The 56,164-nt window shown below is 67.0% G+C and carries 52 protein-coding genes (2 of these 52 running past the window's edge); 27 read left to right on the top strand and 25 right to left on the bottom strand.

The genetic code is table 11. The features are described from left to right. The 6 genes in view from LZ686_RS06325 to LZ686_RS06300 are tightly spaced (at most 37 nt apart) and all read left to right on the top strand, a layout consistent with a single transcriptional unit that may run on beyond the window. On the top strand, positions 1-949 hold the 3' portion of the coding sequence (locus LZ686_RS06325) for a lanthanide ABC transporter ABC transporter substrate-binding protein PedA1 (protein WP_045981882.1). Its footprint begins 224 nt before the window's first position; only the last 949 of its 1,173 coding nucleotides appear in the window; the start codon falls outside the window, past its left edge; it ends in the stop codon at positions 947-949. 8 nt (positions 950-957) lie between these two features. Beyond that, entirely contained in the window at positions 958-1,929 is a 972-nt protein-coding gene (locus LZ686_RS06320; RefSeq protein WP_045981881.1) for a YVTN family beta-propeller repeat protein, read from the top strand. Positions 1,930-1,966: 37 nt separating this feature from the next. Further along, a complete protein-coding gene (locus LZ686_RS06315; RefSeq protein WP_349547303.1) occupies positions 1,967-2,578 on the top strand; it encodes a cupredoxin domain-containing protein in 612 nt (203 codons plus the stop codon). Positions 2,579-2,584: 6 nt separating this feature from the next. Continuing rightward, positions 2,585-3,307, top strand: a complete 723-nt coding sequence (locus tag LZ686_RS06310) for a lanthanide ABC transporter ATP-binding protein PedB/LutE (protein ID WP_349547302.1) — start codon at positions 2,585-2,587, stop codon at positions 3,305-3,307. After that, positions 3,304-4,128, top strand: coding sequence for a lanthanide ABC transporter permease protein PedC (locus LZ686_RS06305; RefSeq protein ID WP_045981879.1), 825 nt, complete (start codon positions 3,304-3,306; stop codon positions 4,126-4,128). The genes LZ686_RS06310 and LZ686_RS06305 overlap by 4 nt, the downstream gene beginning before the upstream one ends. Then, positions 4,125-4,715, top strand: a complete 591-nt coding sequence (locus tag LZ686_RS06300) for a hypothetical protein (RefSeq protein WP_304615023.1) — start codon at positions 4,125-4,127, stop codon at positions 4,713-4,715. The genes LZ686_RS06305 and LZ686_RS06300 overlap by 4 nt, the downstream gene beginning before the upstream one ends. Here the strand turns inward: LZ686_RS06300 and LZ686_RS06295 are convergent. Beyond that, a complete protein-coding gene (locus tag LZ686_RS06295; RefSeq protein WP_349547301.1) occupies positions 4,712-5,698 on the bottom strand; it encodes a glycosyltransferase in 987 nt (328 codons plus the stop codon). The genes LZ686_RS06300 and LZ686_RS06295 overlap by 4 nt on opposite strands. A 172-nt stretch (positions 5,699-5,870) precedes the next feature. On the opposite strand from LZ686_RS06295, the gene rfbC reads away from it, so the two are divergent. Genes rfbC through LZ686_RS06265 form a run of 6 tightly spaced genes read left to right on the top strand, consistent with a single transcriptional unit; the run spans position 5,871 to position 11,743 of the window. Next, a complete protein-coding gene (rfbC, locus tag LZ686_RS06290; RefSeq protein ID WP_295169645.1) occupies positions 5,871-6,431 on the top strand; it encodes a dTDP-4-dehydrorhamnose 3,5-epimerase in 561 nt (186 codons plus the stop codon). Then, positions 6,428-7,465, top strand: a complete 1,038-nt coding sequence (gene rfbB / locus LZ686_RS06285) for a dTDP-glucose 4,6-dehydratase (RefSeq protein WP_349547300.1) — start codon at positions 6,428-6,430, stop codon at positions 7,463-7,465. The genes rfbC and rfbB overlap by 4 nt, the downstream gene beginning before the upstream one ends. Then, positions 7,465-8,325 carry a dTDP-4-dehydrorhamnose reductase gene (gene rfbD, locus LZ686_RS06280; RefSeq protein WP_349547299.1) on the top strand — a complete coding sequence of 287 codons (861 nt, stop codon included), beginning with the start codon at positions 7,465-7,467 and terminating at the stop codon, positions 8,323-8,325. Before rfbB ends, rfbD begins: the two co-directional genes overlap by 1 nt. After that, complete coding sequence (rfbA, locus tag LZ686_RS06275; protein WP_349547298.1) at positions 8,322-9,194, top strand: glucose-1-phosphate thymidylyltransferase RfbA; 873 nt, start codon at positions 8,322-8,324, stop codon at positions 9,192-9,194. Before rfbD ends, rfbA begins: the two co-directional genes overlap by 4 nt. 33 nt (positions 9,195-9,227) lie before the next feature. After that, positions 9,228-10,847 (top strand): glycosyltransferase, encoded by a 1,620-nt coding sequence (locus tag LZ686_RS06270; RefSeq protein WP_349547297.1) that lies wholly within the window; start codon positions 9,228-9,230, stop codon positions 10,845-10,847. Continuing rightward, on the top strand, positions 10,844-11,743 hold the full coding sequence (locus LZ686_RS06265) for a glycosyltransferase family 2 protein (protein ID WP_052714748.1): 900 nt from the start codon (positions 10,844-10,846) through the stop codon (positions 11,741-11,743). Before LZ686_RS06270 ends, LZ686_RS06265 begins: the two co-directional genes overlap by 4 nt. Positions 11,744-11,787: 44 nt before the next feature. Here the strand turns inward: LZ686_RS06265 and LZ686_RS06260 are convergent, their stop codons facing one another. The 3 genes from LZ686_RS06260 to LZ686_RS06250 form a co-directional block, all read right to left on the bottom strand. Beyond that, positions 11,788-13,431: a sulfotransferase gene (locus LZ686_RS06260; RefSeq protein ID WP_347917644.1), complete on the bottom strand. Its 1,644-nt coding sequence runs from the start codon at positions 13,429-13,431 to the stop codon at positions 11,788-11,790. After that, positions 13,432-14,568, bottom strand: coding sequence for a UDP-galactopyranose mutase (glf, locus tag LZ686_RS06255; RefSeq protein ID WP_349547296.1), 1,137 nt, complete (start codon positions 14,566-14,568; stop codon positions 13,432-13,434). A 92-nt stretch (positions 14,569-14,660) separates the two neighbouring features. Continuing rightward, a complete protein-coding gene (locus LZ686_RS06250) occupies positions 14,661-15,596 on the bottom strand; it encodes an NAD-dependent epimerase/dehydratase family protein (RefSeq protein ID WP_139598255.1) in 936 nt (311 codons plus the stop codon). 262 nt (positions 15,597-15,858) lie between these two features. On the opposite strand from LZ686_RS06250, the gene LZ686_RS06245 reads away from it, so the two are divergent. From LZ686_RS06245 to LZ686_RS06230, 4 genes are all read left to right on the top strand, one after another. After that, on the top strand, positions 15,859-16,287 hold the full coding sequence (locus tag LZ686_RS06245; RefSeq protein WP_349547295.1) for a hypothetical protein: 429 nt from the start codon (positions 15,859-15,861) through the stop codon (positions 16,285-16,287). Further along, entirely contained in the window at positions 16,288-18,861 is a 2,574-nt protein-coding gene (locus LZ686_RS06240; RefSeq protein WP_349547294.1) for a rhamnan synthesis F family protein, read from the top strand. Positions 18,862-18,943: 82 nt separating this feature from the next. Beyond that, the gene (locus tag LZ686_RS06235) at positions 18,944-19,993 is read left to right on the top strand and encodes a hypothetical protein (protein ID WP_273744060.1); all 1,050 of its coding nucleotides are present in this window, start codon (positions 18,944-18,946) and stop codon (positions 19,991-19,993) included. A gap of 139 nt (positions 19,994-20,132) precedes the next feature. After that, on the top strand, positions 20,133-21,563 hold the full coding sequence (locus LZ686_RS06230; protein ID WP_349547293.1) for a sulfotransferase: 1,431 nt from the start codon (positions 20,133-20,135) through the stop codon (positions 21,561-21,563). Here LZ686_RS06230 and LZ686_RS06225 read toward each other — a convergent pair. From LZ686_RS06225 to LZ686_RS06215, 3 genes are all read right to left on the bottom strand, one after another. Continuing rightward, on the bottom strand, positions 21,560-22,234 hold the full coding sequence (locus tag LZ686_RS06225; protein ID WP_295169237.1) for an HAD family acid phosphatase: 675 nt from the start codon (positions 22,232-22,234) through the stop codon (positions 21,560-21,562). The genes LZ686_RS06230 and LZ686_RS06225 overlap by 4 nt on opposite strands. 84 nt (positions 22,235-22,318) lie before the next feature. After that, on the bottom strand, positions 22,319-23,560 hold the full coding sequence (locus tag LZ686_RS06220) for an MFS transporter (RefSeq protein ID WP_127897557.1): 1,242 nt from the start codon (positions 23,558-23,560) through the stop codon (positions 22,319-22,321). A 90-nt stretch (positions 23,561-23,650) separates the two neighbouring features. After that, on the bottom strand, positions 23,651-24,241 hold the full coding sequence (locus LZ686_RS06215; RefSeq protein WP_045982343.1) for a LolA family protein: 591 nt from the start codon (positions 24,239-24,241) through the stop codon (positions 23,651-23,653). A gap of 151 nt (positions 24,242-24,392) precedes the next feature. Between LZ686_RS06215 and LZ686_RS06210 the strand changes: the two genes are divergently transcribed. Together LZ686_RS06210 and LZ686_RS06205 are read left to right on the top strand one after the other, a co-directional pair. Beyond that, positions 24,393-25,628 carry a putative DNA modification/repair radical SAM protein gene (locus LZ686_RS06210; protein ID WP_349547292.1) on the top strand — a complete coding sequence of 412 codons (1,236 nt, stop codon included), beginning with the start codon at positions 24,393-24,395 and terminating at the stop codon, positions 25,626-25,628. Beyond that, positions 25,625-27,046 carry a UdgX family uracil-DNA binding protein gene (locus LZ686_RS06205; RefSeq protein WP_349547291.1) on the top strand — a complete coding sequence of 474 codons (1,422 nt, stop codon included), beginning with the start codon at positions 25,625-25,627 and terminating at the stop codon, positions 27,044-27,046. The genes LZ686_RS06210 and LZ686_RS06205 overlap by 4 nt, the downstream gene beginning before the upstream one ends. 4 nt (positions 27,047-27,050) lie before the next feature. On the opposite strand, the gene LZ686_RS06200 is transcribed toward LZ686_RS06205, so the two are convergent. From LZ686_RS06200 to LZ686_RS06190, 3 genes are read right to left on the bottom strand one after another with little or no spacing between them, the layout of a single operon-like run. Then, positions 27,051-27,962, bottom strand: coding sequence for a glutaminase (locus LZ686_RS06200; protein ID WP_045982290.1), 912 nt, complete (start codon positions 27,960-27,962; stop codon positions 27,051-27,053). Positions 27,963-28,017: 55 nt separating this feature from the next. Then, on the bottom strand, positions 28,018-29,241 hold the full coding sequence (locus tag LZ686_RS06195) for a UbiH/UbiF/VisC/COQ6 family ubiquinone biosynthesis hydroxylase (RefSeq protein WP_349547290.1): 1,224 nt from the start codon (positions 29,239-29,241) through the stop codon (positions 28,018-28,020). 49 nt (positions 29,242-29,290) lie between these two features. Beyond that, positions 29,291-30,145, bottom strand: a complete 855-nt coding sequence (locus tag LZ686_RS06190) for an SDR family oxidoreductase (protein ID WP_349547289.1) — start codon at positions 30,143-30,145, stop codon at positions 29,291-29,293. Positions 30,146-30,239: 94 nt separating this feature from the next. On the opposite strand from LZ686_RS06190, the gene LZ686_RS06185 reads away from it, so the two are divergent. The 7 genes from LZ686_RS06185 to pdeM all read left to right on the top strand — a co-directional run bounded on the left by LZ686_RS06185 (position 30,240) and on the right by pdeM (position 38,810). Continuing rightward, positions 30,240-31,724, top strand: coding sequence for an AMP nucleosidase (locus tag LZ686_RS06185; RefSeq protein ID WP_349547288.1), 1,485 nt, complete (start codon positions 30,240-30,242; stop codon positions 31,722-31,724). 147 nt (positions 31,725-31,871) lie between these two features. Then, entirely contained in the window at positions 31,872-32,171 is a 300-nt protein-coding gene (locus LZ686_RS06180) for an HU family DNA-binding protein (protein ID WP_042246023.1), read from the top strand. A gap of 124 nt (positions 32,172-32,295) precedes the next feature. Continuing rightward, positions 32,296-33,186: a DMT family transporter gene (locus LZ686_RS06175; protein WP_349547287.1), complete on the top strand. Its 891-nt coding sequence runs from the start codon at positions 32,296-32,298 to the stop codon at positions 33,184-33,186. Between the two features lie 59 nt (positions 33,187-33,245). Then, positions 33,246-34,238: a ligase-associated DNA damage response exonuclease gene (locus LZ686_RS06170; RefSeq protein WP_349547286.1), complete on the top strand. Its 993-nt coding sequence runs from the start codon at positions 33,246-33,248 to the stop codon at positions 34,236-34,238. Beyond that, positions 34,235-35,785: a cisplatin damage response ATP-dependent DNA ligase gene (locus tag LZ686_RS06165; RefSeq protein WP_349547285.1), complete on the top strand. Its 1,551-nt coding sequence runs from the start codon at positions 34,235-34,237 to the stop codon at positions 35,783-35,785. The genes LZ686_RS06170 and LZ686_RS06165 overlap by 4 nt, the downstream gene beginning before the upstream one ends. After that, a complete protein-coding gene (locus LZ686_RS06160; protein ID WP_349547284.1) occupies positions 35,782-38,157 on the top strand; it encodes a ligase-associated DNA damage response DEXH box helicase in 2,376 nt (791 codons plus the stop codon). Before LZ686_RS06165 ends, LZ686_RS06160 begins: the two co-directional genes overlap by 4 nt. Further along, positions 38,154-38,810 (top strand): ligase-associated DNA damage response endonuclease PdeM, encoded by a 657-nt coding sequence (gene pdeM, locus LZ686_RS06155; RefSeq protein WP_349547283.1) that lies wholly within the window; start codon positions 38,154-38,156, stop codon positions 38,808-38,810. Before LZ686_RS06160 ends, pdeM begins: the two co-directional genes overlap by 4 nt. Before the next feature lie 51 nt (positions 38,811-38,861). Here pdeM and LZ686_RS06150 read toward each other — a convergent pair whose 3' ends face one another. The 9 genes from LZ686_RS06150 to mutM form a co-directional block, all read right to left on the bottom strand. Next, complete coding sequence (locus LZ686_RS06150) at positions 38,862-39,599, bottom strand: outer membrane protein (RefSeq protein WP_349547282.1); 738 nt, start codon at positions 39,597-39,599, stop codon at positions 38,862-38,864. Positions 39,600-39,772: 173 nt separating this feature from the next. Next, positions 39,773-42,208 carry a DNA topoisomerase (ATP-hydrolyzing) subunit B gene (gene gyrB / locus LZ686_RS06145; protein ID WP_349547281.1) on the bottom strand — a complete coding sequence of 812 codons (2,436 nt, stop codon included), beginning with the start codon at positions 42,206-42,208 and terminating at the stop codon, positions 39,773-39,775. A 93-nt stretch (positions 42,209-42,301) separates the two neighbouring features. After that, a complete protein-coding gene (locus LZ686_RS06140; RefSeq protein WP_045982301.1) occupies positions 42,302-42,943 on the bottom strand; it encodes a LysE family translocator in 642 nt (213 codons plus the stop codon). Continuing rightward, positions 42,940-44,016 (bottom strand): DNA replication/repair protein RecF, encoded by a 1,077-nt coding sequence (gene recF, locus LZ686_RS06135; RefSeq protein WP_349547280.1) that lies wholly within the window; start codon positions 44,014-44,016, stop codon positions 42,940-42,942. Before recF ends, LZ686_RS06140 begins: the two co-directional genes overlap by 4 nt. After that, positions 44,013-45,131, bottom strand: a complete 1,119-nt coding sequence (gene dnaN, locus LZ686_RS06130; protein ID WP_046000572.1) for a DNA polymerase III subunit beta — start codon at positions 45,129-45,131, stop codon at positions 44,013-44,015. Before dnaN ends, recF begins: the two co-directional genes overlap by 4 nt. An 84-nt stretch (positions 45,132-45,215) precedes the next feature. Then, positions 45,216-46,577: a chromosomal replication initiator protein DnaA gene (dnaA, locus tag LZ686_RS06125; RefSeq protein ID WP_045982304.1), complete on the bottom strand. Its 1,362-nt coding sequence runs from the start codon at positions 46,575-46,577 to the stop codon at positions 45,216-45,218. A 543-nt stretch (positions 46,578-47,120) separates the two neighbouring features. Beyond that, positions 47,121-47,390: a 30S ribosomal protein S20 gene (gene rpsT / locus LZ686_RS06120; protein ID WP_045982305.1), complete on the bottom strand. Its 270-nt coding sequence runs from the start codon at positions 47,388-47,390 to the stop codon at positions 47,121-47,123. Between the two features lie 157 nt (positions 47,391-47,547). Continuing rightward, positions 47,548-48,324: an enoyl-CoA hydratase gene (locus LZ686_RS06115; RefSeq protein ID WP_046000574.1), complete on the bottom strand. Its 777-nt coding sequence runs from the start codon at positions 48,322-48,324 to the stop codon at positions 47,548-47,550. A gap of 69 nt (positions 48,325-48,393) precedes the next feature. Further along, positions 48,394-49,239: a bifunctional DNA-formamidopyrimidine glycosylase/DNA-(apurinic or apyrimidinic site) lyase gene (mutM, locus tag LZ686_RS06110; protein ID WP_046000575.1), complete on the bottom strand. Its 846-nt coding sequence runs from the start codon at positions 49,237-49,239 to the stop codon at positions 48,394-48,396. A gap of 75 nt (positions 49,240-49,314) precedes the next feature. Here mutM and ubiE point away from each other — a divergent pair, with 75 nt between their 5' ends. Further along, entirely contained in the window at positions 49,315-50,061 is a 747-nt protein-coding gene (ubiE, locus tag LZ686_RS06105; protein ID WP_046000852.1) for a bifunctional demethylmenaquinone methyltransferase/2-methoxy-6-polyprenyl-1,4-benzoquinol methylase UbiE, read from the top strand. Between the two features lie 4 nt (positions 50,062-50,065). Continuing rightward, positions 50,066-51,598: a 2-polyprenylphenol 6-hydroxylase gene (gene ubiB, locus LZ686_RS06100; RefSeq protein ID WP_273744075.1), complete on the top strand. Its 1,533-nt coding sequence runs from the start codon at positions 50,066-50,068 to the stop codon at positions 51,596-51,598. A gap of 10 nt (positions 51,599-51,608) precedes the next feature. Here ubiB and LZ686_RS06095 read toward each other — a convergent pair whose 3' ends face one another. The 6 genes from LZ686_RS06095 to LZ686_RS06070 form a co-directional block, all read right to left on the bottom strand. Next, positions 51,609-51,950: a hypothetical protein gene (locus LZ686_RS06095; RefSeq protein WP_127897576.1), complete on the bottom strand. Its 342-nt coding sequence runs from the start codon at positions 51,948-51,950 to the stop codon at positions 51,609-51,611. Continuing rightward, the gene (locus LZ686_RS06090; RefSeq protein ID WP_046000577.1) at positions 51,947-52,552 is read right to left on the bottom strand and encodes a hypothetical protein; all 606 of its coding nucleotides are present in this window, start codon (positions 52,550-52,552) and stop codon (positions 51,947-51,949) included. The genes LZ686_RS06095 and LZ686_RS06090 overlap by 4 nt, the downstream gene beginning before the upstream one ends. An 85-nt stretch (positions 52,553-52,637) precedes the next feature. Next, complete coding sequence (locus LZ686_RS06085; RefSeq protein ID WP_349547279.1) at positions 52,638-53,960, bottom strand: ATP-binding response regulator; 1,323 nt, start codon at positions 53,958-53,960, stop codon at positions 52,638-52,640. Continuing rightward, positions 53,947-55,098, bottom strand: coding sequence for an FIST N-terminal domain-containing protein (locus LZ686_RS06080; RefSeq protein ID WP_349547278.1), 1,152 nt, complete (start codon positions 55,096-55,098; stop codon positions 53,947-53,949). Before LZ686_RS06080 ends, LZ686_RS06085 begins: the two co-directional genes overlap by 14 nt. Then, positions 55,098-55,805: a response regulator transcription factor gene (locus tag LZ686_RS06075; protein ID WP_045982310.1), complete on the bottom strand. Its 708-nt coding sequence runs from the start codon at positions 55,803-55,805 to the stop codon at positions 55,098-55,100. Before LZ686_RS06075 ends, LZ686_RS06080 begins: the two co-directional genes overlap by 1 nt. 120 nt (positions 55,806-55,925) lie before the next feature. After that, positions 55,926-56,164 carry the 3' portion of a quinoprotein dehydrogenase-associated SoxYZ-like carrier gene (locus tag LZ686_RS06070; RefSeq protein ID WP_349547277.1) on the bottom strand. Its footprint extends 556 nt past the window's final position, so the window shows 239 of its 795 coding nt (coding positions 557-795); its start codon lies beyond the right edge, outside the window; its stop codon occupies positions 55,926-55,928.

The following is a 56,164-nucleotide window of genomic DNA, read 5'->3' as shown; positions in this document are numbered from 1 at the left end:
GGAGGTCGCCGCCACCCCCGAGACCGCCGAGGCCGAGATGGCACGCTTGCTGGACGAGGGGGTGCAGTTCATCGTGCTTCTGGCCGATGACGCGACGACCCTGGCCCTGGCCGACCAGGCGGGGGACCGGGCGATGGTCTTCAATGCGATGGCGCGCGGCGACAACCTGCGCGGGACCGATTGCCGGTTCAACACGATCCACGTCGCGCCAAGCCGTGCGATGCTGACCGACGCCATGACGCAGTTCCTGATGTGGAAGAACTGGCCCCGCTGGTTCCTTATCCACGGCAGCCATCCCGAGGACCAAGCCCTGGCCCAGGCCTGGCGCACCAGCGCCGCCAAGTTCGGCGCCCAGATCGTCGAGGAGCGTGAATACACCGATACCGGCGGCGCGCGCCGCACCGACAGCGGTCACGTGCAGGTCCAGGCGCAGATGCCCGTCTTTACGCAGCGCGCCGCGGACCATGATGTGGTCATTGCCGCGGACGAGGCGGACGTCTTCGCCGCCTATCTGCCCTATCTGACCTGGGACGCGCGCCCGGTGGCGGGATCCGCCGGGCTGGTGCCGCGCAGCTGGCACCCTGCGATGGAGGCCTGGGGCGGCACCCAGTTCCAGAACCGCTTCGAGAAGCTGGCCGCCCGCCCGATCCGCGAGGAGGATTACCAGACCTGGCTGTCGCTGCGCATCGTCGGAGAGGCGGCGACCCGTACCAATTCCGGCGACCCTGCCGCGCTAAAGGAGTTCATCCTGTCTCCCGATTTCGACGTCGCGGGGTTCAAGGGCCAGGCCCTGACAGTGCGCGACTGGGACCACCAGGTGCGCCAACCCATCCTGCTGACCACCGGCGTGCTGACCACCTCGGTCAGCCCGCAGGACCAGTACCTGCATCAGACCAGCCAGCTGGACACGCTGGGCGTCGACCGCCCCGAAACCCAATGCCAATTCTGAGAGGCCGCATGCGACATCTTCTGAGTGCCACCACCGGGCTTGCGCTGATGCTTGCCGCCGGACCCGCCCTGGCGAACCGTGTCTTCGTCACCAACGAACGCAGCAACGACGTCACCGTCCTGGACGGAGAGACGTTCGAGGTCATCGGGACCTATCCCGTGGGGAACCGCCCCCGCGGCATCACCATCAGCCCCGACGGGACCGAGCTGTATGTCTGCGCGTCGGACGACAACCTGGTGCGCGTCTTCAACCCCGAGACGATGGAGGAGATGCACACCCTGCCGTCCGGTCCAGACCCGGAACTGTTCGTGCTGCATCCCTCGGGCAATCCGCTGTTCATCGCCAACGAGGACGACAACATCGTCACCGTGGTCGACACCAAGACCCACCAGATGCTGGCCGAGGTGCCGGTCGGCGTCGAGCCCGAGGGCATGGGCGTCAGCCCCGATGGCAAGGTCGTGATCAACACGTCGGAAACGACGAACATGGCGCATTTCATCGACACCGAGACGTTCCAGATCACCGCCAACGTGCTGGTCGACAGCCGCCCGCGCTTTGCCCAGTACACGGCCGACGGAACCAAGCTGTACGTCACGTCCGAGATCGGCGGCACGGTCAGCGTGATCGACCCCGCCACGCAGACGATCACCAAGAAGATCAGTTTCGACATCCCCGGCGTCCTGCCCGAGGCGATCCAGCCGGTCGGCGCGCGCGTGACGTCCGACGGGTCCAAGCTGTTCGTGGCCCTGGGGCCGGCCAACCGGGTCGCCGTGATCGACGCTGCCACCGACGAGGTGACCGATTACCTGCTGGTCGGGCAGCGGGTCTGGCAGCTGGCCTTCAGCCCGGACGAGAAATACCTCTATACCACCAACGGCAATTCCAACGACGTGTCGATCATCGACGTGGCCGCCAACGAGGTCGTCCGCTCGGTTCCCGTAGGGCAGCAGCCCTGGGGTGTCGTCGTCGCCCCGGACTGATCCGGCATCCCTGCATATCCTAAGGAGGAGAGATTCCATGACCACGCTGACGAAACTGATGTCCGGTGCCGCCCTGGCCCTGATCCTGGCGGTGCCCGCCACCGCCCAGGATGCCGCGGCCCCCGACGCCTCTGCCGAGCAGGCACCCGGCGGCGATGCCGTTGTGGGCGAACCCGCCGAGGCGGGCACCCAATCGGGCGAGGCCGTCGAGGCGGACGAGGATGATGACGACGAGGAGGAGGCGCCGTCCGAGGGGACCTATGACGCGACCGGCATGTTCGATTACGGCTTCTCCGGCCTTCTGGCGCGAGAGAACCGCACCGACCTGGCGCCCCTGACGCTGGCATCCGGCCAGCCCGTCGCGGGCGGCGAATACACGATCAAGTCGGGCGGCTACTATCGCATCAACATCGTGGCCGACGGCAGCCAGGAGCTGGCCCTGTCGGGCGGCGACTTCTTCCGCGCGATCTGGATCAACGAGATCGTCATCGGCGACACCGAGATCCGGCCGATGGGCGTGCACAGCATCGAATTCGATGCCGACGGCACGGCGGTCCTCAGCTTTGTCGCGGTGCTGCCCGGTCGATACACCTTGTCAGTGCCGGGTTCTTCGGGCGACAGTCTGCAAGCCGTCTTCAACATCCAGTAGGGTTCATTGACCGCCGCGTTGCAGATCGACCGTGTCAGCCACAATTTCGGTGCCGTGAAGGCGCTGGACGACGTGTCGCTGACGGTGCCGCGCGGCGGATTCACCGCCCTTCTCGGGGTGAATGGCGCGGGCAAGACCACGCTGTTCTCGCTTGTGACGCGGCTCTACAACAACCGGTCGGGGATGATCCGCGTAGCGGGGCACGACCTGCGGCGCGAACCGTCGCAGGCGCTGGCCCGTCTGGGCGTGGTCTTTCAAAGCCGCGCGATGGATGCCGACCTGACGATCCGCCAGAACCTGATCTATCACGCCAGCCTGCACGGGATACCCGGCAGACTGGCGAGGCCACGCATCGAACAGGTCCTGGGCCAGGTCGATCTGGCCGACAAGGCCGACACCCGCGTCACCGCCCTGTCCGGCGGCCAGTCGCGCCGGGCCGAGATCGCGCGCGCCCTGATCCACAGCCCCGACCTGCTGCTGCTGGACGAGGCGACGGTGGGCCTGGACGTGAAGTCCCGGGCCGAGGTGCTGGCCCTGACCCGCCGCCTGATCGCCCGCGATGGCGTGTCCGCCCTGTGGGCCACCCATATCATGGACGAGATCGACCCGGCCGACGACTTGGTGATCCTGCATCGCGGCCGGGTGCTGCGCCAGGGTCGCGCCGCCGACATCGCCGGGCCGCACGGGCTGACGCGCGCCTTCCTGGACCTGACCGGAGTCGCGCCATGACCGCACCCACCGACCGCCCCCGCGGCTGGCTGACCGCCTTTCTGGGCATCGCGCGCCGCGAGACGCTGCGCTTCGTCAACCAGCGCGGGCGGTTTCTGGCGGCACTGGTGCGCCCGCTGGTCTGGCTGTTCATCTTTGCCGCCGGGTTCCGCGCCGTGCTGGGCCTGTCGATCACGCCGCCCTATCAGACCTATGTGCTGTACGAGGTCTACGTGACCCCCGGCCTGGTCGCGATGATCCAGCTGTTCAACGGCATGCAGTCGTCGTTGTCGATGGTCTACGACCGAGAGACCGGGGCCATGCGCACGCTGCTGGTCAGCCCGTTTCCGCGTTGGTACCTGCTGGGATCCAAGCTGATCGCGGGGGTGATCGTGTCGATCATCCAGGTCTTCACCTTCCTGGCCATCGCGTATTGGTGGGGCATCCGCCCGCCCGTCTGGGGCTATGTCACCGTGATCCCGGCGCTGATCCTGTCGGGGCTGATGCTGGGCGCGATGGGGCTGTTCCTGTCCAGCGCGATCCGCCAGCTGGAGAATTTCGCGGGCGTCATGAACTTCGTGATCTTCCCGATGTTCTTTGCCTCGTCCGCGCTGTACCCGCTGTGGCGGATGCGCGAAAGCAGCCCGCTGCTGCACGACATCTGCGCCGTCAATCCCTTCACCCACGCGGTCGAGCTGATCCGGTTTGCGCTGTACATGCAGGTGAACTGGACCGCTTTGGCGGTGGTCCTAGGATGTTTGGCGGGGTTCTTCGGCGCAGCGGTCTTCATGTATGATCCGCAAAAGGGCCTGTGGGCCCGGCGGAAAGGAGGTCCCGCATGATCCGCATCACCCTGGCCCTGGCGCTGCTGGCCGGTCCCGCCTTCGGCGCGGCGGGGACCGATCCCGACTGGCCCTGCATCCAGCGCAAGCAGCCGCATCTGTCGATGGGCCAGGTCTGGACCGGCCCCATCCCGGACGACGAGACGCTGGCCCTTGCCCGCGATCCCGACATCGCCCGCTTGGCCGAACGCCTGGAACAGCGCCGCCTGCCGATCGAGGAGGCCGAGACGGAGATCGCCGAATTCGGAGCCGAGGCCCCAGACACGCATCTGGTCGCACTGATGCAGGCGATCTTCGACCGGATCGACAGCGACCGCAGCGCGCTGATCGCGGGCATCGCGCGCTATGGCCGGTCGCAGGTGGACCTGTCCGAACGGATCGAGGAACGCCGCGCCCGCATGGCCGAGATGGAGGCCGCCGATGACCCCGATTTCGACGCCATCGACGCCGAGGAAAAGGCCCTGGACTGGGATCAGCGTATCTTCACCGAACGCCAGCAGTCGCTGACCTATGTGTGCGAGACGCCGGTGATCCTGGAACAGCGCATCTTTACGCTGGGCCGCGCCATCGCCGGCCAGCTGGACTAGGGCGCGTCGCTGCGCGACAGACGCAGGATGTCGTCATGGCTGCGGTCCAGCCGGCCCGCCAGCCCGTCGCGCACCGCCTGATCCAGGATGGTCCGAAACAGGGCGGCGTCCGGTCCGTAATCCGCGGCCTTGCGCCGCCACTTGCACAGCAGCACCGGGACCAGCGGCCAGAACCACGGTCCCGCCGCCACCCGATAGGCCATCAGCGCATTGCGATACATGTAGAATACCTTCCACATCGGGCGCAGCACGACACCACCCTGCGCCTGCAGGGCCGTGGTGTCGTGATCGAACCGCACCTGCGGCGCGAACCCGATGCGCAGTCCGGCACGGCGCATCTGCAGCGTGTACAGCTGGTCGTCGCCATAGATGAACAGGCGCGGGTCGGGTAGCCCGGCCCGCTGCAGCGCCGCGCGCGACAGGAACAGGCCGACGAAGCTGCTCATGTCCACCGGCAAGACCGGTGACCCGGTCCGGTAATCACCGTCGCCCAGATGGAACCCGGCACGGCCGCGGCCCAGTGGCATCCGCGCCAGGGTGCGCAGGAAGGCCCCCGGATTCCAGAACGGATTGCGATAGGGGCGGTTCATCTCGCAGATGCGGCCGTCGGGGTGATGCACCGCGGCGCCGATCGCGTCCCATTCCGACAGATCCATTGCCCGGAAGGCGTCGATGGCGCCGGGCGCGGGGCGACCGTCATCGTCCGTGACCACGGTCCAGTCGGCCTGCGCCTCGTCTCGCGCAAGCTGCATGCCGACGGAAAACCCGCCCGCCCCGCCCTGGTTCGTGGCGCTGCGATGGACGCGCAGGCGCGGGTCGTTCAGCGCCGAAAGCCAATCGGCGGTCCCATCGGTCGAGGCATTGTCGATCACGATCACGTGATCGACCGGCTGGTCCAGCAGGCGCGCGACCGTGACGGTCAGCTTGTCCAGCCGGTTGTGCGTGACCACCACGGCGGCGATCGAGGGTCGGGTATGGGCCATGGCGTGCCGATCATGTCATCTGCCGGCAGGCTGCGGCCGGGTCCGACCGCGCGATACCACGAAGGGCATTTGTGCAGCAACCGCCACCCATGCTGGTTTTCCGTGCCGGACGGGGCTGACAAGGCGCGTCGATGCCCCTAGACATCGTGCAGGACAACCGCCCGAGGCAAAGATGCAGATCGAAACAACCCCGCTGCCCGGAGTGCTGCTGCTGACGCCGGCCCGTCATGGCGATGCGCGCGGCTTCTTCTCGGAAAGCTGGAATCGCAGGACGCTGGCCGATGCCGGGGTCGTGCTGCCCGAGTTCGTGCAGGACAACCATTCGATGTCCGCGCAGACCGGCACACTGCGGGGTCTGCATTATCAGTCGCCCCCCTTCGCGCAGGGCAAGCTGGTGCGCTGCGGGCGTGGCCGGCTGTTCGACGTGGCGGTGGATGTGCGCGTGGGCAGCCCGACCTATGGCCAATGGTTCGGAACCGAGCTGAGCTTCGAGAACGGCCGCCAGCTGTGGATTCCCGCAGGCTTCCTTCACGGCTTCGTCACCCGCGAACCCGATACCGAGATCGTCTACAAGTGCACGGCCCATTACGACCGCGCGTCGGACGGTGCGGTGGCCTGGGACAGCGTCGGCATCGACTGGGACGTCACCGATCCGCTGCTGTCCGACAAGGATCGGGATGCGCAGCCGCTGGCAGAGTTGAAATCGCCCTTCGTCTTTGAGGAGCAGGCATGAAGATCCTGATCACCGGCGGCGCCGGATTCATCGGCTCTGCCGTCGTTCGCCTGGCGATCGCACGTGGGCATCATGTCGTGAACCTGGACGCGCTGACCTATGCCGCGAACCTGGAGAACGTGGCCGAGGCCGCCCGGTCCGACCGCTACGCGTTCGAGCAGGCCGACATCCGCGACCGCGCGGCGCTGGACCGCATCCTGGCGCAGCACCGCCCCGACGCGATCATGCACCTGGCCGCGGAGAGCCATGTGGACCGGTCCATCGACGGCCCTGCGGCCTTCGTGGAGACGAACGTGATCGGCACGTTCAACATGCTGGAGGCCGCCCGCGCCTACTGGACGGCCCAAGGGCGCCCCGACAGCTTTCGCTTTCACCACATCTCGACCGACGAGGTCTTCGGATCCTTGGGCGAGACGGGGCAGTTCACCGAAACCACGCCCTACGACCCGCGCAGTCCCTATTCGGCCAGCAAGGCGGGGTCCGACCATCTGGTCCGCGCGTGGGCCGAAACCTATGGCCTTCCCGTCGTGCTGACGAACTGTTCGAACAATTACGGCCCCTATCATTTCCCCGAAAAGCTGGTGCCTGTGGTGATCCTCAAGGCGCTGTCGGGCCAGACGATCCCGGTCTATGGCGACGGTGGCAACATCCGCGACTGGCTCTATGTCGAGGACCACGCCGATGCGCTTCTGCTGGTCCTGGAAAAGGGCCAGCTGAACCGCAGCTACAATATCGGCGGAGAGAACGAGGCCACCAACATCGACCTGGTCCGAACCATCTGCGCCCATATGGACGAGCTGCACCCGACGGGCGCGCCGCATGCCGACCTGATCACCTTCGTGACCGACCGTCCGGGCCATGACCGCCGCTATGCGATCGACCCGACGCGCATCCGCACCGAACTGGGCTGGCGCCCGTCCGTGACGGTCGAGGAGGGGCTGCGCCGCACCGTCGAATGGTATCTGGCCAATCGCGACTGGTGGCAGCCGCTGCTGGACCGCGACGGCGTGGGCAAGCGTCTGGGGACGGCCTGATGCAGGGCTTGCTGGTCTTTGGCCGCACGGGCCAGGTCGCGCGGGAACTGGCCGCGCTGGCGCCCGATGCGACCTTTCTGGGCCGCGACCAGGCCAATCTGACCGACCCCGCCGCCTGCGCCGCCCTGATCCGTGCGGCGCGTCCGCGTGCGGTCATCAATGCTGCCGCCTACACCGCCGTGGACCGGGCCGAGACGGACCCGGACACCGCCCGCCTGGTCAATGCCGACGCGCCTGCCGCGATGGCGCGGGCCTGCGCGGATCTGGGCATCCCGTTCCTGCACATCTCGACCGACTATGTCTTTGACGGCTCGGGCGACCGGCCGCGGGCCGAGGATGCCCCGACCGCGCCCCTGGGCGTCTACGGCGCGACCAAGCTGGCCGGAGAGCAGGGCGTGGCCGCCGCGGGCGGAACCTGGGCCGTGATGCGGACCTCCTGGGTGTTCTCCGCCCATGGCGCGAACTTCGTCAAGACGATGCTGCGCCTTGGCGCGGAGCGCGACCGCCTGACAGTGGTGGCCGACCAGATCGGGGGGCCGACGCCTGCCGCCGACATCGCGGCCGCCTGCCTGCGGATGATCCGCGTGATGCGCGACAGGCCCGACACCACGGGCGGGATCTATCACTTCGCAGGCACGCCCGACGCCTCCTGGGCCGATTTCGCGCGCCAGATCATGGCGCAGGCGGGCTTGGCTGCGCAGGTGGCGGACATCCCGTCATCTGACTATCCGACGCCCGCCGCGCGCCCGTTGAATTCGCGGCTGGATTGCGGACGCATCGCGCGGGATTTCGGGATCGCGCGTCCCGACTGGCGGGCCGGGCTGACCCGCGTTCTGGATCAACTGAAGGACAAGGCATGACACAGCGCAAGGGCATCATTCTGGCCGGCGGATCGGGCACCCGGCTGTATCCGATCACCATGGGCGTGTCCAAGCAGCTGCTGCCGCTTTACGACAAGCCGATGATCTTCTATCCGATCAGCGTCCTGATGCTTGCCGGCATCCGCGAGATCGCGATTATCACCACCCCCGAGGATCAGGATCAGTTCCGCCGCCTGCTGGACGACGGCAGCCAGTGGGGAATCAGCTTCACCTATATCGTGCAGCCCAGCCCCGACGGCCTGGCGCAGGCCTATATCCTGGCCGAGGATTTCCTGGCGGGCGCACCGTCCGCGATGGTGCTGGGCGACAACATCTTCTTTGGGCACGGTCTGCCGGAGCTGCTGGCATCCGCAGATGCGCGCGACGGGGGTGGCACGGTCTTCGGCTATCGCGTGTCGGACCCGGAACGCTATGGCGTCGTCGATTTCGACGACCGGATGCGGGCTCGCGCCATCGTCGAAAAACCCATCGTGCCGCCGTCGGATTATGCCGTGACGGGCCTCTATTTTCTGGACGGCACCGCGCCGGAACGGGCCCGCGCCGTCCAGCCCTCCGATCGCGGAGAGCTGGAGATCACGACCCTTCTGGAAAGCTATCTGCATGACGGGTCGCTGACCGTCGAACGCATGGGCCGCGGCTTTGCCTGGCTGGACACCGGCACCCATGCCAGCCTGCTGGATGCGGGCAACTTCGTGCGCACGTTGGAGAACCGCCAGGGTCTGCAGACCGGCTGCCCCGAGGAGATCGCCTTCGAGGCCGGCTGGATCTCGCCTGACCAGTTGCGCGCGCGTGCGGCAAAGTTTGCCAAGAACGATTATGGGGCCTATCTGCTGCGTCTGATCGACTGACCCTTCCTCCCGACAGACGGATTGACCTCGCCCATGTCCGACCTTGCCTCGCACACGCCCGCAGATCCTGCGCTGGTGGCCCATCTGACCGCCGGCATCGCCGAGGCCCGTGCGATCTATGAGCTGCTGTTTCCCACGCAGCAGCTGTTCTTCGTCCTGTCGCAGGGCAACAACCCGATATGGGCCGCCCCCGAGGTGATCGAGGGTCCGCACAATCCGCGTCCCCAGGACCTGGGTGCGGATTATTTGGGCACCCTGACCCGGCCGGGCGCCTATGACGGCGCGCCGCAGGTGACCATCCGCCTGGCCATCCCGCGCCTGCCTCTGCCCGGAGAGATCAAGCAAATCGATGCGCCCTGGAGGCCCATGCGCGGCCTGGGCGCGCTGTTCCGGGCCAGCCCGCTGTGGTACGAACAGGTGCGCTATGGTGCCGAGATGGCCCGCAAGCGCCAGGCCGACCGACGCACGGACCAGACAGCCATGCCCCTGGGCGACGGCTCGGCCCTGTTGCCCGCGCCCGTGGCGCCCGACAGCGACAAACGTCCCGCCATCTTGATCGGCATGCACTGGCTGGAGATGGGCGGCGCCGAGAAGCTGGGCTTCGACACCATGCGCTGGGCGCTGGCGGCCGGGCTGCGGGTGTTCGTCGTGGCGTCGGTTCCGGCCGTGCAGCGGCTGGCGGACAAGCTGCCCGACCATCCGGACCTGACCTTCATCCGGCTGGATCGCTATCTGCCGCACCACCTGTGGCCGCGCTATGTCCAGCGGCTGGCGATGGCGGAAAACATCCGCGCCGTGCACATTCACCATTGCACGCCGCTGTACGAAAGCCTGACCATGCTGCGCATGCACCTGCCGTGGGTGCAGACGATCGACAGCACGCATATCGTCGAATACGCGAATGGCGGCTATCCGCGGATCTCGGGCGTGTGGTCCAACTATCTGGATATGCAGCATGTCATCAGCGGAGAGCTGGTCCGCTATTTCCGCGACCGCTTCCATGCCCCGGCGGGCAAGGTCGTCCTGGGCCGCATGCTGGACCGCAAGAACAACGATGCGCTGCCGCCGCTGCGCCTGCAGGCGGGACAGAAAACGCTGCATGCCTGCTTCATCGGGCGGCTGTTCTATCAGAAACGACCGGTCGTGGTGGTCGAGGCCCTGCGCGCGCTGAATGCCTGGGCCGGGCGGAACGGCGTTACGTTGACCGCAACCATCGTCGGCGAAGGTCCCTATGACGGCACGCTGACGCGCCTTCTGCGCAAGCATGGTCTGTCGTCCAAGGTCGACCTGCTGCCCGGCAATACCGACATTCCGGCCCTGCTGGAACGGTCCGACATCCTGCTTCTTCCCTCGAACAACGAGGGTCTGGCGCTGGTCTGCTACGAGGCCGTGGCCCATGGCTGCATCCCCATCTCGACCCGCGTCGGATCCCAGGACGAGGTGCTGCCCGACGGCCTGCTAGTGCCGCTGGCGCCGCGTGCGGCCGTGGCGGGCACCGTGGCCGCAGTCGACGCGATGTGGCGCGATGCAGGCACCCTGGCGCGCCACAAGGACGCCCTGCAGGCTGCGTGGACGCGTCTGACCGCCGATCCGACCGCCGAGGAGGTGCTGATGCCCGTCTATCGCCGTCTGGCCCAAGGGGACGCGGCATGAGCGTCCTGAACAAGACGGCTGCGGTCATCGTCACCTTCAACCGCTCGGGCAAGCTGATGGCGGTGCTGGACGCGCTGGCGGCGCAGACCATGCGCCCCGACATCGTGCTGGTCGTGGACAATGCCTCGACCGACGACACCGCAGCGCTGGTGCAGGCGCGGGCCGACGCCGACCCGACCATCCGCCACCTGCGGCTGCCGGCGAATGTCGGCGGGGCGGGCGGGTTTCATGCCGGGATCAAGGCAGCCTACCAGATGGGCGCGCAGTATTTCTGGGTGTCGGACGACGATGCCTATCCCCGACCGGACGCCCTGCAATCCCTGCATCGGGCCCTGACGGGTTTCCAGGCCGATAACGGCTGGCGCCCCAGCTTTGCCTGTTCGCGGGTCGAGTGGATCGACGGATCGCTGTGCGAGATGAATTGTCCGCGCACTGTGTGGGACTGGGCACGCTTCGTGCGGCCGGGCAGTGCCTGGGCGCTGGTGGACAGCGCGTCCTTCGTGTCGGTGATGATCCCGCGCTGGGCCGTCAGCGAACACGGCCTGCCGATCGCGGATTACTTCATCTGGTTCGACGATGCCGAATACACCCGCCGCATCGCGCGTAGCTATCCGGGCATCTTCGTGCCCGAAAGCGTCGTGGTCCACGACACGCCCGACAACCGGGGCGTCAACTTCGGCCTGGTCGACGACAAGAGCCTGTGGAAGTTCAAGTACGGAGCCCGCAACGAAACCTCATGGCGCCGGCGCGAGATGGGCCTGATGGGCGTGCTGGCCTATGCCTATGGGGTCCGGGGGCAGATGCGCCGCGGCGACGTGCCCTCATCCCTGCGCCGCCAGATCTATGGCGCGATCATCAAAGGCTTGGGGTTTCGCCCGGCCATTGAGCGCGTTTGACGGACAAGGTGATGCTGACGCGGCATGCGCGTCAGCACTGATTTTTAATGGGTCAACCGAGTGGTCAACACATCTGCAATTTTCTGTTGATCGAACGGTTCTTGCAGCATGTCGAACAACGGCTTGATTGCATTTGGATCCTGTGAAAATCTTTCATAGGACATCATGATAGAACATTCTTTGTGTCGATCGTGATACTCCGAAAACCTCTGATCCATGTCGCGCACAAGCTTCTCAACATCTTGTAACTTCCAATCTTTCCACCAAGCAGATTTTGCGACATCTTCAATGTTGCGCGTATTGAATATGAAAATCGGATCTTTGAAATGAAAGCGCATAAAGTCGAGTAAGTCGGGAAATCTATCGCCAAGTGCGTTGTATCGGATTTCCTTGAATCCAAAATATTTTGCGTTCCGTGGTGGGGTGATTACGTTGTCGATCATAGAATCGATCATGCCAGCAGCAAATAGCGCAGGACGAATATTTTCTGCGCCAAACCACGGATGATTCGACTTTCGTTCTTCGTTCCCCCAAGTGCCTCGCGTCATTCGCGCCCTCATGGCGGCATTCCAAATTGTTTCAATAACGTTATGGTTCTCACCCCGGATTGTGCAGTCCGGCAGCGTTTGTACAAGACTTTGAAGAAGGGTTGATCCGGTTCGGCCATAGGTGACAATAAAGATATTGCGTTTTAACGCAGGAAACCGCGCATTGAGCCTATGAGTATTGGATATCGTCATCCCTGTATTCCCAGTGTTTGATTGAGAGATCGCAGCGGTTGCCGCATTGCCGCCAGCGTCTGATCTGGCCGCCATCGCTTTTGCTTTTATGCTTGCGAGATCTGATAGAGGAAATTTTGGAAGGGCGGCGTCACATATCTGTTGGGCACATGCAAATTTTTTTCTTTTTATCGCGTGATTTGCCATTACACGATGATATTGAACGGCAGCTTTACGGTTTCGTGCAAGAATCTGAAATTCGCTTTTATCCAGCGACATTTCGATCATTTTCTGGGTTGTTAGCTTTAGCAGCCCCATTTGAGAGAGGAGAGGAGAAACCCCATGACCACCACCAGGAAGGTTGAGGTGCGTTGTTTTCGCCGGGTTACCAAATCGACGTGCGTGCCGCCTATCCGGTCGATCAAGTCCATCATACACTACGTAACAGTGCCTAGCATAAGCAACTCCTTCAGCGGCTTCACTGTAAGGCAAGCTCCAATCCTGGGCCTTCCCTTCGGAATATCGCCACTCCCACGGAACTTTTTTTGCATCTAATGTGCTCTGCGGACTGAACGCAATAACAAGAGAATTAGGCGCAAGAGGTGCAAATGCTGCTGCAGCAAAACCACCCATTGATCCTCCGCTCATGATCACCCTGTCGAATGATGCGAAAAACCCGCCATCTCGGAGCGACTCTAACGCTTCTATTATCTTCGGATCTCTATACCAAATAGCGCGACGAGCTATAACACCAAGGATGGAAAAGCCTTCGCTGCGATAAAACTTGTCTCCCCATGTCGGTCGACCAATATACGGCTCTTGCGCTGGACGTGCGGCGTTGTCGAAACTTACGATTAGAGTTTCATTTCCTGGTTCAAACTGAAGCCTGTGATCGCCAAGCTCCCGAACGAAGGCTTCTTGTGGTCTGGGCGTGCGCTTTGCCTTGCGTTGAAAAAGATGCCTAAACATTTATAGGGGCTCTGCAGCAAAAGCCGGCATATCAGCGGCGTGGTTTGTGAACTTCTTTGCCGTGTCAAGCGCCTCTCTGATCGTCACGTCCATGTCCAGATAGCGATACGTGCCGAGGCGGCCCACGAAGGTCACGCCGGGGGTGTCGTGGGCCAGGTCGACATACTGCTCCAGCAGGGATTTCTCCTCTACCAGGCGGATCGGGTAATAGGGCGTGTCGCCCGGTTCTGCCGCGCGGGAGTATTCGCGATAGCAGACGGACCCCTGGTGGCTCTCCCAGGGACTGAAGTGCTTGTGCTCGGTGATGCGGGTATAGGGCACGTCGCGGTCGCCGTAGTTCATCACCGCACAGCCCTGATAGTCGCCGTCATGGCTGAAGCGTTCGAAATCCAGCGTCCGATAGCCAAGGCGACCCAAGCGGTAGTCGAAGTATCCGTCCAGCGGCCCCGACCAGAAGACGTGATCGGTCTCTGCCGCCATCTCGGCGCTGTATTCGGTGCCCAGTTCTACCGTGATCCGCGGATGGTCCAGGATGGCCGCAACCATCGCGGTATAGCCGTCCTGCGGCATCCCCTGGAAACGGTGGAAGAAATAGTTGTCGTCATAGTTGAACCGCACCGGCAGCCGCTTGAGGATCGACGCCGGCAGTTCGGTCGGCGAACAGCCCCACTGCTTTTCGGTGTAGCCCTTGAAGAAGGCCTCGTAGAGTTCCGGGCCCACGAACCGCAGGGCCTGCTCCTCGAAGCTCTGCGGATCGGTGATGGTCGTGTCGGCCTTGGATTCGATGAAGGCGCGCGCCTCCTCGGGGCGCAGGGTGGTGCCGAAGAACTGGTTGATCGTCAGCAGGTTCACCGGCAGCGAATAGACCCGGCCCTGCGCGGTCGTCTTGACCCGGTTCTGGAACGGCATGAAGCGCGCGAAGCGGTTGACGTAATCCCACACGCCTTCGTCGTCGGTATGGAAGATGTGCGGGCCATAGACATGCATCATGACGCCGGTGTCGGCATCGCGTTCGGTATGGCAGTTGCCGGCGATATGGGGGCGTGCGTCGATGATGCGGCAGTCATGCCCGGCCTCGGCCAGCTCCCGCCCGATCACGGCACCGGACAGTCCCGCACCCACCAGAAGAATTCTCATTGCCCCGCCCCGCCTTTGCGCATGGTCGACAGTCCGTCATGCTTTGGCCGATGCTATAGCGTGCCGGGAAGGGCAGGCCAACAGGCCGCCGCCTAGGCGACGGCTGAAACCTGCTGCTGCTGACAGATCCAGTCCCAGCTGTCGCGCATGCCCTGCTCCAGCGGGATGGTGGGGTTCCATCCGACCGCCTTTCGAATGCGCGCGATGTCCAGGATGATCCTGGGCACGTCGAAGCCGCGGCCGGGTCGATAGAGCGGCGACAGATCCCGCCCGGTGATCTGTGCCGTCAGCTCGACGATGCGCTTGACCGATGCGCCTTCGCCCGAACCGGCATTGAAGCAACCGTTGATCGGCGATTCCAGGGCGATCGCCGACAGCGCCGCAAGGTCGCGGACGTCGATGAAGTCGCGGATGACGCTGCCGTCGCCCCATACCTCAATCTGTTCGCCGCGGGCGATCTTCCACAGATAGGTGCCGATGATGCCCTGCAGGCCGGCATGACCCTGGCGCGGGCCATAGGGATTCGAGGCCCGCAAGGCGACGAAATCCAGCCCATGCAGCTTGCGCTCCATGTGCAGATAGTTCTCGATGGCGACCTTGACGATCCCGTAGGAACTGATCGGCTGCAGGGGGTGGCTTTCGGGCACCTCCTCGCACTGGGGCACGCCATAGACGGTGCCGCCCGACGACAGGAACACCAGCTTGTGGATGTTGCGGGCCCGCATCGCGTGCAGCAGCCGGACGGTCGCGATCAGGTTGCCCTCGATGTCGGCGCACGGGTTCAGGTTGGAGGTCGCGGGCACCGTCGTGCTGGCGCTGTGGATCACTGAATCGACATCGCGCAGGGCAACCTTCAGGACATCCTCGGATGAGAAGCTGCCCTTGACGTATTCCACCCCGGGCAGGGGGGGGCGGAAGGCTTCGGGTTTCATGTCCAGCACGCGGACGTTGTGTCCGCGGGCGACAAGCGCGTCGACGATATGAGATCCGATGAAGCCGCAGCCGCCGATCACTAGGGTTCGGTTCATGAATGATAATCCGTTATTGTCGCGGTATTCCGTCGAAACGCGGGCTGATCGTGACTGACATGCGCGGCGCAACGTGGCCTTGGCACGATCACCCATACCGGAAACATGCTGCATTGCAAACAACTGCAGGGCTGGCCATAAGCCCTGTACGGTCACCGCAATCCGGGTCTTTGGACAGCACCGCGTCGGCGGAACAGGTCACCCCGAGGGAGCAGGCACAGTGTTGATCCTACACGCTAAGGCAAGCCAGCAGGCACAGGCATTGTCTGCCGAGCTTTTGAAAGAAAACGACTTCCTTGTGCTTGCCGGGCCGGTGGGGGCATTCGATGCCACCGCCTTGCACCCCGGGCCGGGTCGGGTCGGCGGGACCGTTCTGCGCTTTACCCACCTGACCCCCCGGCCATCTGCCTTTCAGGTGTTGGCCGACTGCGCCTGCCTCTGTCAGCGGCTTCTTGCCGAACATCTGTGCGCCCTGCGCTATCGTCAACCGCAGGACGAACAGACTGCCTTTTCCGGCGATGCCCCCGTCGCCTGGTCGGCGCAGGCGGAGGGAACCGTGACCGCATTCCGCCTTGCGCCGATCGTCGCCAGCAGTCCGCTGCTGATGTCGCTGTCACGCGATCTCTGTGGCCGGTCGATGTCGGACGACCGGCGCTTTGCCTTTCTTGCCGCCGCCTTTGCAGGAGCCTGAATGCCACAACTGAACGACATCTGGACGGCCCTTGCCGGTCGCGCCGGGATCGCGGACCGACGCCCTGATTTTCGCTTCGACCCGGCATTCTACGCCCGCACTTATCCCGAGATCGACGGTGACGATGCCGCGCTGCTGCGCCATTTCGTCGACTGCGGAAAGGCCGAAGGCCGCAACGGCACGTATTACAGTCTCCTGCGCCGACAGGCGCCCCATATCGACGGTGCCCTGGACAGGCTGGTCACGGACCCGGGCATTCGCGCGGCGATCGACGCCGGGCATCCCGATGCCCTGCACTTGGCGTTCGAGGCGATCCTGCTGGGCGCTCCGGTCGATGCGGCCATCTCGGACTTTTCGATGTCGGCCTATCTGGAATGGTATCCCGACATCGAGGCGGCGGGGATGAACCCGTTGATGCATTATCTGCGCTTCGGATCGGTCGAGGGTGGGCGCCGCACCCTTGCGGATCTGCGCAAGGGACTGCACCGGGGCCAGCAGGTGTTCCGGCCCGAACTACCCACCGTCCTGATCTGCGTCCACGAGATGTCGCGCACCGGCGCACCGGTCGTCGGGCGCGATCTTGTCCGCGAGGCAAGCCGGACCCACAACGTCGCGGTCGCCGCCCTGCGCGGCGGGGACCTGCTGGACCAGTTCCTGCCGCACTGCTGCGGCGCGCTGGTGACCCAGAACCCGCTGCGCGAGATGCCCTACCTGAACGCCGACGTGTTCCGCCGAATCGACCATGCGATCCTGAATTCCGTCGAATGCGCGCCGTTCATCCATCCGCTGGTCGCACAGCAGGTGCCGTTCGCGGCCTATATCCATGAATATTCTGACTATACGTTCCCGTCATGGAAGTCCCTGTACATGGCGGCCTTTGCGGATCTGCTGATCTTCTCCTCCGAACATGTCCGCGACAGCTGGCAGGGGCGCCTTGCGGATGTCGACTTCGACACCGCGACTGACAGCACCATCATTCCCCAGCACCCGCTGATCGACGGGCAGGTCACCGAACGGCGCCGGGTCGAGGCGCGACGCAGGATTTCCGCGGCCCTGGGCCGTGATCTGGCAGATGCGCGCATCGTCTGCGGCGCGGGCCATGTCCAGTGGCGCAAGGGCACCGACATCTTCGTGCAGGCGGCGCAGATCTGCGCCGATGCGGACCCCGACACCGTGTTCGTCTGGATCGGCGACGGCCGGAACCACCAGGACATGGGGTTCGGCGTCTGGTTCGACTATCACCTCCGCCAGGTCGGCGCGAACCGGCCGGACGGCAACCTGTTCATGCTGCCGGCGGGTCCGCTGTATCTGGACGTGATGGACGCCGCGGATTCGATGTTCCTGTCCTCGCGGCTGGACCCGCTGCCGAACGTGGTCTTCGACGCGGTGCGGCGCGGCCAGACGATGGTCTGCTTCGACGGAGCCACAGGCTTTGCCGACGACCGGTATCGCGGATCCGACCGGATCACGCGCACCCCCTATGCCGACCCGGCCGCCGCGGTCCGGGCCCTGCTGGCGCTGCCCCGCAAGACGGGAGCGCCGGACCAGGACCTGCCCGCCGCCGATGACGATGGGCCGCGACTGTTCCACCGCATGCGCAGCGCCTTGCACGACCGCCTGGTGCAGCAGCGCAACTTCGTCCTCGGCGAAAGCCGGATCGACATCCCGCTGCTGTTCACCAAGTCCGAGGCCGACCGCCCCCTGCGCCGGCAGGAACGCGAGAAGCTGTTCCGCTATGGCCGCCGGTTGCTGTGGCGCGACGTGGACGACGCGCGTACGACCGTCGCCGCATCCGACAACTGGGTGCACCGCCGCCTGCGCCTGGAGGAGTATCGGGCCATCGCGCCGGACGACGCCGGGGTGGCGGACTTTGCCATCCACGTCCATGCGTTCTACATCGACGATCTGGACGACGATCTCCGCGATCAGGCGGCCTTCGCACGGGCCTCGCGCATCGTCGTGACCACCGATACCGAGGCCAAGGCCGACCGGATCCGCCAGATGGGCGCCGACCGCGGCCTGACCATCCAGACGCAGCTGGTGCCCAACCAGGGCCGGGACATCCTGCCCTTCCTGCGGCTGTTCGGGCGCGACGGCCTGGCGGGCGACGATCGCATCTGGTGTCACCTGCATCAGAAGAAGTCGGTCCAGACGACCTCGCACGGCGATGTCTGGCGGCGTTTCCTGCATCGCATCCTGCTGGGCGACCACGACATGCTGTCCTGGGCCGTCCGGCGGATCGCCGACCCCGACGTGGGCCTGGTCGCGCCGTTCGAGCCGCATTTCGTGCCTTGGGACGATTCGCGGCGTCTGCTGGCGGGCATCGCGGACCGCTTTCCGGGACCGATGCCGCAGAACCCGCTGCTGTTCCCGGTGGGAAACATGTTCTGGACCAAAGCCGATGTCGCCCGGCAGATGCTGGACCTGTTCGGAGAGGACCACCCCTGGCCCAATGAACCGATCCCGACCGACGGCACCGAGTACCACCTGATCGAGCGCCTGTGGCCCGCCATCGCCGCGCGGATGGGGCTGGATTCGGTGTTTCTGCACAAGGATGATGAGGAGCGGGTCTGACCCGGCGCCGCGCCTTCGTTCAAACGAATATGTGTGTGGGATCTGCGGACAAGCCTTGGACCACACTTAAGCAGGAGACGTCATGGTCAAGCTGATCGTTCATATTGGTCACGGCAAAACTGGGTCCAGTTCCATCCAAGAGACCCTTCTTTCAGGGCGCGATATTCTTGCTGATCAGGGAATAGCCTATCTTGGACTTATGCTGGAGCATGGTGGAGGGTTGAACCGCCATGATTGGCAGAAGCGGTCTGGCTCTGACATCTTCTTCGCCAATGCCCGCGATCCTCTCACCGCTAACGGCGAGATGTTCGCCGCTTTGTCGGAGGCGCTGTCACAATGCGATCGTGACGGCGTCACCAAGGCTATTTGGAGCAACGAATGGCTGGCACCCCGCTCGGGGATGGTGCTCCCGGCGTTGCAGAAGATCGCCGAGAGTGGGCACGAGATCGAAATACAATGCTACGTCCGCCGTCACGACAAGTGGGCGATCAGCGCCTATTCGCAGTGGGGCCTAAAGCATAAGTCATACGACGGCAGGGTTCGTGATTTCGAGAGCTGGATGCCGGTTTTCGGAGGACGATCGATACGGTTTGCTGACGACATAAAGCCGTGGCACGATGCTTTTTCCGACAAGGTGAAGGTGTTCAACTTCGACGCCATAGGCGATGTTGTCGAACATTTTCTGGTTAATAATCAAATCGCAGGGGTACGGCCTATTAATGAGAACGTATCTCCGTCTGCAGTGGAGATTGCGGCGCAGGCTGTTTTCAACAGCAAGCATCCCATTTCAATGCGCCCCTCAGAGTACGACAAGGTGGCTAATCTTCTTCGGCGTGATGCTGGGATTGAACAACCTTTGTCGACCATCGACAAGTTGTTTCCCAGTCAGGATGCATTGAAGACGCTTTTGGATGATCGCAGAGATGATATCGCAACCTTGAACGAGCATCTCGCACGAAACGGGCAGCCAGAACTGGACTTTACTACGCCTCCCCGGCCAGTTGAGCATCCCACGCCTTGGGCAATGGACCAATATCTTTTGCGTCTTGTCTTCGGCCTGAATGATGAACTGATAGCGCTACGCGCTCGGGTTGCGACGCTTGAGGCTTCACACAAGGCCAAGGAGAAGTAACTTTCTCTTGAACGCCTTGCAGGCATTTGCGATGGGCAGGAGACCGTCACGCAGACAGTCGGTCCCTGCCCGCCAGGCAGACCGACCCCCTTTGGGAGGAGGGGCGCGCTGCCTCTGACCCCGACCGGAGACGCATCAGATGACCTCGACCAGCCCGCAGACCGACCTGACCGTGCCGCCGGTCAGAACCGCCCTGATCGTGCTGGGCATGCACAGGTCGGGAACTTCGGCGTTGGCGGGTGTGCTGGGGCATCTGGGTGCGGCACTTCCGCAGGACCTGATGGCGCCCTCGGACATGAACGCCAAGGGGTTCTTCGAATCAAACCGCATCACCGGGCTGAACGACCGTCTGCTGGCGCAGGCTGGCTTCACCTGGTGGGACCCGCGCCGCTTTCCCGCCGCATGGTTCGACACCCCCGAGGCGGCCACCCTGCTGGACGAGGCCGTCGAGGTGCTGCGGGCGGATTACGGCGATGCGGCGCTGTTCGTCATGAAGGACCCGCGGATCTGCCGCCTGCTGCCGTTCTGGACTGCCGCGTTGGACCGCTTCGGTGCGCAGGTCCGGATCGTGCACACGCACCGTGCCGCGTGGGACGTCGCCGCGTCGCTGGCCCGGTGGGCGGAGTACGAGCCCGAGTTCGGGCTGGTGCTGTGGTCGCGCCACGTCCTGGACGCCGAGGCCGACAGCCGCGCACTGCCGCGCTGCTTCACCAGCTTCGAGGCGCTGATGGACGACTGGCGCGCCGTGGCCCGCCATATCGCCGACGCGCTGGACCTGGACTGGCCGCGGGGCCCGGATCAGGCCGGCGCCGCGGTGGACGATTTCCTCAGCCGTGACCTGCAGCATTTCCGCGGCGCATCGGCGACCGGTCCCGACGGACAGCCCCTGCCTCCGGTGGCGGCAGAGTTGCAGCAGGTCCTGGGCGCATGGGTCGATGAGGGAGAATCGTCGCAGGATCACGATCGCCTTGACCGCCTGCGGTCGGCGCTGGATGCCAGCGGGCCGCTGTTCGACGGATTGGCCCTGCGGACCGTGCATCGTGCCCGTCAGGTGGCACATCTGTCGGGCCGGGTCGAAAGCCTGACGGCGGACCTGACCCAGGCGCACCGGGAGCTGAGCCGTGCCGGGCAGGAGGCCGACCGCCGTGACGCCCAGATCGCCGAACAGGCAGAGCGTCTTGAGGTCATGGAGCGGCGCCAGCACGTCGCGTCGGTCCAGTTGCGACAGCTGACCGAACAGCGCGAACGCGAGATGCAGGAGCGCCTGCGGCTGGCCATCGCACTGGACGACCCGAACGCCATGGCGGACCGGCTGGACGACCTTGCCGAACGCGTGGAACGTGTCACCGCCGAACGCCGCAGGGAGCGTGACCGCCTGAACGCCGAAGCCGAGGCGATGACCGCCGAAGGCGCGCGGCTGCGCGAGGATCTGGCCACGGCCCGTGCCGAACGCGATGCCGCGCAGCGCTGGGGTGCGACCCGCGAGGCGGAGCTGCTGGCCAGCACCTCGTGGCGCGTGACGGCGCCGCTGCGTGCGGTGTCGCGTGTGGCGCGGCGGCTGCGGCCCTAGTCGCGCTGCCAAGGGCGCAGCTCGGCCTCCATCCAGGTGCCATGGGCGGCGTTGGGAAAGACGATCCAGTCCTGGCCGAAGCGGTCGGCGTGGTCTTCGGTCAGGCGGTGCTGATCCTCCAGCGCGGCGCCGGCGAAGGCGCCATGGAAATCGTGCAGCGTGTCGCCCAGCTGCAGCACGATGCGGTGCCCGTCCTCGACCTGCGCGCGGCGGGCGGCCTTGGGCGGACCGAACAGCAGGACCTGTTCGGCGCAGACCTGCGGCAGGCCGAGACGCGACAGGGTCGCGATGGTGGCCAGCTTGTTCTCCTCGAACCGGTCCGAGACGTAGAAGATCGTGACGCCCAGGTCGTCGGCCAGCGCAAAGAACTCGGCCGCGCCGGGGATCAGGTGGGGGTTGCCCTCGCGCTCCCACAGCAGCCAGGTGTCGATGTTCTGGAACATCCCCTCGTTGTGCATCGCGGCCGCCATGACGGCGCTGTTGTCCAGGATCGTCTCGTCGATGTCGCTGAGGATCGCCAGCCCGGCGCCGCCGCCGGCCTGGTCAACGGCGGCACGCAGGCGCAGGGTGGCCAGCGCATAGCATTGCCGCTGCAGGGCGCGCACCTCGGCCGAGGCCTGCTGATAGCGGACGGCGATGGCGTGGTCGTGAGGCGTGCGGGTGGGCTGCATGATCTGTCCTTTGGTCGCGCGCAGCATAGCTATGCCGCGCGCGCCGCCGGGTCAAATGACGGTCCGGTGGTCTGCGCCGCGGCGTCAGATGGCGGGCGCGGGGATGCGATAGGGCGCCTCGCGGACGGGCAGGTGGATCAGGGCGCTGAAGGCCCCGATGCCCACGCCGATCCACCAGACCAGGAAATAGTCGCCCGACGCGTCGTACAGCTTGCCCCCCAGCCAGACCCCCATGAACGATCCCAGCTGGTGAGACAGGAACACGAACCCGTAAAGCGTCCCCATGTAGCGCAGCCCATAGATATAGGCGACCAGACCCGAGGTCAGCGGCACCGTGGCCAGCCACAGCCCCCCCATGACCAGCGAGAACACGACCACCGTGGCAGGCGTCATCGGCGTCAGGATGAAGGCCGCGGCGGCGATGGTGCGCAGCGTGTAGATGCCCGCCAGCAGGTATTTCTTGGTATAGCGCTTGCCCAGATATCCCGCGAGGATCGCCCCGCCGATATTCGCCAGCCCGATCAACGAGATGGCGATCGCCCCAAGCGCCGACGTGGTGGTGATGCCAAGGCCCGCCAGCATGCCGGCAGGGTCGATGGGGCCGCACATCTCGGTGATCATCGCGGGGAAATGCGCGGTGATGAAGCCCAGCTGATAGCCGCAGGAGAAGAACCCCGCAAAGATCATCATGAAGGACGGGTCGCGGAACGCGCGCCGCAGCACGGTGCCCATGCTGTCCTCCAGCTGCGACGGGGTCGCGGGCCTGCCGTCCCCCAGCATCGGCAGGAACAGCATCGTCGACAGGACGATCACGCCGAAGATGATGAAGACCGACTGCCACGGATAGAAGGCCAGCAGCCCTTCGGCCAACGGCGCGCCGAAGACCTGTCCCGCCGATCCGGCGGCGGTGGCGATGCCCAGGGCCAGGCTGCGGTTGTCGTCGCTGGCGGCCCGGCCGACCACGGCCAGGATCACCCCGAACCCGGTGCCCGCGATGCCGAAGCCCACGATGATCTCCAGCAGCTGGATGCTGGCGGGCGTCGTGGCGAAGGCGGTGAGGATCAGGCCGGAACTGTAGAGGATCGCGCCGACGATGATCGCCCACCGGTCGCCCCAGCGTTCCGCCATCGCGCCGAAGATCGGCTGGCCGATGCCCCAGGCCAGGTTCTGGATCGCGATGGCCAGCGAGAACTCGGCCCGCGGCCAGCCGAAATCCTGTGCGATGGGAATCTGGAACACGCCAAAGCTGGCGCGCAGTGCAAAGTTGATCAGCAGGATCAGCGATCCGCCGATCAGCACGGGTGTCAGGATGCGGGAATGGGGCATGGCTGCGGCCTTGGATGGGGTCGGCCGCAGCGTTGCCCCCGGCATGGGGGCGCGTCAATCACGCAATTGTCAGGATGCAATCGCCGCCGGTCAGCGGCGCTGCACCTCGGACTGGATCGAGAAGCGCGAGGCGGGGATCGTTCCGCCCTTTGACATCTCTCCCAGGATCACGGTGGTCTTCTGGCCGGTATCGTCTGTGACGACCCACTGGCGCAGCTCTGTCGGCGCGGTGAACACCATCTGGATGGTGCCGTTCTGCGGCCGCTGCGGGTCCTGCGCGGTGACGACGGTGCCGTTGTTCTGTTCGCTGTGACCGGTGACCATGCCTTGGCGGCCCAGGTTCACGTTGGCGTCCAGGATGATCGACAGCGGCGTCTGGGACAGGGGATACTGCTGCGGGCCGCCGTTCGACTTGCCGTCGAAGATCGCCACGTTGCCGCCCGATGCCAGAACCAGCGTCGGGTCGTTGTCGTATTCGAACCGCACCCGGCCGGGACGCTGGATATAGACGGTCCCCGTCGATACCGTGCCATCCGGGTTGATCTGCGTGAACTCGGACGTGACCGTGGTCAGGCTGTTGAGATAGCGCGAGATCTCGGACAGCGGAATACGTTCGGCCAAGGCCGGAAAGGCCATGGCGACAAGAAGGGCGGGCGCAAGGGCGAGGGTGCGTATGTTCATGGTCCCGATCATATCCTTTCGCTGTTGCGATGCACATCACGTCTGACGGATGAACGCGCAGCCAACCATCGCGCGTCCGTGACGGTTCCGCATCATTTGTTTCATGCCCGATGCCTTGCGAAGAACGCATGGGGAACATATCTTTCCCGGCATGGCACAGCGCACCTTGCAGGACAAGCTGGCGATCCTGTCGGACGCCGCGAAATACGACGCCTCCTGTGCGTCCAGCGGAACGACGCGACGCGATTCGCGGTCGGGGGGCATCGGCTCGGCCGGGGGCACGGGGATCTGTCATGCCTATACGCCGGACGGGCGCTGCATCAGCCTGCTGAAGATCCTGATGACGAATTTCTGCATCTATGATTGCGCCTACTGCATCAACCGCGTCAGCAGCAATGTCGAACGCGCCCGGTTCTCTCCGGAGGAGGTGGTCCGGCTGACGCTGGAATTCTATCGCCGCAACATGATCGAGGGGCTGTTCCTGTCGTCGGGCATCATCCGCAGCCCGGACCAGACGATGGGCGACATGGTCCGCATCGCGCGGATGCTGCGGATCGAACACGGGTTCAAGGGATACATCCACCTCAAGACGATCCCCGACGCCTCGCCCGACCTGGTGGCGCAGGCGGGGCTGTTCGCGGACCGCCTGTCGGTGAATGTGGAACTGCCCCAGGATGCCAGCCTGCGCCACCTTGCCCCAGAAAAACGCCCCGAGACGATCCGTGCGACCATGGCCGACGTGCGCCTTGGCCGCGAGGCCGCCAAGGACCGCAGCCATACGGGCAAGCGCCCGCCGCGCTTCGCCCCCGCCGGGCAGTCCACGCAGATGATCGTCGGCGCGGATCAGGCCACCGACGTCGACATCCTGAACACCTCGGCCAATCTCTATTCGGGGTATCAGCTGAAACGGGTCTATTACTCGGCCTTCAGCCCGATCCCCGACGCGTCGGCCATGCTGCCGCTGATCAAGCCGCCCCTGATGCGCGAACATCGCCTGTATCAGGCCGACTGGCTGATGCGCTTTTACGGCTTTGACGCGACAGAGATCGGGTCGGCGCATCCGTCGGGCAACCTGGACCTGGCGATCGATCCCAAGCTGGCCTGGGCGCTGGCCAACCGGGCGCAGTTCCCCGTCGATGTTGCCCGCGCCCCGCGCGAGATGCTGCTGCGCGTGCCGGGCTTCGGCACCAAGACCGTGGGCCGCATCCTGACCGCGCGCCGGAGCGGCGTGCTGCGATACGCGGACCTTTTGCGCATGGGCGCGATCATGTCCAAGGCCCAGCCCTTCGTCACGCTGCCCGACTGGACGCCGGGCGCACTGACCGACAGCGCCGGCCTGCGGGCGCGCTTTGCGCCGCCGCCCGAACAGCTGTCGCTGTTCGGATGATCCGGGTCACGCTGCCGCGGTTCGGACGCTTTGACGCCTGGCGTCAGGCCGCTCGCGATCTGGCCAGCGCACGCGTCCCGATGGAGGACGTGACTTGGGCCGACCCTGACACGCCCCCCGACCTGTTCGGCGCCGACCCGGCCCCGCCGCCGGGCGATCATCCGGTGATCGCCACGCAGGAGTTCCTGCAACTGGCCCGTCAGGTCGCCAGCCATTCGGACCCGGAACGCTGGTCGCTGCTGTACGGGGCACTGATGCGGGCGCAGGGCGATCGGCGCTTTCTGTCCAATCCCGCCGATCCAATGATGGACCGCCTGTCGCGCATGGTGAAATCGGTGCGCCGCGACATCCACAAGATGCACGCCTTTGTCCGGTTTCACGAACTGCCCTCGGACGGGCCGCGCCGGGCCTTCGGTGCGTGGTTCGAACCCGAACACCCGATCCTGGAGGCCGGGACGCCGTTCTTTGCAAAGCGGTTCGCCGACATGGACTGGCTGATCGCCACGCCCGAAGGCACCGCCCGGTTCGACGGCGACACCATCGCCTATGACGACCCGGCCCCGCGCCCCGATCTGCCCGACGATGCCAGCCATGACCTGTGGCAGACCTATTTCGCCAACATCTTCAACCCCGCGCGCATCAAGACCAATGCAATGCGGTCCGAGATGCCCAAGAAATACTGGAAGAACCTGCCCGAAACCCGGCTGATCCCCGACATGCTGGCCGATGCGCCGCGCCGGGTTCAGGCCATGCGCGACGCGGGTGCGACCGATGCGCCGGCCTTCGCGCCCAAGATCACCGCCCGCCTGCGCCAGCAGCCCGACGACAGCATCCCCGACACGCTGGAGCAGGCCGCGTCCCAGGCCGCCCGCTGCACCCGGTGCGAGCTGTGTCATGCGGCCACCCAGACCGTCTGGGGGCAGGGTGATCCTGCCGCCCGCCTGATGCTGGTGGGCGAAGCGCCGGGCGATCAGGAGGATCTGGCGGGCCTGCCCTTCGTCGGCCCCGCGGGCCAGCTGTTGCACCGGACCATGGCCGAGGCCGGGCTGGCCCCCGACCGCGCCTGGATGACCAATGCGGTCAAGCATTTCCGTTTCACCCCGCGCGGCAAGCGCCGCCTGCACCAGACGCCCGACCGCGACCATGTCGATCAGTGCCGCTGGTGGCTGGACCTGGAATGCCGCATGGTCGCGCCGCGCCTGACCGTGGCCCTGGGGGCGACGGCGGCCTTCGCGCTGACCGGCAACCGCAAGCCGCTGACGCCGCGCCGCGGTCTGGTCGAACCGGCACGCGACGGCGGCCCTGTCCTGATCACCTGGCATCCCAGCCTGATCCTGCGCCTGCCGCCCGACCGCGCGCCTGCGGCCTTGGCCGAACTGCGCGCCGATCTGGCGCAGGCCGTGCAGATGGTGGCCTGAGGCGTCAGCCGAAGACCGACCAACCGGTGAATTCGGCCAGCCGTTCGGCGGCCAGCGTGCCCATCTGCGAATTGCCCCATCCGTCCAGACCCGGCGACCAGATCGCGATCGACGCCTTGCCCGGCGCGATGACCAGCAGCCCACCCCCCACGCCCGATTTCGCAGGCATGCCCACGCGGAAGGCGAAATTGCCCGACCCGTCATATTGCCCGCAGGTCATCATCAGCGCGTTGATGCGCCGCTGTTTCACCGGGGCCAGCAGGGGCGGCGCGCAGTCCAGCCCGGCGATCACCCGGCCCGCGCGGGCCAGCTGGATGCAGGACATCTCGATCGCGCATTGGTGGACATAGGTGCCGATGACATGATCCGGCGGATTGCGCAGATTGCCAAAGCTGCGCAGGTAATGCGCCAGGGCCGCGTTGCGGTATCCGGTCCGCGCCTCGGACCGGGCGACGGCCTTGTCGATGTGGATGTCGTCATCCTCCGCCGCCGCGCGCACGAAGCCCAGGATCTCGGCCAGGGTCTGCTGGGGGCTGCGTCCGGTCAGCAGCTGGTCGGTGACCACGATGGCGCCCGCGTTGATGAACGGATTCCGGGGCCGGCCCTTCTCCTGTTCCAAGAGCAGGATCGAATCGAACCGGTCGCCCGACGGCTCGCGCCCCACGCGCAGCCACAACTGTTCGCCGATGCGGCCCAGCACGCAGGCCAGCGCGAACACCTTGCTGACCGACTGGATGGAAAATCCCCGATCCGCCTGCCCGGCGGTCAGCACCTGTCCGTCCGCCAGGGCCACGGCGATGCCGAACTGATCGGGGGCGACGCCGGCCAGTTCGGGGATATAGTCGGCGACCTTGCCCCAATCGGCGGCCTTGCGGATGTCGCGGTCCAGGTCCTGCAGAAAGCGTTCAAGCGTCATGGCGTCCCCCGATGCTGCGCAGAGCCTATGGCGCGAAACCGCCGCCCGGGGAAGGTTAAAGCGCCTGACCCGCCAGCATCCGCGGCATCGGCGACACGGACAGCCCCGCCGCCTGCCGCATGAAGCCGCGCCGCAGTCCCGGCAGTGCATCGACCACCCCCATGCCCGCGCCGCGCAGCCCGGCCACGGCCGGATTGTCGGTCGCGAACAGCCGGTTCACCCCGTCCATGCCCAGTGCTAGCGTCGTCGCATCCGGTCTGCGCCACGCCTGATACCGCTCCAGCACCAGCGTGCTGCCGATATCCTCGCCGCGTCGGGCGGCATCGACCAGCACCTCGGCCAGGGCGGCGACGTCGCGCAGGCCCAGGTTCAGGCCCTGGCCCGCGATGGGATGGACCCCATGCGCCGCGTCCCCCACCAGCGCCACGCGGTCGGCGACATAGCGTTCGGCCAGGGACAGCGACAGTGGATAGCTGAAGCGCGGCCCCGCCAGCGACAGATCGCCCAGGAAATCGCCAAAGCGCGGCCGCAGGACCGCCAGGAAGGCGGCGTCGTCCAGGGCGGCGATGGCTGCGGCGTTCGCGGTGGTTTCCGACCAGACGATGTTGCTGCGGTTGCCCGGCAGGGGCAGGATCGCCAGAGGCCCGGTTGCCATGAAATACTGATGCGCGATGCCCTGATGGGGCAGAGCATGGTCGATGGCCGCGACCAGCGCGGTCTGGCCGTAATCCCAGCCCTGGCGCCGGATGCCCGCGCGCGTGGCCACGCCCGATCCGCGCCCGTCCGCACCGATCAGCAGCCGCGCCGTCAGCCGCTGTCCGTCAGACAGGATCGCGGCGACGCCCGCCGGGCCGACCTCCTGGCCGGTGACGGACAGGCCGGGCAGGGTGGTGACCGTGCCCTCCATCGCATCAACCAGGGCGGCGTGCAGGAAGCGGTCCTCCAGCATATGGCCCACCGGGCCTTCGCCCAGTTCGGCGCTGTCGAAATGCAGGAAGAAATGGCCCGCGCCCTCTCCGGGCTGGCCTTGGGTCGCCTTGATCTGGTGGATGGGCTGGGCGTCGGGGGCCAGCCGGTCCCACAGGCCAAGCGCCCGCAGCACGCGGACCGAGGCGATGGCCAGCGAATAGGCCCGCCCGTCGAAACCTGCCCCCGACCGCGCGCGCGGGGGGCGCGGATCGACCACGGCCACGCGCAGCCCGGCCTGGGCCAGCGCCAGCGCAAGGGTCGGGCCGTTCAGCCCGCCCCCGGCCACCACGATGTCGAAATCCTGTGTCATGGCCCGCAGCTTGCACGGGGCCGGGGCAAAGGCAATGCGGCGCGGGGCCTCACGCGCCCTCCCGGGCCAGCAGCGCGGCCAGACCGGTGCGATAGTCGGGATAGCGCAGCGTGACGCCCAGATCGCGCTTGATCCGGTCGTTCCGGACCCGCTTGCTGTCGCCATAGAAGGACCGCGCCATCGGGGTCATGTCGGCCTGATCGAAGGGCACCGCGGGCGGTAAGGGCAGGCCCAGCAGGGTCGCCGCATGAGCGATCACGTCCTGAGGCGGGGCCGGGTCGTCGTCGCAGACGTTGTAGATGCCGATCGGGTCGGGCGCGTCGATCGAGGCCAGCAGGACCTGGGCAATATCCTCGACATGGATGCGCGAGAAGACCTGGCCGGGCTTGATGATGCGCCGCGCGGTGCCGTCGCGGACCTTCTGGAACGGACCGCGACCGGGACCATAGATCCCCGCCAACCGGAAGATGTGCAGCGGCAGGTCATGCGACCGCGCCAGGTCCTGCCATGCGCCTTCGGCGGCGATGCGCGCCTGGCCGCGCGGGCCCGATCCGTCCAGGACCGAATCCTCGTCGACCCAGCCCCCGTCGCGGTCGCCATAGACGCCGGTGGTCGACAGATAGCCCAGCCAGCGCGGCCGCGCGCGGGCCAGGTCCTCGCGGAACACGGCCAGAACCGGGTCGCCGTCCGGTCCGGGCGCGGTGCTGACCAGGATCGCGTCGGCCTGGGCGATGGCCGTGCGCAGCGCATCCTCGGACCCCGGCCACAGCAGGGGCACGGCGCCTGCGGCCGCGACGCGGTCAGGGTCGTCGCGGGTGGTGCCGGTGACCTGCCAGCCGCGGGCGGTCAACAGGGGTGTCAGGAAGCCGGCGCTGTAGCCGTGACCGAAAACGAGCATCTTCATGACGGCACCGTAACGGCGCGCGCGTGGCTGCGCCAGACGCTTGCCTGCCGCCTGCCGCGCTGGCAGGGTCGGCGCAGCAAGAAGGACAGATCCGATGACGACAGACGCCCGCTTTCTGCCGGTCCAGACCCCCGACGCCGCGGCGCCCCGCGACTTTACCGACGCGGCCGCGGCCGTGGCCCATCTGCGTGCGCTGTACGACCAGGCGACCGGCTTTCTGCTGGGCCATTTCACCGCCATCCTGGAAGGCACGTCCCCCGTCGCGCGCTATCGCGCCTTCTACCCCGAGGTGCGGCTGATCGTCCCGACGCATGGCAAGATCGACAGCCGCCTGTCCTTCGGCCATGTGGTCGCGCCCGGCGTCTATGCGGCCACGGTGACGCGCCCCGACCTGTTCCAGCATTACCTGACCGAGCAGCTGGGCCTGCTGATCAAGAATCACGGGGTGCCGGTGACCATCGGCCTGTCGGACACGCCCATGCCTGTCCATTTCGCGGTCGCCGCCCAGAGCGACCTGGCCGTCCCGCAGGAGGGCGTTTTGGATTTCAGCCTGCGCGACGTCTTTGACGTGCCGGACCTCAACACCATGAACGACGACATCGTGAACGGCGTGGCCGGCGCCATGTCCGATGGCAGCCAGCACCTGGCGGCGTTCACCGCGCAGCGTGTGGATTATTCGCTGGCGCGCCTGGCCCATTACACGGCGACCGCGCCCGAGCATTTCCAGAACTTCGTCCTGTTCACCAACTATCAGTTCTATGTCGACGAGTTCGAGGCCTTTGCCCGCCGCGTCCTGTCGGACCCGGACAGCGGCTATACCGCCTTCGTCGCCCCCGGAAACCAGCAGATCACCGACGGCCATGACACGATCGTGCCGCTGTCCAAGCTGCCGCAGATGCCGACCTATCACCTGAAACGCGCGAACGGGCAGGGGATCACGCTGGTCAATATCGGCGTCGGCCCGTCCAACGCCAAGACCGCCACCGACCACATCGCGGTGCTGCGCCCGCATGTCTGGCTGATGGTGGGCCATTGCGCGGGCCTGAGGAACAGCCAGTCCCTGGGCGATTTCGTCCTGGCCCACGCCTATCTGCGCGAGGATCATGTGCTGGACGACGATCTGCCCGTCTGGGTGCCGATCCCGGCCCTGGCCGAGGTCCAGGTCGCCCTGCAGGAGGCCGTGGCCGAGGTCACCCAACTGGACGGGTACGAGTTGAAGCGCATCATGCGCACGGGCACCGTCGCCACCATCGACAACCGCAACTGGGAGCTGCGCGACCAGTCCGGCCCGGTCCACCGCCTGTCGCTGTCGCGCGCGGTCGCGCTGGACATGGAAAGCGCCACGATCGCCGCGAACGGGTTCCGGTTCCGCGTCCCATACGGCACGCTGCTCTGCGTCAGCGACAAGCCGCTGCACGGAGAGCTGAAGCTGCCGGGCATGGCGACGGACTTCTATCGCACGCAGGTCGCCAACCATCTGCTGATCGGCATCCGCGCGATGGAGAAGCTGCGCGACATGCCGCTGGAGCGCATCCATTCGCGCAAGCTGCGGTCCTTCAGCGAGACGGCGTTCCTGTAGCGCGGCGGCAAAACACCAGCAAACGCGGGTTTTCGCGCGCGGGGCGAAAAAGGCTTGATCTGCCCGTCAAAACCGTGTGTAGCAGGCGATATGCCGCAAAAGGCGCAATTTGTGGGCCCGGTGCAACAGGGCAAGAGGAGACGGACCATGGCTACGGCTGCTGCAAAACCGATGACCAAGACCCAACTGGTGGCGACGATCGCCGAAGAAATGGGCTCGGACAAGAAATCCGCTTCGGCCGCTCTGGACGCGATCGTGGCGATCGTGACCCGCGAAGTCGCCGGCGGCGGCGCGGTGACCCTGCCGGGCATCGGCAAGATCGCCTGCCGCGCCCGCCCCGAGCGTCAGGTCCGCAACCCGCAGACCCAGGAAATGATGACCAAGCCGGCCGACAAGCAGGTCAAGGTCACCATCGCCAAGGCCCTGAAGGACAGCGTCAACAGCTGATCCGCAGATGCTGCGATGACGGATCGGGGTCGTGCCATCGAGCACGGCCCCTTTTCTTTATGTCTTCACCCCACGGCGGTGCTCTGCTAGCCGTTTTGCATCACCTGCAAGAAAGGCCTGGTCCATGGATCTTCGCGCGTTGCTGATGGGTCTGGCCTTCGCGGTGATGTGGGCCTCGGCCTTCACCTCGACCCGGATGATCGTGACCGAGGCGCCGCCGCTGATGGCGCTGGCCCTGCGCTTTGCGCTGTCGGGCGTGGTGGGCGTGATGATCGCGCTGGCCATGGGGCAAACCTGGCGCACCCTGACGCGGACGCAGTGGCGCGCCGTGCTGATCCTGGGGCTGTGCCAGAACGCGCTGTACCTGGGCCTGAACTGGACCGCGATGCAATGGATCGAGGCGGGCCTGGCCTCGATCATCGCTGCGACCATGCCGCTGATGGTAGCCGCCCTGGGCTGGAGCCTGATGGGCGAGCGCCTGCGCCCGATGGGCGTGGGCGGCCTGATCCTGGGCGTGGTGGGCGTCGCGATCATCATGGGCGCGCGCCTGCAGGGCGGCAGCGATCTGACCGGCATCGTCATGTGCTTTGTCGCGGCGCTGGCGCTGGCGGTGGCGACCCTGACGGTGCGGGGCGCCAGTTCGGGCGGCAACGTGATGATGATCGTGGGCCTGCAGATGCTGGTCGGCGCCGTGACCCTGGGCCTGATCGCGCCCTGGTTCGAGACCTGGGACGTCACCTATACCCCGCGCCTGGTCGTGGCGTTCCTCTATACGGTGATCGTGCCGGGGCTGGTGGCGACCTGGGTGTGGTTCATGCTGGTCGGGCGCATCGGCGCGGTGCGCGCGGCGACGTTCCACTTTCTGACGCCCTTCTTCGGCGTGGCCACCGCCGCCCTGTTCCTGGGCGAGGATCTGGGCGCGGGCGACGTGATCGGCGTCGCGGTCATCATGGCCGGCATCCTGGCGGTGCAGCTGTCCAAGGCGCCCCCGGTCAAGCGCCCGCCGCCCAGCTGACGGACCCCTGCGGCCATCGGCGGCGTTGAACCCGCGCCAACCCCTGCGATGATGGTGCCATGCGTCCCGACCAGATCCTGCACCCGACCGAGGCCGGGCTCTATTGCCCGCCCGGCGATTTCTACATCGACCCGGTCCGCCCGGTGCCCCGCGCGCTGATCACGCACGGGCATGGCGACCACGCCCGTGCGGGTCATGGGGCCGTCATGGCCACGCAGCAGACGCTGGACATCATGGCGATCCGCTATGGCGAGGATTTCACCGGCACCCGGCAGGCCGCGGAAGGGGTGGCCCGCATTGGCGACGTGCAGGTCAGCTTTCACCCCGCGGGCCATATCCTGGGCTCGGCCCAGATCGCCGTGATGCCCGACCGCGGCCCCAAGATCGTCGTGTCCGGCGACTACTGCCGCGCCCCGAACCCGGTCTGCGCCCCCTATGAGCCGGTGCCCTGCGACATCTTCGTGACCGAGGCGACCTTCGGCCTGCCGGTCTTCCGCCACCCCGACCCGCTGACCGAGATGACCAAGCTGATCGCCAGCATGGCCGAGTTTCCCGAACGCCAGCACCTGATCGGCGCCTATGCCCTGGGCAAGGCGCAGCGGGTCATCGCGCTGGCCCGACAGGCCGGGATCGACGGTCCCATCGCCATCCATGGCGCGCTGCAGCGGTTGTGCGATTTTCATGTGGAACAAGGGATCGACCTGGGCCCGCTGATCCCCGCCACCGCGAAACAGGTCGATGCCCAGCTGGTCATCGCGCCGCCATCCGCCTTTGCCAGTGCCTGGGTCCAGCGGTTCCGCGACCCGGTGATCGGCTTTGCCTCGGGCTGGATGACGGTGCGGGCGCGGGCGCGGCAGCGGGGGGTGGAGCTGCCCCTGGTCATCAGCGACCATGTCGACTGGCCGCAGGTCACACAGACCATTCTTGAGCTGGCCCCCCAGGAGGTCTGGATCACCCACGGGACTGAAGACGGGCTGATGCGCTGGTGCGAGCTGCAGGGCATCGCGTCCCGCCCCCTGCGCCTGATCGGATACGAGGATGAGCCGGAATGAAGGCTTTTGCCCATCTGCTGGAACGGTTGGCCTTCACCGCTGCGCGCAACGCCAAGCTGCGCCTGCTGCGCCATTACCTGGAGGCCACGCCCGACCCCGACCGCGGATATGCGCTGGCCGCGCTGACCGGTGATCTGAAGCTCAGGGCGGTGACGCCGGGCCTGTTGCGCGGGCTGATGGCGGGGCGGGTGGACGAACAGCTCTTCGCGATGTCCTATGATTTCGTCGGCGATCTGGCCGAGACCATCGCGCTCTTGTGGGACACCGACCAGGATCAGGACGTGCCCCTGCGGGATGCGGTGGCGCTCCTGCGCGACACGGGCCGCGCGGGCCTGCCTGCGGCGATCACCGCGATGCTGGACCGGCTTGGCCCGTCGCAGCGGCTGGCCTTCCTGAAGCTGGCCACGGGAAACATGCGCGTGGGCCTGTCCGCACGCATGGCGCGCATGGCCTTGGCCGAGATGGGCCCCCCCGAGGTCAAGGACATCGAGGAGATCTGGCACGGCCTGACGCCCCCCTATCAGCCCCTGTTCGACTGGATCGCGGGGGGTGCACGCCCCGAACACGCGGCCCGCGCGCCCTTCCGGCCGGTTATGCTCTCCACGCCGGTCGATCTGGATCAACTGCGCGCCTTCGATCCCGCCGATTACACGGCGGAATGGAAGTGGGACGGCATCCGCGTGCAGGCGATCAATGACGGCGGCACGCGGCGCCTCTATTCCCGGACCGGAGAGGATGTGGGCGCGGCCTTTCCCGACCTGCTGGAGGCGCTGAACTTCGACGGCGCGCTGGATGGCGAGCTGCTGGTGCGGCGGGGCGCCGACGTGGCGCCCTTTGGCGACCTGCAGAAACGCTTGGGCCGCAAGGTGGTGGGCCGCGCGATGCTGGACAGCCATCCGGCGGGCCTCAGGGTCTATGACGCGATGATCTGGCAGGGGCGCGACCTGCGCGACCTGCCGCATCACGAGCGGCGCGCGGTGCTGGAGGACGCCGATTTCGGCAGCGACCGGATCGACCTGTCGCCGCTGCTGCCCTTTCGGACCTGGGACGACCTGGCGGCCCTGCGCGCCGACCCGCCCTCGATCGTGATCGAAGGCGTGATGATCAAGCGCCGCGACAGCCCTTACGTCGGCGGCCGCCCGCGCGGGCCCTGGTTCAAGTGGAAGCGCGACCCGATGGTGGTGGATGCGGTGATGCTCTATGCGCAGCGCGGGCATGGCAAGCGGTCGGGATTTTACAGCGACTTCACCTTCGGCCTGTGGGACGGCGACGCGCTGGTGCCGGTGGGCAAGGCCTATTTCGGCTTCACCGATGAGGAGCTGCGCGAGCTGGACCGGTTCGTTCGGAACAACACCACCGAACGTTTTGGCCCCGTGCGCTCCGTTGCGCCCAAGCTGGTGCTGGAGGTCGCGTTCGAGGGGTTGAACGCCTCTCCGCGCCACAAATCCGGGGTCGCGATGCGCTTTCCCCGCATCAGCCGCATCCGATGGGACAAGCCCGCCGCCGAGGCCGACCGGTTGCAGACGCTGAAGGACATGATCCCGTGACGCTGCCCCCCGCGTTCCAGGACTGGTTCGCCCGGCAGGGCTGGCAGCCGCATCCGCATCAGCTGGCCCTGCTGGAGGCCACGGGTGACAGCCTGCTGATCGCCCCGACCGGGGGCGGCAAGACTCTGGCGGGGTTCCTGCCGTCGCTGGTCGAACTGACCGCGCCGCATCGGGGGATGCACACGCTGTACGTCTCGCCCTTGAAGGCGCTGACGGCGGATATCGCGCGCAACCTGTCGCGCCCGGTCGCCGATCTGGGCCTCGACATCCGCATCGAGGACCGCACCGGCGACACCCGCGCCAGCCAGCGCGCCCGCCAGCGCATGGACCCGCCCGACATCCTGCTGACCACGCCGGAATCGCTGGCCCTGATGCTGTCCTATGAACAGGCGCCCGCGATCTTTGGGGGCCTGCGCCGGGTGGTGCTGGACGAGCTGCATGCCCTGGCCGAGAACAAGCGCGGCGATCAGCTGATGCTGGCCCTGTCGCGGCTGCGCGCGCTGGCGCCCGACCTGCAGGTCACGGGCCTCTCCGCCACGGTCGAGGACCCGTCGCGGCTGGCCCGCTTCATGGGCGGTGCCACCGTGATCCACGCCGATCCCGGCCCCAACCCCGACATCGCCATGCTGCCCACCGCCAAGGCCCCGCCCTGGGCCGGCGCGGGCGGGCATTACGCCGTGCCGGACGTGCTGGAGGCCGTGGCGCAGGCCACGACCACGATCATCTTCATCAACACCCGCGCCCAGGCCGAGCTGTTCTTTCAGGCGCTGTGGGCCGCGAATGACGCGAACCTGCCCATCGGGTTGCATCACGGCAGCCTCTCGCGCGAGGCCCGCGCCCGGACCGAGGCCGCGATGGCCGCAGGCGAATTGCGCGCCGTGGTGGCGACCGGCAGCTTGGATCTGGGCATCGACTGGGGCGCGGTGGATCTGGTGATCCAGGTCGGCGCGCCGCGCAACGTCAAGCGGCTGGTCCAGCGGATCGGGCGCGCGAACCACCGCTATAACGCGCCGTCGCGGGCGCGGATCGTGCCCGCCAACCGCTTCGAAGTGATCGAATGCGTGGCCGCCCTGCAGGCCGTGCGCGAACGCGATCTGGACGGCGACGACCGCGGACCGGGGCCGCTGGACGTGCTGTGCCAGCACATCCTGCTGACTGCCTGCGCGGGGCCGTTCGACGCCGATGCGCTGTTCGCCGAGGTCCGCACCGCCGGGCCCTATCGCGACCTGACCCGCGCCGATTTCGACGCCTGCCTGGAGTTCGCGGCGACGGGTGGCTATGCGCTTCGGGCCTATGACCGCTGGCAGCGGCTGATGGAACGCGACGGGCTGTGGCGCCTGCGCGACCCGCGCGCGGCACGAAACCTGCGCATGAACATCGGCACCATCGTCGAGGCCGAGATGCTGAAGGTCCGCTTTCGCGGACGCGGCGGCGCGCCCCTGGGGGAGGTCGAGGAGGGCTTTGCCGCGACCCTGGCCCCGGGCGACACCTTCCTGATCGGCGGGCAGACGGTGCGCTATGACGCGCTGCGCGAGATGGTGGTCGAGGTCACGAAACAGCCTTCGAAGGAGCCCCGCATCGCCACCTTCTCGGGCATGAAGCTGGCCACGTCGACGCAGCTGTCGCACCGGGTGCTGGCGCTGATCGGCGATCCAGCGGCGCATGCGGGGCTGCCCGCCGACACCCGCGACTGGTTGGCGCTGCAGGCGCAGGTCAGCACCCTGCCGCGTCCCGGCACCCTGCTGACCGAGGCGTTTCCCCATCAGGGTCGCTGGCATCTGGCGGTCTACGGCTTTGCCGGGCGCAATGCGCTGCAGACCCTGGGTCTGCTGATGACGCGGCTGATGGAGGAGGCGGGGCTGGCCCCCCTGGGATTCCTGGCCACCGATTACGCCCTGCTGATCTGGTCGCTGGACCCGGTGACCGACCCCGCGCCGCTGCTGGACCGCGACGGCCTGCGCGAGGGTCTGGGCGACTGGCTGGCCAGCAATGCCGTGATGAAGCGCAGCTTTCGCAACGTGGCGACCATCGCGGGCCTGATCCAGCGCAACCTGCCCGGGGCGCGAAAATCGGGGCGGCAGGCGACGTTTTCCAGCGACATCCTGTACGACACGCTGCGCAAGTACGACCCGGACCACCTGATGCTGCGCATCACCGCGGCCGAGGCCAGCCGGGGGCTTGTGGATTTCGGCCGGATCGAGGAAATGCTGGACCGCACCGACCGCCTGGACCATCGCATGCTGGAGCGCGTGTCGCCCCTGGCCGCGCCGCTGATGCTGGAGCTGGGCCGCGTGCCCATCGCGGGACAGGGCCGCGAGCGCATGGCAGAGGCGGAGGCTGCGGCATTGATGGCAGAGGCAGGGCTTTCGTGACGTTCCACCCTTTTGATTTCGACGGTCAGGCGCTGCAGGCGCGGGCTACCGGTGCGCTGTTCTGGCCGGAACGGCGATGGCTGATCGTGGCCGACCTGCATCTGGGCAAATCCGAACGCATGGCGCGGCGCGGGGGTGCCCTGCTGCCCCCCTATGAGACGCTGGAGACGCTGCACCGCCTTCAGGCGGAGATCGCAGCGACCGATCCCGCGGTGGTCGTCAGCTTGGGGGACGGGTTCGACGACGACGCGGCGGGGCGCGCGCTGGCTGACGATGTCTGCGACCGGCTGCGCACGATGGCCCAGGGCCGGCGCTGGATCTGGGTCAGCGGCAACCACGACCCCGGGGCGATCTGTCCCCGCCTGCCCGGCGATACCGCCGAGGCCCTGCATGACGGCCTGATCCTGCGCCACGAGGCGGGTCAGGGGCCGGACGTGTCGGGCCATTACCACCCCTGCATCCGGCTGGCGGGTCAGCGGCGGCGGTGTTTCCTTGTCGGCCGCGACCATCTGATCCTGCCCGCGTTCGGTGCCTATACCGGCGGGCTGGAGGTCACGGACAGGGCGCTGGCCGCGCTGGTGCCGCAGGGGTTGGCAATCGCTTGCGGGGCGCGCGCCCTGCCGGTGCCGGTGGGCATGCGTCGCCGCGCATGAAAAAGGGCCGGCACACATCGCGGCCAGCCCCCGTCATCCTGAGTGGTCTGATCAGAAGCGGAAGTTCGCGCCGATCTTGACGCTGCTCATGGTCATGCTGGCGCGGGTCGAGAGGGTGTCGGTCCCGTCCGAGAACTCCACCCGCTCGTTGCCGAAATCGCGGTACTGGTATTCTGCGAAGATCGACGTGCGCGGGTTGATCATGCGCTCCACGCCCAAGCCGCCCGCGGCACCCGTCGCGGTGAAGCCGCGCGTCTGCGAGAAGTCGCCCGTGCTCAGCGTATAGTCGAAATCACCGCGGGCGACGCCCAGGGTGCCATAGACCAGCGTCTGCGGGTTGACCGCATAGCCGGTCTTGATGACCAGGGTGGCGATGTTCTTCATCTCGCTCTCGACGCGGCCCAGCAGCGGATCACCGATGTCGATGCTTTCGTCGACCGAGCCGAATTCGACGCCCAGTTCAGGACCGAAGACCCAGTTGCCGCGCTGCCAGCGATAGCCCAGCTGCAGACCTGCGGTTGCGCCGGAGATGCCGACATCACCCAGTCCGCCGATCAGGCCCACGTCCTCGCCGTCGATGACCTCGGAGAAACCCACCTGATCCTCGGTGCCGAAGACATAGCCGAGCGACCCGCCCACATAGGCGCCACCCCATGCCGAGGCGATCGGCGCCACGGGTGTCACCGTCACCGGTGCCACGTCGACGACGGGCGACACCACGCCCCCGGCAAGGGCAGCGCCTGCCCCCAGGACCAGGGCCGAGACGGAGGAGAGAGCGAAGAGGCGCATGGGGGATACTCCTGAAAAGCTGGGGCGCGCCCACCGGCTGCGCCCGATCTGCAAATGATATCCGGTCAATCCAGCGCAGAGAATCGGCCCAAGATCAATTAAAACGCGCATTGGCCCCTGTCCCTGCACGCGGTGACGGGCATGGACAGTGACCTTTGGGCAACATGGGCCGTTCAGGTATCCAGGTTCTCGACGTTCAGGGCGTTCTGCTGGATGAACTCGCGGCGCGGTTCGACGACGTCGCCCATCAGCTTGGTGAACAGGTCCTCGGCCTCGGCCACGTCCTCGATGCGGACCTGCAGCATGGTGCGCGCGACGGGGTCCAGCGTGGTTTCCCACAGCTGCTCGGGGTTCATCTCTCCCAGTCCCTTGTAGCGCTGCAGGGACAGGCCCTTCTCGCCCTCCAGGAACACCGCCTGCAGCAGGCCCAGGGGGCCGTGGATCGGCTGGTCGCGATCCTTGCGGATCAGGCGCGCGGGCTTGGCATAGATGTCCTGCATGGCCTGGGTCATCTCGCCCAGTCTGCGGCTCTCGCCGCTGCGCAGCATCTGGCCGTCCAGGGTGCGGTTCTCCTCGACCCCGCGCAGGGTGCGCGACAGGCGGATGCCGGCATCCTGGGTTGGGCGTCCCTGCCAGCCGCGCTCGTACTCCTCGGCGATCTGGTCCAGGCGGGCGGCGATGTCGGTGGCCACGCCCTGGGCGTCCTGGTCGATGCGGCCCGGCACCAGCGCACCGGCGATCGCGGCCTGTTCGGTGATGTGGGGCGGGTAGTGGGTCGGATAGGCGCGCAGGACGCGGCGTGCCACCCGCGCCTCCTCGACCACGCGGGCCAGGTCGTTGCCGGTGATCTCCTCGCCCGAGGCCAAGCGCAGCGATGCCCCTTCGACGCCCTGCTGGATCAGGTAATCCTCCAGCGCGGCCTCGTTCTTTAGATAGACCTCAGACCGGCCGCGCCCGACCTTGTAGAGCGGCGGCTGCGCGATATAGAGATGCCCGCCCTCGATCAGCTCCGGCATCTGCCGGAAGAAGAATGTCAGCAGCAGCGTGCGGATATGCGCGCCGTCGACGTCGGCGTCCGTCATGATGACGATCTTGTGGTAGCGCAGCTTCTTCAGGCTGAACTCGTCGCGCCCGATGCCGGTGCCAAGCGCGGTGATCAGCGTGCCGATCTGGTCGCTGCCCAGCATCCGGTCGAACCGCGCGCGTTCCACGTTCAGGATCTTGCCGCGCAGCGGCAGGACGGCTTGGTTCTGGCGCGAGCGGCCCTGCTTCGCCGAACCGCCGGCCGAATCCCCCTCGACGATGAACAGCTCGGACAGCGCCGGGTCCTTCTCCTGGCAATCGGCCAGCTTGCCGGGCAGGGAGGCGACATCCATCGCCGTCTTGCGCCGCGTCAGCTCGCGCGCCTTGCGCGCCGCCTCGCGGGCCAAGGCGGCCTCGATGATCTTGCCGACGATCTGGCGGGCCTCGGTCGGGTTCTCCTCGAACCACTCTGCCAGCTTCTCGCCGACCAGCCCCTCGACCGCAGGACGGACCTCGCTGGAGACAAGCTTGTCCTTGGTCTGGCTGGAGAATTTGGGATCGGGCACCTTGACGGACAGCACGCAGGTCAGCCCCTCGCGCGCGTCATCGCCGGTGAAGTCGACCTTTTCCTTCTTCGCGATGCCGCTGTCCTGCGCATATTTGCCGATCACGCGGGTCAGGGCGCCGCGGAAACCGGCCATGTGCGTGCCGCCGTCCCGCTGCGGGATGTTGTTGGTGAAGGGCAGGACGGTCTCGTGATAGCTGTCGTTCCACCACATCGCGACCTCGACGCCGATGCCGCCCTTCTCTCCGGTGATGAAGATCGGCTCGGGCATGACGGCGGTCTTGGACCGGTCCAGGTATTTCACGAATTCCTTGACGCCGCCCTCGTAGAACAGCTCGGTCTTCTGGACCTCGGCATGACGCTCGTCCTCCAGGATGATGCGCACGCCGCTGTTCAGGAAGGCCAGCTCGCGCAGGCGGTTCTCCAGCGTCTTGAAGCTATAGTCCAGGTTGCTGAAGGTCCCGTCCTGATGCACGGTCTTGGCCGAGGCCATGAAGCGCACCTCGGTCCCGCTTTCACCCGGCGCATCGCCCACCACGACCAGCGACTTGACGGTGTCGCCGCGCTCGAACCGAACGAAGTGCTCCTTGTCGTTGCGCCAGATGCGCAGCTCCAGCCAATCGGACAGGGCGTTCACGACCGACACGCCCACGCCGTGCAGGCCCCCCGACACCTTGTAGCTGTTCTGGTCGAACTTTCCGCCCGCATGCAGCTGGGTCATGATGACCTCGGCCGCGCTGACGCCCTCTCCGGCATGCATGTCGACCGGGATGCCGCGCCCGTTATCGCGCACGCTGACGCTGCTGTCGGCATGGATCTTGACCTGCACGAAGTCGGCATGGCCGGCCAGGACCTCGTCGATGCCGTTGTCCACGACCTCATAGACCATGTGGTGCAGGCCGGACCCGTCGTCGGTATCGCCGATATACATGCCGGGACGCTTTCGCACGGCGTCCAAACCCTTAAGAACCTTGATGGAATCGGCGTCGTACAAAGCGGGTTGGGCGGCGGTGTCGGTCATGCGTCGGGCTTTCTGTTCGTCATGTCTCGATATAGGCCTTCGCAGGGGCAAAGTCACGGCTTTGGCTGGGTTTTTCGGCCCCGTCGGCGGGTTTTATGCCCGGCCTGCCCAGATCTGGCCCGCACCCAGCACCAGCCCCACGAAAATCAGCAGCCAGCCCGATGCCAGGTTCATCCGCCGCAGCCCCGCGGGAGTCGCCAGACGGGCGCGCAGCGCGGCCAGCGTGGCGCCCATGCCCAGGTTCAGCAGGAACGGAATGGCCCCCGACATCCCCACGATCACCGCGACATCGCGCCCGGTCAGCCGCGCCACGTCGAAGAAACCGGGCAGCACGCCGACATAGAACAGCGCCGCCTTGGGGTTGCCGGCAATGGCCAGCAGGCCCGCGCTGAAGCCCGCCCATCCACCACGCCGGGTCAGGCGGCTGTCGCTGTCCACGGCCTGCCCGGCATGGCGCAAAAGCCCGATGCCCATGCCCAGAAAGACCGCGACCGCGATCCAGCGCAGGACCGACAGCAAGGCCGCCTGATCGCCCACCAGCAACGTCAGGCCAAAGATCGCGATCAGAGGCCAGATCATGTCCCCGATCGCCACCCCAAGCGCCAGCGGCCAGACCCCCGCCCAACCGGACGACAGGCCCCGCGCCATGATCGCCACCCAGACCGGGCCGGGCGTCAGCCAGATCGCCGCCAGCGCGCCCGCATACAGCCAGATCGCCTGCACGCTCAGCGTCATGCGGCCTCGCATGCCGCAGAGGCGCCGTCGGTCTTGGTCACGGCCAGGCTGCGCGCGCGCCGGCCGAACGCGTCGAACAGTTCCGGCCCCGTGCCGGTCAGCAGGGTCTGGGCGGGCAGGTCGGTGATGCGGTCGTAAAGCGCCGCGCGCCGGTCGGCGTCCAGATGCGCCGCGACCTCGTCCAGCAGCAGCAGGACCGGTTGATCCGACAGCGCCCGCGCATTGGCCAGGATCAGCGACAACAGCAATGCCTTCTGCTCTCCGGTCGAGGACTGCGCAGCGGGCATGTCCTGCGGCCCCCAGCTGGCGCCCAGATCGGCCCGATGCGCCCCTGTCAGCGTCCGCCCGGCGGCCATGTCGCGGTGGCGCGTCGCGGCCAGGCGCGCGGCGATGCTGGCGGAGTCGGCATCGTCGGCAAAGCCGTCCTGGGCCAGCAGGGTCAGGCGGGCGGCCGGAAAATCCGTGCCGCCGTCCTGCGCGGCCATGATGGCGGACAGGGCCGCCTGGCGGTTGCGGGTCAGGCCCGCGCCGGCCTCGGCCATCTGCGTCTCCAGTGCGCGGTACCAGCCGGGATCGCCGATCTGATCGCGCAGCAGGCGGTTGCGTTCACGCATGGCCTTGTCATAGGCCAGCGCCAGGTCCGCGTGGTCGGGCATCAGCGACAGGGTCACCCGGTCCAGGAACCGCCGCCGCCCTTCGGGTGCGTCCGACCACAACCGGTCCATCGCGGGCACCAGCCAGATGACCCGCACCAGCCGGGCCAGCGCGGTCTGGGTCACGGGCTTGTCGTCCAGGATGACATGGCGGGGTTGGCCGGGGGGCGCCGCGGTCTCGACCGCGTGATCGCCAAGCGTGGCGCGGAGGCGCCAGCCCGCATCGGGGCCCATCCGCGCCTGGTCTGGGGCGGCCACCGCGCGCAGTCCGCGGCCCGGCGCCAGCATGGACAGCGCTTCCAGGATGTTCGTCTTGCCGGACCCGTTCGGCCCGTGGATCGCCAGGGGGCGGGCGTCCAGCGACAGGTCCAGCCGCGGCCAGGACCGGAACTGGGACAGCCGCAGCGCCGTCAGTGTCACACGCGCATCGGCATGACGACATAGACCGCGCTGAGATCGCTGCCCTCGCGGATCAGGGCGGCGTCGCCCGAGCCGTTGAACAGGAACACCGCATTGTCGCGATCGACCTGGCCCGCGATCTCCTGCAGGTACTTGGCGTTGAAGCCGATCTCCAGCGGCTCGTCGGCATAGGCCACGATCAACTCCTCCTCGGCGGCGCCGGCATCGGGGGCGTTGACCGACAGGACCAGCCGGTCCGCGTCCAGCGACAGCTTGACCGCGCGCGAACGTTCGCTGCTGACGGTCGCCACGCGGTCGACGGCGCGGGCAAAGTCGGCGGCGTCCACCTCAAGCTTGCGGGCGTTGCCCTGCGGGATCACGCGGCTGTAATCGGGGAAGGTCCCGTCGATGACCTTGGAGGTCAGCGTGATCGTGGGCGTGGCAAAGCGGACCTTGGTCTCGCTGACCGACACGGCGATCTCGGCCTCGTCGTCGTCCAGAAGCTTGCGCAGCTCTCCGACGGTCTTGCGGGGCACGATCACGCCCGGCATCGCATCCGCGTTCGCGGGCAGGGGCGCGTCGATCCGAGCCAGGCGGTGCCCGTCGGTCGCCACGCAGCGCAGGACGGGGCCGTCCTCGGACTGGGCCACGTGCATGTAGACGCCGTTCAGATAGTACCGCGTCTCCTCGGTCGAGATCGCGAATTTCGACTTGTCGAACAGCCGGCGCAGCACCGATGCGGGCGCCTTGAAGTTCGCGCTGTATTCGCTGGTGGCCATGACCGGGAAATCGGCCCGCGGCAGGGTCGCCAAGCTGAAGGACGAGCGCCCGGCCTGGACCGACAGTCGCCCCGAGGCGTCGTCGCTGGCCAGCTGGACCAGGGCGCCGTCGGGCAGCTTGCGCGCGATCTCGTTCAGCATCACGGCGCTGACGGTGGTGGCGCCGGGGCGTTCGACCTGGGCCACGGCGCGGTCCACGACCTCGGTGTCCAGGTCGGTGGCCCGGAAGCTGACGCCTTCGGGGGTGGCCTCGATCAGCACGTTGGCCAGGATCGGGATGGTGTTGCGGCGTTCCACGACCGACTGGGCCTGCGACACGGCCTTGACCAGAACGGCGCGCTCGATCGAGAATTTCATCAGTTTCCCCTGTCCCATGGCTCTGCGGCCCCTGCCGGACCTGATGTGTAGCCGCCCGCGCGGGCAGTCACAAGATTTTCGTGATCAGGCTTCCAGCATCCGCTTCAGCACGGCGATGTCCTCGACCATGGCGCTGTCCTCGACCAGCAGCTCCTCGATCTTGCGCACACCGTGCATGATCGTGGTGTGGTCGCGTCCGCCGAAGCGGCGGCCGATCTCTGGCAGGGAGCGGCTGGTCAGCTGCTTGGACAGGTACATCGCGATCTGGCGGGGCCGGGCGACGTTGCGGGCGCGTTTCGGACCCATCATGTCGGCCAGGCGGATGTTGTAATGCTCGGCCACCTTGCGCTGGATGTCGTCGATGTTGATCTTGCGGTCGTTGGTCCGCAGGATGTCGGCCAGGCATTCCTGCGCCACCTCCAGCGTGATCTCGCGGCGCAACAGGCTTGCATGCGCGAACAGGCGCTGCAGCGCGCCTTCCAGGACGCGGACGTTGGTGGTGATGCGATGCGCCAGGAACTCCAGCACCCCCGCGCCGATCTCCAGGTCGGGCTGCTGGGCGCGGAAGGCCTGCGTCTTGGACTGCAGGATGCCCAGGCGCAGCTCATACGTTGTCGGGTGCAGGTCCACGATCAGGCCGCAGGACAGGCGCGACTTGATGCGTTCCTCAAGGCCCTTGATCTCGGCGGGCGCGCGGTCGGCCGAGATCACGATCTGCTTGCCCTGGTCGACCAGCGCGTTGAACGTGTGGAAGAATTCCTCCTGGGTGCTGTCCTTGCCGGCGATGAACTGCACGTCGTCGACCATCAGCATGTTCACGTTCCGGAACATGCTCTTGAAGTCCATGATCGAGCTTTCGCGCAGCGCCTGCACAAAGCGGTACATGAACTGTTCGGCCGACAGGTACAGGACCTGCGCCGACGGGTGGCGCGCCTGATAGTCATGCGCGATCGCATGCATCAGGTGCGTCTTGCCCAGGCCCACGCCGCCATAGAGGAACAGCGGGTTGAAACCCACGGGCCCCCCCTCGGCCACGCGGCGGGCGGCGGCATGGGCTAGCTCGTTCGGCTTGCCGACGATAAAGTTCCCGAAGGTGAAACGGCTGTCCAGCGGCGCGCCCAGATCGGTGCGGGCGGCGCGGGTGGTCGGCGCCTCGGCCGGTTGGCCCGCGGGGGCGGCGGCCTGGGCCGAGGGGCGCGCCGCGGCGCTGCCCACGTCAAAGCGCAGACGCTCGACCGGGGCGCCATGGCGGGTCAGCACCGCCATGATGTCCTTTGCAAAGTGCCGCCCGACCCAGTCAGAGATGAAGCGCGTCGGGCTGACGAATCGCGCGGCCCCGTCGTCGATCGCCATCAGGCGCAGCGGCTTGATCCAGTGGTTGTAGTTGTTCGGCCCCACGCTCTGTTCCAGCTCGGCGCATGCCTGACCCCAGATCTTGTCCATCATCGTCCCGTTTCCCGTCTGTCCCCAATCCCCGCCGGTTGATCCGACGGGACAGAATTCACGTCATCCGGGTGGCACGCAAAAACGCTGCCCCCGCGACCGCGAACGCGGTCGATCAAGGGGCATCAGCCCGTTTTCGGTCCTGGACACAGGTCCCCGGACACCCGGTGGCAGCCGGATGTCGTGAACCCGAAGGCGGAAGAGGTGTTCTTCGCGGCCCGGCCGTCGTCCCGGACGGATCCGAAGATCTGTCCACAGGGCCCGGCCCGTCCCCAAGCGACGTGAATCGCAAGGAGGAAACTAGCCCCAGCTTGTGGATAGCTGCAACCGAACTCTGCGCTTGACAGCAACTTGGTCCAAGCGAATCTGCGATGCCTTTGACTCGATTAACAATTTTCTGAATTGCTTGAATTCGTTCGATTTTTCAAAATGTCGCAGGTGCAGAAACGCAAATCGGGCGCAGGGCTTTCGCCTGCACCCGATGCTGTATTCCGGTGCCCCGAAGGGCGTGGAACGCGTATCTCAGGGCCCCGTGGGGCCTGTGGATCAGTTGGCCGACAGCGCCTTCACGCGGGCCGCCAGGCGCGAGATCTTGCGCGACGCGGTGTTCTTGTGCACGACGCCCTTGGTCACGCCGCGCATCAGTTCGGGCTGCGCGGTCTTCAGCGCCAGCGCGGCCGCATCGGCATTGCCCGAGGCGATGGCCTCTTCGACCTTGCGGATATAGGTGCGGATGCGCGAACGGCGGGCCTTGTTGACGTCGGTGCGACGTTCGATCTGGCGGGCGCGTTTCTTGGACTGGGGCGTGTTGGCCATGGGTGTCTTCCTATCGGGTCAGTTGCATGTCTAAATTTCGAACGTGCAAAAGCCCCATGGCGCCGTCCCCGTTCGGGACGGACATGATTCTTGCCAAAGCGGGCCCACACGCATGTAAGTCGGGGCGTATAGGCCAGCCTTGCCGAAAAGAAAACCCTTATCTGTCGCGGAACTGCGCCTCGCGCTTTTCCAGGAAGGCGGCCATGCCCTCCTTCTGGTCCTCGGTCGCGAACAGCGCATGGAAGGACCGGCGCTCGAACAGCAGACCCTCGCGCAGCGTCGTCTCATAGGCGCGGTTTACGGCCTCCTTGACGGTCTTGGTGGCGATCTGGGACTTTTCGGCAATCTTGCGCGCGGCGGCCATCGCCTCGGGAATCAGCTTGGGGGTGGGCACGACGCGGCTGACCAGACCGGACCGCTCGGCCTCTGCGGCGTCCATGAAGCGGCCGGTCAGGTTCATGTCCATGGCCTTGGACTTGCCCACGAACCGCGTCAGGCGCTGCGTGCCCCCGATGCCCGCGACGACGCCCAGGTTGATCTCGGGCTGGCCGAACTTGGCGTTCTCGGCGCAGATGATGAAATCGCAGACCATCGCCAGTTCGCATCCGCCGCCCAGGGCGTATCCGCTGACGGCGGCGATGATCGGCTTGCGGACCCGGGTGATCGCCTCGATCTGAGCGCCGAACAGGTCGGATTCGTAGACCTCGACGAAGGTCTTGGTCGACATCTCCTTGATGTCGGCGCCGGCGGCAAAGGCCTTCTCGCTGCCGGTCAGGACGATGCAGCGGACCTTGTCGTTGCGGTCGGCATCCGACAGCGCGGCCGACAGCTCGTCCAGAAGCGTGGCGTTCAGCGCGTTCAGCGCCTCGGGGCGGTTCAGCCGGATCAGGGCGACCTCGTCCTCGATCTCCACGATGATGGTTTCATAAGCCATAGGCTTGGACCTCGTTGGCAGATTGCGTGGCCCCCGTCCTAGCAGAGGCCCGCGCAGTCGTCCAATCGTTCACCTCTGGCAGGCGGGACAGTAGAAGGACGACCGCCCCGATTGCACGATCCGCGCGATGGTGCCGCCGCATCCGTCCCGCAGGCAGGGCTGGCCCGCCCGGTCATAGACGCGGAAGCTGTGCTGGAAATAGCCCAGCTCTCCGCTGGCCTGCCGGTGATCGCGCAGGCTGGAACCGCCCGCGGCGATCGCGTCGGTCAGCACGTCGCGGACATGGCCCACCAGCGCCGCGATGCGTGCGGCCCCGATCCGTCCCGCCGCCCGGCGCGGATCGATGCCTGCGCGCCACAGCGATTCGCTGACATAGATGTTGCCCAGGCCCGCGACGATGCGCTGATCCAGCAGCGCTTGTTTCACCGGCACCCGCCGACCGGCAAAGGCCGCCTGCAGATAGGCGGGCGTGAAGACCGGGTCGAAGGGTTCCGGGCCCAGATGGTCCAGCAGGGGATGGGACGCGCCCTCGCGGATCAGGTCGACCATGCCGAACCGTCGGGCGTCGTTGAAGGTGACGGTCGTGCCCGCATCCGTGGTCAGCACGACATGGTCGTGGCGCGCATGGATGCCCGGATCGCGGTGGAACCCCGCCAGGCCCGCACCTTCGACCAGCATGCGGCCGGACATGCCCAGGTGCCACAGGACCGTGCCGCGCCCTTCCAGGTCGGCCAGCAGGTATTTCGACCGCCGCCGCAGCGCGGTGACGGTGGCGCCCGTCAGCACCTGCATCAGGTCCACCGGCAGGGGCCAACGCAGGTCGGGGCGGTTGATCTGGGCGCGGGCGATGCGCGCGCCTTCCAGATGGGGCAGCAGGCCGCGGCGAACGGTCTCGACTTCCGGCAGTTCTGGCAATCGGGTTCCTTTCGTCGCATTGTGCGCGCGGCACGCCGGACCTATCTGGCAATGGAACAGGCAAACGGCAAGCGCATGACGGACAACAGGCAGACCCATTTCGGCTTTCAGACCGTGGACGAGGATCAGAAGGCCGGCATGGTCCATCAGGTCTTCTCCTCGGTCGCGTCGAAATACGACGTGATGAACGACCTGATGAGCGTGGGCATCCACCGCGTCTGGAAGACCGCGATGATGGACTGGCTGGCGCCGCGTGACGGACAGCACCTGCTGGACGTGGCGGGCGGCACGGGCGACGTGGCATTCCGGTTCCTGGACCGGGCGCCGGGCGCGCGGGTCACCGTCTGCGACATGACCGAATCCATGCTGGTCGAGGGGCGCAAGCGTGCCGATGCCGTCGACAAGGCGGACCGGCTGGCCTGGGTCACGGGCGACGCGATGGCGCTGCCCTTTGCCGACAACAGCTTTGACCGCTACACAATCAGCTTTGGCATCCGCAACGTGACGCGCATTCCCGATGCGCTGGCCGAGGCGTACCGCGTGCTGAAGCCCGGCGGCCGCCTGATGGTGCTTGAGTTCAGCCAGATCCCGGTGCCGGCGATGCAATGGGCCTATGACCGCTACAGCTTCAACGTGATTCCGGCGATGGGGCAGGCGGTGACGGGCGATCGCGACAGCTATCAATACCTGGTCGAATCGATCCGCAAGTTTCCCGACCAGGACAGCTTTGCCGCCCTGATCCGTGACGCGGGCTTTGACAGGGTGCAGTGGCGCAACCTGTCGATGGGCATCGCCGCCCTGCATTCCGGCTGGAAATTGTAGGCATATGCGCGGTCCCCACAACATCTTGCGTCTGATCAGGACAGGTGCGACCTTCGAACGGACCGGTGCGATGGCCGCCGTCCTGGACGCGGTCGATGCGCCGATCCGCCTGCGCCTGGCCGCGCGGGTCATGGGCTGGCCCTTCCGCTGGCTGGGCTACAAGGGCGATCCGACCCTGCCGCCGATCACCCGGGCGATCACCGCGCTGGGGCCGGCCTACATCAAGTTCGGGCAGATCCTGTCGACGCGCGCCGATGTCGTGGGCCCGGAAATGGCCGGGCAGCTGCGCATGCTGCAGGACCGCCTGCCGCCCTTTCCCACCGACCTGGCCAAGAAGGCCATCGAGGCCGAGCTGCGCGCCCCGGTCGACCAGCTGTTCAGCGAATTTTCCGAACCCGTCGCCGCCGCCTCGATCGCGCAGGTCCACCGCGCCCGCGTCCGCGAGACGGGGCGCGAGGTCGCGGTCAAGGTCGTGCGCCCCGGCATCGGGGCCGCGTTCAAGCGCGACATCGACGCGTTCCATTTCGGCGCCCGCCTGATCCAGCTTCTGTCCCCCGGCACCCGCCGCCTGCGGCCGCGCGACGTGGTGAGCCATTTCGAACAGACGGTCACCGGCGAACAGGACCTGCGCCTTGAGGCTGCGGCCGCGTCGGAATTCGCGGAAAACACGGCGCGGGACGCGGGCTTTCAGATCCCCATGCCGCATTGGGCGCTGTCGTCGCGTCGCGTGCTGACCGCCGACTGGGCCGAGGGGCTGCCGATGGGCGACCGCGACGCGCTGATCGCCGCAGGTCACGACACGACCGAACTGGCGCGCCGGGTGATCCAGCTGTTCCTGTCGCATGCGCTGCGCGACGGGTTCTTCCATGCCGACATGCATCACGGCAACCTCAAGGTGGCGGCGAACGGCGACATCATCGCCTATGACTTCGGCATCATGGGAGAGATCGACGAATACACCCGCCGGGTCTATGCCCAGATCCTGTACGGGTTCATCCAGCGCGATTACCGCCTGGTCGCGCGCGTGCATTTCGAGGCCGGATACGTCCCCCGCGACCGCGACGAAGCCGCCTTCGCCCGCGCCCTGCGTGCCGTGGGCGAGCCGATCTTCGGTGCCGATGCCAGCCGCATCAGCATGGGCAACCTGCTGTCCTATCTGTTCGAGGTGACGGAACGCTTCGGCATGCCCACGCGGACAGAGCTGATCCTGCTGCAGCGCACCATGGTCGTGGTCGAGGGCGTGGCCCGGTCGCTGGACCCGCAGCTGAACATCTGGGACGCGGCCAAGCCGGTGGTGTCCGATTACATCAAGGCCAGCGTCGGCCCCAAGGCCGCGATCAGCGACCTGACCCATATCGCGCAGACCGTGGGCCGGTACGGCCCGCTGCTGCCACGGATGATCGAGCAGGCCCTGTGGGAACGCGCCCACCCCGAGGAGGCGCGCCTGACCCTGATCCAGCCGCGCAGTTCCGGGACGCTGCTGCTGGTCGCGATCCTGGCGCTGGCGGCGGGGGCGGGGATCGGCCTGTCGCTGTAGGGCGCGCCGGTCAGAAACAGATGATCTCGGCCTCGGCCTCGGCGCGGCGCAGGGTGGCCACGGTCTCGGTCAGGGCGGCCATGCCGCGGAACATGCCGGACCGCTCTCCGGTGGTCTGGCGCATCCGCAGGATGGTTTCCGCGCCGACGTAATCGGCATAGGGCAGCACCTCGGCGATGCGGTCGATCGCGCAGGAACAGCGGTCCAGCATGTCGCGCGTCTGCCCGTTGGTCGCCATGCAGGCAAAGGCGTATTCGACCCGCGCATTGGTCGGATAATCGTTCACTGCCTGCGCCGATGCCGGGGCCGCCGTCAGGGCCAGCGCCAGTGCACAGGCGCCCGCGCGGATCATTGCAGCACCAGTTCGTTGCGATAACCCGCCGCGGCATCGGTTTCGGCGCGCAGCTCGCGGATGGGCTCGTCCGGCGCGGCCATCACGAAGGTCAGCGTCAGCGTCTGGAAGCCGTGCATGCGTTCTGCATTCTTGTCCGCGATGAAGGGCTGAAAGCTGGCCGTGATGCCGCCGTCGGTGGTCGTGACCTCTCCGCCCCGGAACAGCGCCTCCTTCATGCGGTTGCGGATGTAGAACGGGCTGCCGCCGGTCAGCGCGGCCATGTCGCGGGTCGTCTGTTCCAAAAAGAAGGTCAGGACCGGATCACCCGAAGAGATCGGGAACGGTCCGATCGTGCGGTCGATCGGCCCGGCCTTCTGGGTCAGTTCCAGGATCGGTTGCTGATCGCTGGGGTCGATGTCCTGGGACAGGGTGATGCGGCCGTCCTCGGTCGGGCGGAACCCTTCGGCCATCGGGCCCGTGACGGTCATCTGCCATTCCAGCGTCCTGTCGCCCAGATCCCAGGGCCCCCGCTCGGCAAAGACCGCGTCGCCGGCCTCGGCCGCGATCAGGGGCAGGGGGGCAAGCCCCAGCATTAGGGCAAGTGCAAAGGCGCGGGTCATGGTCGTCCTCCCAAACGTTGGGGCATGATGGGCGCGGGACGGACGGCGGCGCAAGCCCCGGCGGCGGCCGCATCCCCCCTTGGTCTTAGGCCAGAAGACGCCCCAGAATCTCGGCCAGGTCTGGCGGGCTGACGGGCTTTTCCAGCAGGTGGATGCCCATGGCGGCGCAGCGCCGCGAAATCGCTGGATCGCGATGCGCCGTCACCATCACCGCGGGCACCGGCCGGTCGGATGCGGCGCGCAGCGCCTCGATCGCGGCAAACCCGGTGTCGCCGTTCTCCAGGTGGTAATCGGCCAGGATCACGTCGGGGGGTTCGTCCCCCATCGTGGCCAGCGCCTCGGCCGTGTCGCCGGCGATGCGGGGCACCATGCCAAGCCGGTCGCGCAGGATCATCTGATAGGCACGGCGCATCTCGGGGTCGTTCTCGACCACCAGGGCCACGCGGCCGCGCAGCGCGGGCAGCGGCGCGACGGCAAGGCGCGGTGTGTCCGACAGCGCCTGCACCAGGGGCAGGCCGACGCGGAACACCGTGCCGCGCATCGCCTCGGACGACAGGCTGATCGGATGGCCCAGCTTGGCGCAGGCCCGGCGCACGATGGACAGGCCCAGCCCCATGCCGGGCGTCGCGCTGTCATGGGTCAGGCGCTGGAACTCGTCGAAGATGCGGTTGCGGTCCACGGCGGGAATGCCCATCCCGGTGTCATAGACCGACAGCCAGCACATCGCCCCCTTGCGCCGCGCACCCACCGCGACGCCGCCGCGATGGGTGTACTTGATCGCGTTCGACACCAGGTTCTGCGCGATGCGGCGCAGGAAGATCGGGTCGCTGTCCACGACCGTGGTCGTGGGCATGAACCGCAGCCGCAACCCCTTGGCCTGCGCCACGGGCGCGAATTCGGCGGCCAGCCTGCGGAACAGGTCATCCAGCGGCACGGGCTGCCGGTTGAACTCGATCCGCTGGCTGTCCAGCCGCGAGATGTCCAGCACCGCATGCATCAGCTGTTCGACCGATTCGAAGGCACTGCCAAGCCGGTCGGTCAGTTCGGTCTGGTGCTGGTCCATCGGCGTGTCGGTCAGCGCCGACAGGAACAGCCGCGCCGCCGACAGGGGCTGCAGCAGGTCGTGGCTGGCCGCGCGCAGGAAACGGGTCTTGGACCGGTTCGCCTCCTCGGCCAGGGCGCGGGCCACGGCCAGTTCGCGGTTTCTTTGCGACAGGTCGGCCATCGCGCGTTCCAGGTCACGCGTGCGGGCCAGCACCTCCTGCTCCAGCGCGACGGCGGCCTGGAACATCGACCATGCGGACCCGCGTGATTCTTCCAGCCGGTCGATCCGGTCGATCAGGACGGCGTTGATACGGGTCAGCTTGGCGATCTGCCGGTCGGGCGGATCGTCGTCACGCAACATCATCGGACCTCATGAAGGCCAGGCCCACGAATGTCTGGTTCACATGCATGCCGCTGTGCTGTTCGCCATAGGTGTTGAACCCCGCAACGCGGTGACGGCGGTACAGGTCCGACATCCGGTCGGTCAGCCCCGCGCGTTCCAGCGCCAGCCGGCGCAGGATGCAGTCGAAGGCCAGCACCATCAGCGGCGGCGTGGGCAGCGCCTCCAGCAGGTCGGAAAACCCCTGGATTAGATCCTCGGACCGGCCGAGGGTCAGGACTGTGCCGGTATCGATGGACGACATCAGCGACAGGCCGTCGTCGTCTGTGATGGCGCTGATGGCACGCACGTGATGGCGCCCGCCCATGCGCAGCAGCAGGGGGTGGCGGGCAAATTCGCTGGGCGTCAGGTCGGCGCGGCGCAACCCGGTCAGGCGGGCATATTCCTGGGCCGCGGGTTCGGCGTTCAGCTCCAGGATGCGGCGTTTTTCGGGAATGGCGGCGGTGACTACCGCGCGCGTGGGGGTGGGACTGAAATGGGCGAACGTGACCTCGCGGATGGTCAGGTCGGTTTCGACCAGCAGGAAGACCGCGACGCCCGACTGCACGGCGCCCTGCGCCAGCAGCGAGGTGCGGCGGAAATCCAGCCCGTCGCCAGCCGACCCCCCCAGCACCGGGACCGAGGGCAGGGCCGCGTCCAGCGTGGCGACCAGCGCGTCCTCCTGTCCGGCCAGGCCATCGGTCAGCAGAAGGCCGAACAGGTGCCGCGCCGGATCGGGGCCGAAATCGCGCGCCATCTGGCGCAGCTGCGCCATCCATTCCGACACCGGCAGCGCGGCTAGGTCCGGCAGCAGCAGGGACGCGGCGCGGAAATGGCGCGCGGGAAACCCGATCGCCACCACGCTGTCGCTGGCATAGCCCTGCGGTCCGATCTCTCCGGCGGACGAACATCCGGCGATCACGCAATCCGGCGGCAGGTGCGGCGTCAGCCCGGATTGCAGCGCGGCCAGATCGTCGGCCTGCGCGCCGAACAACAGGACCAGCGCGGGATTGGTGCCGCGCAGGCCGTCCAGCAAGGTCGGGACCATGTCGGTCCCGCCGCGGTCGGCCTGCACAGCGACCGGCCCGGATGCGCCCTCCATCGCAGCCGGGTCGGTGTTCATCAGCCGGCCTCGAACAACCGGATCGAATTGGCCAGCAGCACGGCCTGCGTGCGGCGGCGGGCGTTGATCTTGGACATGATCGCCGTGATGTGGGTCTTGACCGTGGCCTCGGCGATCGACAGCTCGTAGCTGATCTCCTTGTTGGCCTTGCCCTTGCAGATCAGCCGCAGGATCTTCATCTGCTGCGGCGTCAGCGACGAAAAGCGCCGCGCCAGTTCGGCCTTCGCGTCGTCGTCCGCGCTGTCCTGATCGGGTTGGTATCCGTCGGGGGTGACGTGCTCGCCCTCCCACATGCGGCGCAGGCTGTCGACCAGCGCCTCGCGCGACAGCGACTTGCTGATATAGCCCTGCGCCCCGGCCGCCATCGCGGTCGAGATCATCGCCCCCTCCAGATCGGCCGAGATCATGGTGATCGGCACGCCCGGAAGCTGGCGGCGCAGGGTCACGATGCCCTCGGCGCCGCGCGCGTCGGGCAGGTTCAAGTCAAGGATCACGGCGTCGGGCGCACCCTGCACGCGGATCTGTTCCACCGCTGCGCCAAGGCTACGCGCGGTGCGGACATTCTTCAGGCCAAAGCTGATCTTCAGCGTCAGTGCCAGCGCATCGCACATCAGCGGGTGGTCGTCGACGATCAGGATCTCGCGGACCTGGTCGGCGGTGGGTCGCGCTGACGGCACGGGACGCGCCTGCATGGCGGCTGCTGTCATGGCATTCCTCCCTGGGTTCTGCCGGCTGCAACCCCTCCTCAAGGGTGCCGCCGTGACCGCAGTCTAGGGCAGGGTGCACATAAAGCAAGCGCCATGCTGCGACGAAAGTCGGATGGCGATCTAGCTTTTGTTGACCGTTCGTTCGCCCGGCGGAAAGCTTTCGGTCCAGACATTGCCGTCCGTATCCTCGACCCGGACGTTGATCGGCTGGCCATCCGGTTGATAGCGAAAGCGGAACACCGGATCCTCGCTGACCGAGATCCCCGCCGCCATCGAGAACAGCAGTGCGTCACCCTGGCGCACGTCCAGGCGGTCGATGAAATGGGCCGGGATGTTCAGCAGCGTCACTTGGTCGCGCT

The organism is Paracoccus sp. NFXS7, from assembly GCF_040148865.1.
Taxonomy (GTDB): Bacteria; Pseudomonadota; Alphaproteobacteria; order Rhodobacterales; family Rhodobacteraceae; genus Paracoccus; species Paracoccus marcusii.
Note: the sequence above shows the minus strand (reverse complement) of the source record. Positions and strands in the feature narration are given on the sequence as shown.

What these genes read in the sequence shown, in the direction of transcription:
- LZ686_RS06320 (WP_045981881.1), top strand. Translation starts at nt 958, where the DNA reads ATGCGACATCTTCTGAGTGCCACCACCGGGCTTGCGCTGATGCTTGCC.
- LZ686_RS06315 (WP_349547303.1), top strand. Translation starts at nt 1,967, where the DNA reads ATGACCACGCTGACGAAACTGATGTCCGGTGCCGCCCTGGCCCTGATC.
- LZ686_RS06305 (WP_045981879.1), top strand. Translation starts at nt 3,304, where the DNA reads ATGACCGCACCCACCGACCGCCCCCGCGGCTGGCTGACCGCCTTTCTG.
- LZ686_RS06300 (WP_304615023.1), top strand. Translation starts at nt 4,125, where the DNA reads ATGATCCGCATCACCCTGGCCCTGGCGCTGCTGGCCGGTCCCGCCTTC.
- LZ686_RS06295 (WP_349547301.1), bottom strand. Translation starts at nt 5,698, where the DNA reads ATGGCCCATACCCGACCCTCGATCGCCGCCGTGGTGGTCACGCACAAC.
- rfbC (WP_295169645.1), top strand. Translation starts at nt 5,871, where the DNA reads ATGCAGATCGAAACAACCCCGCTGCCCGGAGTGCTGCTGCTGACGCCG.
- rfbB (WP_349547300.1), top strand. Translation starts at nt 6,428, where the DNA reads ATGAAGATCCTGATCACCGGCGGCGCCGGATTCATCGGCTCTGCCGTC.
- rfbD (WP_349547299.1), top strand. Translation starts at nt 7,465, where the DNA reads ATGCAGGGCTTGCTGGTCTTTGGCCGCACGGGCCAGGTCGCGCGGGAA.
- rfbA (WP_349547298.1), top strand. Translation starts at nt 8,322, where the DNA reads ATGACACAGCGCAAGGGCATCATTCTGGCCGGCGGATCGGGCACCCGG.
- LZ686_RS06270 (WP_349547297.1), top strand. Translation starts at nt 9,228, where the DNA reads ATGTCCGACCTTGCCTCGCACACGCCCGCAGATCCTGCGCTGGTGGCC.
- LZ686_RS06265 (WP_052714748.1), top strand. Translation starts at nt 10,844, where the DNA reads ATGAGCGTCCTGAACAAGACGGCTGCGGTCATCGTCACCTTCAACCGC.
- LZ686_RS06260 (WP_347917644.1), bottom strand. Translation starts at nt 13,431, where the DNA reads ATGTTTAGGCATCTTTTTCAACGCAAGGCAAAGCGCACGCCCAGACCA.
- glf (WP_349547296.1), bottom strand. Translation starts at nt 14,568, where the DNA reads ATGAGAATTCTTCTGGTGGGTGCGGGACTGTCCGGTGCCGTGATCGGG.
- LZ686_RS06250 (WP_139598255.1), bottom strand. Translation starts at nt 15,596, where the DNA reads ATGAACCGAACCCTAGTGATCGGCGGCTGCGGCTTCATCGGATCTCAT.
- LZ686_RS06240 (WP_349547294.1), top strand. Translation starts at nt 16,288, where the DNA reads ATGCCACAACTGAACGACATCTGGACGGCCCTTGCCGGTCGCGCCGGG.
- LZ686_RS06235 (WP_273744060.1), top strand. Translation starts at nt 18,944, where the DNA reads ATGGTCAAGCTGATCGTTCATATTGGTCACGGCAAAACTGGGTCCAGT.
- LZ686_RS06230 (WP_349547293.1), top strand. Translation starts at nt 20,133, where the DNA reads ATGACCTCGACCAGCCCGCAGACCGACCTGACCGTGCCGCCGGTCAGA.
- LZ686_RS06225 (WP_295169237.1), bottom strand. Translation starts at nt 22,234, where the DNA reads ATGCAGCCCACCCGCACGCCTCACGACCACGCCATCGCCGTCCGCTAT.
- LZ686_RS06220 (WP_127897557.1), bottom strand. Translation starts at nt 23,560, where the DNA reads ATGCCCCATTCCCGCATCCTGACACCCGTGCTGATCGGCGGATCGCTG.
- LZ686_RS06215 (WP_045982343.1), bottom strand. Translation starts at nt 24,241, where the DNA reads ATGAACATACGCACCCTCGCCCTTGCGCCCGCCCTTCTTGTCGCCATG.
- LZ686_RS06210 (WP_349547292.1), top strand. Translation starts at nt 24,393, where the DNA reads ATGGCACAGCGCACCTTGCAGGACAAGCTGGCGATCCTGTCGGACGCC.
- LZ686_RS06205 (WP_349547291.1), top strand. Translation starts at nt 25,625, where the DNA reads ATGATCCGGGTCACGCTGCCGCGGTTCGGACGCTTTGACGCCTGGCGT.
- LZ686_RS06200 (WP_045982290.1), bottom strand. Translation starts at nt 27,962, where the DNA reads ATGACGCTTGAACGCTTTCTGCAGGACCTGGACCGCGACATCCGCAAG.
- LZ686_RS06195 (WP_349547290.1), bottom strand. Translation starts at nt 29,241, where the DNA reads ATGACACAGGATTTCGACATCGTGGTGGCCGGGGGCGGGCTGAACGGC.
- LZ686_RS06190 (WP_349547289.1), bottom strand. Translation starts at nt 30,145, where the DNA reads ATGAAGATGCTCGTTTTCGGTCACGGCTACAGCGCCGGCTTCCTGACA.
- LZ686_RS06185 (WP_349547288.1), top strand. Translation starts at nt 30,240, where the DNA reads ATGACGACAGACGCCCGCTTTCTGCCGGTCCAGACCCCCGACGCCGCG.
- LZ686_RS06180 (WP_042246023.1), top strand. Translation starts at nt 31,872, where the DNA reads ATGGCTACGGCTGCTGCAAAACCGATGACCAAGACCCAACTGGTGGCG.
- LZ686_RS06175 (WP_349547287.1), top strand. Translation starts at nt 32,296, where the DNA reads ATGGATCTTCGCGCGTTGCTGATGGGTCTGGCCTTCGCGGTGATGTGG.
- LZ686_RS06170 (WP_349547286.1), top strand. Translation starts at nt 33,246, where the DNA reads ATGCGTCCCGACCAGATCCTGCACCCGACCGAGGCCGGGCTCTATTGC.
- LZ686_RS06165 (WP_349547285.1), top strand. Translation starts at nt 34,235, where the DNA reads ATGAAGGCTTTTGCCCATCTGCTGGAACGGTTGGCCTTCACCGCTGCG.
- LZ686_RS06150 (WP_349547282.1), bottom strand. Translation starts at nt 39,599, where the DNA reads ATGCGCCTCTTCGCTCTCTCCTCCGTCTCGGCCCTGGTCCTGGGGGCA.
- gyrB (WP_349547281.1), bottom strand. Translation starts at nt 42,208, where the DNA reads ATGACCGACACCGCCGCCCAACCCGCTTTGTACGACGCCGATTCCATC.
- LZ686_RS06140 (WP_045982301.1), bottom strand. Translation starts at nt 42,943, where the DNA reads ATGACGCTGAGCGTGCAGGCGATCTGGCTGTATGCGGGCGCGCTGGCG.
- dnaN (WP_046000572.1), bottom strand. Translation starts at nt 45,131, where the DNA reads ATGAAATTCTCGATCGAGCGCGCCGTTCTGGTCAAGGCCGTGTCGCAG.
- dnaA (WP_045982304.1), bottom strand. Translation starts at nt 46,577, where the DNA reads ATGATGGACAAGATCTGGGGTCAGGCATGCGCCGAGCTGGAACAGAGC.
- rpsT (WP_045982305.1), bottom strand. Translation starts at nt 47,390, where the DNA reads ATGGCCAACACGCCCCAGTCCAAGAAACGCGCCCGCCAGATCGAACGT.
- LZ686_RS06115 (WP_046000574.1), bottom strand. Translation starts at nt 48,324, where the DNA reads ATGGCTTATGAAACCATCATCGTGGAGATCGAGGACGAGGTCGCCCTG.
- ubiE (WP_046000852.1), top strand. Translation starts at nt 49,315, where the DNA reads ATGACGGACAACAGGCAGACCCATTTCGGCTTTCAGACCGTGGACGAG.
- ubiB (WP_273744075.1), top strand. Translation starts at nt 50,066, where the DNA reads ATGCGCGGTCCCCACAACATCTTGCGTCTGATCAGGACAGGTGCGACC.
- LZ686_RS06095 (WP_127897576.1), bottom strand. Translation starts at nt 51,950, where the DNA reads ATGATCCGCGCGGGCGCCTGTGCACTGGCGCTGGCCCTGACGGCGGCC.
- LZ686_RS06090 (WP_046000577.1), bottom strand. Translation starts at nt 52,552, where the DNA reads ATGACCCGCGCCTTTGCACTTGCCCTAATGCTGGGGCTTGCCCCCCTG.
- LZ686_RS06085 (WP_349547279.1), bottom strand. Translation starts at nt 53,960, where the DNA reads ATGATGTTGCGTGACGACGATCCGCCCGACCGGCAGATCGCCAAGCTG.
- LZ686_RS06080 (WP_349547278.1), bottom strand. Translation starts at nt 55,098, where the DNA reads ATGAACACCGACCCGGCTGCGATGGAGGGCGCATCCGGGCCGGTCGCT.
- LZ686_RS06075 (WP_045982310.1), bottom strand. Translation starts at nt 55,805, where the DNA reads ATGACAGCAGCCGCCATGCAGGCGCGTCCCGTGCCGTCAGCGCGACCC.